The sequence below is a fragment of the Sphingomonas sp. FG14 genome, from assembly GCF_057809675.1.
Genome location: NZ_JBMDKK010000003.1, coordinates 400,754 through 458,424, shown reverse-complemented (window position 1 = coordinate 458,424; position 57,671 = coordinate 400,754). Strand labels below are relative to the sequence as shown.

The following is a 57,671-nucleotide window of genomic DNA, read 5'->3' as shown; positions in this document are numbered from 1 at the left end:
TCGGCCGGCAGTTCGCGCTGGCTGAGACCAAGCGGATCCAGATTGGCGGCGAGATGTCCGCGCACGCGATAGGTGCGGATCAGCATCTGCGCGCGGATCGCATCGCCCGCGGCGGCGGCGATGGCATCGGACGAGACCGGCGCGGGCGCGGCGGGCACCGGCTTCGCAGCCTTGGGCTCGACCGCCATCTGCGTGGGATCGAGCGCGGCCGTGAGCGCGTCGGTTTCCTTGAGCGGCCAGTTGGCGCGGGCCCAGCTCGGCCCCGAAGCCGTCGTCTCAAGCCCTTCGAACCAGGCGCGCCAGGCGGGCTCGACCTTGTCGGGCGTCGCCTGATAAACGCGGTAGAGCCCTTCCACGAACCCCGGGCTCACGCCCGCGATATCGTCGAATTCCTGGCCTTCATAACCCATGTCACCGTCCTTCATGATCGTACCCGCCCGGCTGCCGGGCGGGCGATCGATGTCCGCGTTCAGCCCTTGAGCAGATCGACGAGCGTGACGCCGAGCTCGGACGGGCTGGGAGAAACGCGGATGCCCGCTTCCTCCATCGCCGCGATCTTGTCTTCGGCGCCGCCCTGGCCGCCCGACACGATCGCGCCGGCATGGCCCATGCGCCGTCCCGGAGGCGCGGTGCGGCCCGCGATGAAGCCGACCATCGGCTTCTTGCGGCCACGCTTCGCCTCGTCCTTCAGGAACTGCGCCGCCTGCTCCTCGGCGTCGCCGCCGATCTCGCCGATCATGATGATCGACTTGGTAGCCTCGTCGGCCAGGAACAGTTCGAGCACGTCGATGAAGTTCGTGCCGTTGACCGGATCGCCGCCGATGCCGACAGCGGTGGTCTGGCCGAGGCCCTGCTGGCTGGTCTGGAACACGGCTTCATAGGTAAGCGTGCCCGAACGCGAAACAACACCCACCGAACCCTGCTTGAAGATGCTGCCGGGCATGATGCCGATCTTGCACTCGCCGGGGGTGAGAACGCCGGGGCAGTTGGGGCCGATCAGCCGCGACTTCGAGCCCGACAGCGCGCGCTTCACCTTGACCATGTCGAGCACCGGAATGCCTTCGGTGATCGTCACGATCAGCGGCACTTCGGCATCGATCGCCTCCAGGATCGAATCCGCCGCGAATGGGGGCGGAACGTAGATCACGCTGGCATCCGCGCCGGTCTTCGCGACCGCCTCCGCAACCGTATCGAACACGGGCAGGCCGATATGCGTTTCACCGCCCTTGCCGGGGGTGACGCCGCCGACCATCTGCGTGCCATAGGCCAGCGCCTGCTCGGTATGGAAGGTGCCGGTGGCACCGGTCATCCCCTGGGTGATGACCTTGGTGTTCTTGTTGACGAGAATCGACATCGCGTCTTCTTTCCTTGTGTCATCCCCGCTTTCGCGGGGATCCAGCGTGATCGTGGTTGAACCCCGCCGAAGCGGGGACGATGGCGATTACTTCAGGCTCTCGTCGATCGCCTTGCAGGCATCGAGCAGTTCCTTCACCGCGTCGACCGAGACCTGGAGATTGGCCTTGGCCTCGTCGTCCAGCTTGATCTCGACGATCTGCTCCACACCGCCGGCGCCGATGATCACGGGCACGCCGACATACAGGCCGTCCAGCCCGTACTTGCCGTCGACATGCGCGGCGCAGGGCAGCAGGCGCTTCTGGTCGTTCAGATAGGCTTCGGCCATCGCGATGCCGCTGGTGGCGGGCGCATAATAGGCCGAACCGGTCTTGAGCAGCGCGACGATCTCGCCGCCGCCGCTGCGCGTGCGCTGCACGATCGCGTCGATGCGCTCCTTGGTCGAACGGCCCTGCTCGATCAGGTCGGGCACGGGGATGCCCGCGACCGTTGAATATTGCACGACGGGCACCATGGTGTCGCCATGACCGCCGAGCACGAACGTGTTCACGTCGCGCACCGAAACTTCGAACTCTTCGGCCAGGAAGTGGCTGAAGCGCGCGCTGTCGAGCACGCCGGCCATACCGACGACCATGTGGTGCGGCAGGCCCGAGAATTCACGCAGCGCCCAGACCATCGCGTCGAGCGGGTTGGTGATGCAGATGACGAACGCGTTGGGGGCATTGTTCTTGATGCCCTCGCCGACCGCCTTCATCACCTTCAGGTTGATGCCCAGCAGGTCGTCGCGGCTCATGCCGGGCTTGCGGGCGACGCCGGCGGTGACGATGATGACGTCCGCGCCCGCGATATCGGCATAATCGTTGCTGCCGGTGATCTTCGCGTCGAATCCCTCGACGGGGCCGCACTGGCTGAGATCGAGCGCCTTGCCCTGGGGGACGCCTTCGACGACGTCGAACAGGACGATATCGCCCAATTCCTTGATCGCCGCGAGGTGCGCGAGCGTTCCACCAATGTTACCGGCGCCAATCAGCGCGATCTTCTTACGGGCCATGCAGTCTTTTCTCCCTCGCCGGGGCGGAAAAAGGCCATGACTCGGGCCCCGCCCATCCAAGATTGGCGCCCGCTTAGGCGCATTGGATGACAAGGGCAACCTTGGAAGAGGTTCCACCCTCCGGAAATCTTTGCAACTTATAATTAGTTGCAATAAAGCGCTTTAAACCAGGATCGACCGGCACGATCGACACATGCCTTCCGATCATCCTGAACGCGGAAAATAGGGAAATCGATCCGGACCGTACGCCGCCTGACCGAGAAAACTCACGTCAGGGCGCGATCACTCCTGGCCATGGCCCCGGGCAAGATAATCGTCCGACTGCATTTCCATCAGCCGGCTCACCGTCCGCTCGAACTCGAAGGCGCCGTCGCCCTGTTCGTAGAGATGCTGCGGTTCCGCCGCCGCGCCCGCGAGCAGCTTCACCTTATGCTCGTACAGCGCATCGACCAGCGTGACGAAGCGCGCCGCCTCATTGCGGTTTTCGGGCCCGAGCCGGGGGATGCCGACGATGATCACAGTGTGATAACGGCGCGCGATCGCCAGATAATCAGCCGCGCCCCGCGCCTCGGCGCACAGCCGCTTGAACGAGAAGACCGCGACGCCCTTCAGGCTCTTGGGCACATGCATGCTTCGCCCGCCGGGGATCGGCAGCTCCTCCGACGGCACATGTGCGCTGTCTTCGGGCGGATAGTCGGTCAGGCGGAAGAACGCGTCGCGCAACGCATCGGTCGCCGCCTGGCCCAGCGGCGTGTGCCAGGTATCGACGCCGCTCAACCGCTCCAGCCGATAGTCGATGGGACCGTTCAATGTGATCACGTCCAGGTCGCGCTCGATCAGCGCGATGAAGGGCAGGAAATGCTCGCGATTGAGGCCGTCCTTGTACAGATCCTTCGGCGCGCGGTTCGAAGTCGCGACCACGGTCAGTCCGCGCGCCATCATCGCGGTGAACAGTCGCGACATGATCATCGCATCGGCGCTGTTATTGACCACCATCTCGTCGAAGGCGAGCAGGCGCGCCTCGCCCACCAGCGCTTCGGCGACGGGCACGATCGGATCGCCCGCCTCCTTCTGCCGCTCGACACGCAGACGGGCATGAACCTCGAGCATGAATTCGTGGAAATGGACGCGACGCTTGCGCTGGATGCGCAGGCAATCGTGGAACAGGTCCATCAGCATGGATTTGCCGCGCCCCACCCCGCCCCACATATAGACGCCGCGCGGCGGCTCCGGCGCTTTGCCCGCCAGCCGCCACAACACGCTGCCGCGCTTGGGCGTCGCCTCCAGCGCCTGTTGCAGCGCATTGAGCCGCTCGGCGGCGCGGCGCTGCTCGCGGTCGGGGCGAAGTTCGCCGGCGGCGACCAGCGCCTCGTAACGGTCGAGAACGTTGCTCACTATGCGTCCGATTTGCGCGTGGGTTTGCGGATGGTGCCGGAAAAGCCCGCCACCTTGTGATCGCCCTGGACGACGAGCCCGCGCAGGAACAGCAGCCGGCCGGTTTCGCGCAGCACCTCGACCACCGCGTCCATCGGCTCGCCGACCCGGCCCGCGCCGATGAACTGCACCGACAGATCGAGGGTGACCGCGGTGCCCGCTTCGATCAGCCCGAACAGGCGCGATCCGGCGAACAGCGCCACGTCGATGAATGCCAGGATCGTCCCGCCATGGAGGTTGTTCGACAGGTTGGAATGCACATGCTGCGGAAACATCCGCACCCGCGCCTGGCCGTCAGGATCCAGCCGCACCATCATCCGGCCGAGCAGACTGTTGAAGCGCGTGGGATCGCTCAGCTCCCACGTCATCCAGCCCGGATTGTCGGGATCGGGCTGATGGATGAAGGATGCCTTCGTCATGCCAAGCTCAGATCGTCACCCCAGCGAAGGCTGGGGTCTGCTGCCGGCTACGCGCCATCTGGTTGGCAGATCCCAGCCTTCGCTGGGATGACGCGGAAAAGATGAGCCGCCGGATCCTCAAATCTGCCGTTCGACGACCATCTTCTTCACCTCGGCGATCGCGCGGGCCGGGCTCAGCCCCTTGGGGCAGACATTGGAGCAGTTCATGATGGTGTGGCAGCGATAGAGACGGAACGGATCCTCCAGCTCGTCGAGGCGCTCGCCGGTCATCTCGTCGCGGCTGTCGGCCAGCCAGCGATAGGCCTGGAGCAGGATCGCCGGCCCCAGGAACTTGTCCGAATTCCACCAATAGCTGGGGCACGAAGTCGAGCAGCAGGCGCACAGGATGCACTCGTACAGACCGTCCAGCTTCGAACGATCCTCGGGCGACTGCAGCCGCTCCTTACCCGAAGGCGCCGGCGTCACGGTCTTCAGCCAGGGCTGGATCGACGCATATTGCGCATAGAAATGCGTGAAATCGGGCACCAGATCCTTGATCACGTCCATATGCGGCAGCGGCGTGATGCGGACTTCCTTGCTGCAATCCTCGATCGCGTGCGTGCAGGCCAGCGTGTTGCGGCCGTCGATGTTCATCGAGCAGGATCCGCAAATGCCCTCGCGGCAGGACCGGCGGAAGGTGAGCGAGGGATCCTGCTCGCTCTTCATCTTGATGAGCGCGTCGAGCACCATCGGCCCACAGGTGTCGAGATCGACCTCGAACGTGTCGTAACGGGGATTCTCGCCGCTGTCCGGATCGTAGCGATAGACCTTGAAGGTACGGACATTGCCGGCGCCATCGGCGGCCTTGTGCGCCTTGCCCTTCTTGACGGTGCTGTTCTTCGGCAGCCTGAACTCGGCCATTCGCTCGATCCCCGGGATGAAAGTCCGCCAAGCCGATAGTCCCAAGACCCCGGTGAGGGAAGACCTAAAACCGCTTCTTCAAAGACGAGGGGCGAAGATCACAACCCAAGCTTTTTCGCGAGCAAGCCTTCGGCGATCGCATAGGTGCGCTCATTGTCGACGTCGATCGCCTGGCTGCCGTCAGCCAGGACCACCGCTTCCATCCTGAGCCCGAAGCGGCGCGACGCCCGTTTCATGGCATTGTGGATCGACACCAGCTTGAAGCGCATCAGCAGGATGTTGATCAAGCCGAACGCAGTGATCAGCCGCTTGGGATTCTTGGCGAACTGCCCGCCCTCGCGGAACACCTCCACCCCCGCCAGCGCATGCGCGCCCGAAAGCCCGTAGAGGTTGCAGTTCGAATAGGCGTCGTCGCGAAATTCGTAGAAGCGCCGCTGCCCTTCCGGATGAACGGCATGGATCGCGCCGCGCGTGGTGAGCGCGGCGGCCGCGTCCGCTCCGCCGGCGAATGCGTCGAGCATCCGGCGCAACGAATCGTGGCTCAGCAGCACATTGTCAGCCGTCGTGATCAGGATCGGCGCCGGCACGCCGGCCGACGCGCTGATCACGCTCTCCGCGATGTTGGCATCCGACTCGACGAAGTCGATCGGAATGCCCGCCGGCGCATAGGCCGCGACCAGCGCGGTCAGTTCAGGAACCGCATCCGGCTCAACCGAAATGCGAATCAGCCCGACGCCGGGCATGGTCGTCAACGTGTCGAGCACGTGCGTGATCAGCGGCTTGCCGCAGATCGGCACCAGGCATTTGTGGCTGACCCCGGCGCGGACCGCGAGAGGATTCTCGACCCCGGCGCGCTGCGCCGCGAGGACGAGAACGGTGAAGCCGTCAGTCACCCGAAACCGCGCTCCGCTCGATCAGGCCATGACGCACCAGGCTTTCGCACAGGATCGTCTCGATCAGCGCTTCCTGCGAGATGCCCGCCGCCTTGGCCGAGCGGCCATAGACCTTTTGCGACCAGAGATTGCAGTTGAGGTTGACCTCCAGCATCTGAACCTCGCCCTTTTCCAGGTCGAGGCGGAATTCGTAACGGCCATAATCGAACGGGCGGAACACCTCGACCATCTTGCGGGTAAGCGCGTCGATCTTCGGCTGCCAGTACGAGTCCTGGAATTCGACGAGCTGATATTTCTGCGCGCGATCGACCAGGTCGCGCTTCTCGTAATAGGTGCGGAGATGGCTGGGATCGGCCTGTTCGAACAACATCATCGGCATGACATAGGGCTCGCCGTCGACGGTGATGACGGGCACCTCGACATCGCTGCCGTTGAGGAAGGGTTCGACGATCGCGTCGTGGCCCTGGGCGTGGATACCGGCGACTGCCTCCTCGACGCCTTTCCAGTCGAACGCATCGGAGACGCCCCAGCTCGCCGACGAGGCATTGGGCTTGATCACCATGCGCTCGGCCATCGGGCAATCGGACTCTCGCACCGGCGCGCCACGGCGATAGATCGCCCAGGGACTGGTTGGAACGCCACGCGACTTCGCTTCCAGTTTCGTCAGATGCTTGTCGTCGGACAGGCCGCGCACGATCGGCGACGCGCCGAGGAACGGGATGCCCAGGCGCGTGCACAAGAGCGGCAGCAGCATTTCCGAATTGAGGAAGCCGCCGCGATTGAGCAGCGGGAAGACGAAATCGGCGCCCGGATCCTCGAACAGCGCCTCATATCGATTGGCGAGCACCAGGTTGAGCCCCAGCCCTTCCAGGATCGTACGCACCTCATGATGATAGACGGCATGGTTGCCGTCCTCCGGGTGAAGCGATCCATCGCCCAGCGCGTGCTTCGCGATGAACATGATGCGGAGGCGATCCTTCGCCTCCTGCGGGATGCGGAGCGTCTTGGGCGTTTGAGTCACGAACCGGCCTTTTGCTTGAAACCGCGGCCATATAAGACCGGATCCGCCGGGGTGGAAGCGCCTTGCGTCCACATCACCCGATCGGCGCGCGAATAATAGGCCATGATTTTGCCGCAAGAACGCGGCATATGCGGCGGGCAATCCGCGTGATGATAGGGATTGGATCAAGTGATGAAGCCGAATGCCGCCACCGTCGATACCGCCGTCTTCGCCGACGCGGCGGCGGATCTCCTCACCCGGGGCGGCGATGCCCGCATCGTCCTCGATCCCGCGACCGGGCTGAACCAGTATTTCTCGTCGCCCCGCCCGTCCTCCGCGATCGCCTATGCCTCCTCGACCGCGAACGATATTTCAGCGCCCGCCTTCGACCATGTCTGTCGCAGGCTCGCGGAAGTCGCGCCCGATCTGATCCTGTCGCCAGAGGGTTACGAGGACGCGCTCGACGCGCTGCGCGCGCGCATCCGTCGCGCCTATCGGCTGGGCGACGGCGTCGAGGTCGTGTTCGCGCCGTCGGGCACCGACCTTGAATATGTCGGCCTCGCCCTGTGCAAGGAACGCAGCGAAGCGGGCATCCGCAACATCCTGCTCGGCGCCGACGAGGTCGGCAGCGGCTGCGTCTATTCCGCGCATGGCCAGTTCTTCGCGAGCGAGACCGCGCGCGGGATCAAGGTGGTCAAGGGCGAGCCGATGGGCGGGCGGCTGCCCGCCAAGATCGAACTCTACAACGTGCCCGTCCGCGACGATCGTGGCGCCGCCTATCGCCCCGAGGAAATCGCGCGGCGGATCGACCTGGCCGTCGACGAGGCGGCGCGCGCGCGCAAGCACACATTGGTCCATGTCGTCCACGGCTCGAAGACCGGGCTGGTGCTGCCCGCCTTCGAACATCTCGATGCGCTGGTCGATCGCCATGGCGATACGGTCAGCTTCATCGTCGATGCCTGTCAGGCGCGGATCACCAGCGCCGCCATCGCCGACTATCTGGCGCGCGGCTGCGCCGTGCTGGTGACCGGATCCAAGTTCATGGGCGGCCCGCCCTTCAACGGCTTCGCGCTGGTGCCACGCGCGATGGTCGAGGCGTCGGCGCCAATGCCCATCGCATTCTGCAAGATCTTCCGCCGCGCCGAATGGCCCGACGGCTGGCCCGATGCCGACCTGTTGCCGCGCGAGGCCAATCTGGGCCTGTTGCTGCGGCTGGAAGCATCGGTGTTCGAGCTGGAACGTTTCCAGGCGCTGGGTGCGGACCGGGTCACGCGCGTCATCCTGGCCTTCCACGCCGCCGTCCGCACCGCATTCGTCGAGCGGCTCGGCGGACGCCGCATGGCCCCCTATGCGCCGGGCGAGCGCGCCGAGGGCGATGCGCATCCGATCGAGATGCGGACACTGTCCACGATCGACATATCGGGCCTGCCGGGCAGCCCCGATTTCGACGAGGCCAAGCATATCCACCGCGCCTTGGTGGATGAGGGTGTACGGCTGGGCCAGCCCGTCAAATGCGTGCGGCTGCCCGACGGCCGCTGGGGCGGCACGCTGCGCGTGGGCCTGTCGATGCCGCAGGTCAGCGCGTTCGACGCGCTCGACGATGCCGCGCTCGAAACGCGGCTGGCCGGCGACATGGCGGTGATCGTCGATGCGATCGAGCGGGTGCGATCGGTCCAGTAAAGCCCTGGCCTGTCGCTTGCGGCACTCGCTGCGGCCTTCGGTTGATGTCAGTTTCTGAAGTGTCCGGCTGAAGCCGGAAAAGGGGGAGAGCATATGCGCATGTACGTTACGGCCTTGGCGGCCGTTCTGGCCTGTTCGTCGGCCGCGGTCGCCCAGGCCCCCGTCGCCCCGCCCAAGACCCCCGTCACCGTCGCCCGCTCGCAACAGGTTGACTTTACCGCCAAGGCGAACGGCAAGGATTACCGACTGTTTATCGCAGCGCCGCTCACCCCGCCGCCGCCGGGCGGCTATCCGGTGGTCTATGTGCTCGACGGCAACGCCTATTTCGGCAGCGTCGCCGAAGCGACGCGGGCGCGCAGCGCGCTGGGCGGTGAGATCGCCGGGGCGGTGATCGTCGGCATCGGCTATCCCACCGACAGTCTGATGACGATGATGGGCCGCCGCTTCTACGATCTGACGCCCGCCCAGCCGACCGACGGCGAACGGCAGAAGATGGAAACCACCATGAAGCTGATGGGGGTGAACGGCATCGAATATGCCGGCGCGGACGTACTGCTCGACATCATCGAGAAGGAGATCAAGCCGCTGGTCGGCGCCAGCCTGCCGATCGATCCGAAGCGCGGCGTGCTGCTGGGTCATTCGATCGGCGGACTGGCGGTGCTCAATGCCCTGTTCAAACGGCCATCGGCCTTTGACGCCTATATCGCGATCAGCCCGTCGATCTGGTGGGCGGGACGCGCGGTGCTGAAGGACGAGCCGGCATTCGCCAGCAAGCTCGCTACAGGCCTTTCCCCCCGCGTCTTCATCGGCGTCGGCAGCCTGGAACAGGCGCTCCCCGATCAGTTGCCTCCCGGCATGACGCGCGAGCAGGCGACCGCACATATGGCCGAGGCGGCGATGGTCGACAATGCGGTCGCGCTCGGGAAGCAGCTTCAGAGCCTGAAGGGCGGCGCCGGCTACAAGGTCGTCTACAAGGTGTTCGACGGCGAAACCCATGGCAGCGTGCCCTGGGCGACCTTCAAGCCGGCATTCGACCTCGCCCTGCCGGCGAAGCCCTGATCCGCTCGCAGGCTATCGCGGCATCGCCGCGATAGCCTGCGGGCTCCAGCCGCCACCCATCGCCTGATAGAGCTGAACGCGCGCCACCAGCGCGTCGCTGCGGATCTGAACCAGGCTCAGTTCGGCGCCGAGCAAGCCACGTTGCGCGTCAAGTTGCTCCAGATAGGGCGAATAGCCTTCGCGATAGCGATTGGTCGCCAGCCTCAACCCCTCGGCCAGCGCGTCGCGCTGGCTGGTCGCGAAGCCGCGTTGCTCGTCAAGGCGTTTCACGGCCGCCAGCGCGTCTTCCACTTCGCGGAAACCGGCGAGCACCGCCCGGCGATAGGCGAAAGCCGCCTGATCGCGCTGCGCGCCCGCCGCCTCCACCTGCCCCGTTAGCCGTCCCCCCTCGAACAGGGGCGCCAATATGCTGCCGCCGATGGACCATATGCCGATCGGATCGGCAAGCAATGTGGACAGCGCCGCACCGGCTGATCCCGTCAGTCGCAGTTGCGGCAGGAAACGCTTGCGAGCAGCGGACAACGAGGCGTCGGCTGCGGCAAGCTGATATTCGGCGCGTGCGATATCCGGCCTCCGGCGCAACAGATCGGATGGCAGCCCGTCAGGCAGGGCAGGTTCAGTCAGACGATCGAGTCGGCCCCGCGCGACCGCCGCCGGCGTATCCCCGGTCAGCAGGTTCAATCCGTTCTCCTGCCGGGCGATGGCGAGTTCGATCTGCGGAACAATCTGCGCGGTCGCGTCATATTCGGCCTGCGCCTGCTGCAACTCCAGCTTCGGTGAATAACCGGTGCGCACGCGCGATGTCGCGACCTTGAGCGAGTCGGCGCGTGCCGCCAGCGTCTGGCGTGCGACGGCAAGCCGGGCATCGAGCCCGAGCAGCGTGACATAGCCGCTCGCCACCGCACTCGCGACCACCAGCCTGACGGTGTCTCGCGCGGCCTGGCTGGCGAGCCAGGCGTCGCGCGCCGCCGAACGCTGATCGGCCAGCCGGCCGAACAGATCGATTTCATAGGCCGCCTGGAATTGCGGCTGCGCCGCGCTTTGCTCCGCCGGCTTGCCGAATGGATTGACGCTGCGCGAACGGCTGCCGCCGATGCCGGCGTCGAGCGTCGGCAGCAGTTGCGCGCGCGCCAGCATCTCGTTTGCCCGGGCCTCGCGCACCCGGCCGGCGGCGACGCCGATATCGGCATTGTTGGCGAGTGCCCGCTCGACAAACGCGGTCAGCGCGGGATCCCCGAACCCGATCCACCAGTCGCGGTCGAGCGGCGCCGTCGGCCCGGCATCGGTGCGCCACGCGGCCGCCGGCTGGACGGGCTCGACCTTCGCCGTCTCCACCGCCGGCCCGGCGCAGCCAGCAAGCAGGAGCGGCAGGATCAGGGCACGCATGCGCGTCACCGGGCGGCACCGCGCGTGTCGATCCGCGCTTCGACCGACATGCCCGGACGCAGCCGCCGCGCGGCTGCCTGGCCCGGATCGATGCGGATGCGCACCGCGATGCGCTGCGCCACCTTTACGAAATTGCCCGTGGCATTGTCCGCCTTGATCACCGCGAATTCGGATCCCGCCGCCGGCGCCAGATTCTCCACCCGCCCGGTCAAGGTCTCGCCCCCCAGCGCGTCGACGCGGAAGCTGGCGCCCTGGCCAATCGCGATCCGGCGAGTCTGGGCCTCCTTGAGATTGGCGATCACCCACAGATCGTGCGGCACCAGGAACATCAGCTGCGTGCCGGCGGTGACGAAGGCGCCGTTGCGGACGCCGATCTCGGAAAGCTGCCCATCGGTGGGCGCACGAATCACGGTGTTGTCGAGGTCGATCTGGGCAAGATGCAATTGTGCCTTCGCCGCCTCAACCCCGGCCTCGAGCCCGCTGCGCCCGACGATCACGGTGCGCACGTCCTGCGTGCCGATGGCGCGGCCCGCCTCGGCCTGACGCACGCCCGCCTGCGCCGCGAGCAGAGCGGCGCGCGTCTGATCGCGCTCACGCGCGGAGATCGATCCGTCGGCGATCAGCGCGTCGGCGCGGCGCATATCGGCCTGGGCGCGGACAAGTTGCGCGCGCGCATTGGCGATGGCGGCATCCTGGCTCTGCGTCGCCACCTCGCGCGAGCGTTGCGCCTGCGCGGAATTGGCGAGCGCGGCTTCCTGCGCGCCGACGTTGGCCAGCGCCTGCGCGACACGGGCGCGATAAATGCGGTCGTCGATCGTCGCCAGCACCTGCCCCGCCTTCACCTCGGCGAAATCCTGTACCGCCACATTGGTGACATAGCCGCTCACCTGCGGGCTGATGATCGTCACCCGGCCGCGCACATAGGCATTGTCGGTCTTTTCGGCATAGCCCGCGAAGGGCGGCAACTGCCACGCATAAAGGATCGCCAGCACCGCCAGCACCGCGATACCGATGATCGCGATTATCACCGCCCTGCCCTTCGCCGGCGGACGCCAGCCGCCGGGCGGCGGATCGATCTGCGGATCGCTTTCGGGTGCGGGATCGGCGGTGGTTTCGGCCATTTACTGCTCCTTGGCGCCCTGCGCCTGCATCATCTGCTGCTGCAACTGGATTACTGGCGAGATTTCGCCGCGTCGGCGGATCGACCAGCGGATCGCGAACCCCCAAAGCGCCGTCAGCACCGCGAGCACGCCCACCAGCATGAACACATCGTTGAACGCCAAGATATGCGCTTCGCGCGTCACCTGCTGCGCCAGTAGCACAGTCCCTTCGGCGCCGCGCAGCGCGGGATCGCCGACCACGCCGGAAACCGCGCCCGATCCGGCGCGGATCCTGGCCACGACCAGCGGATCGGTCATCACGATCGACTGGACGAGTTCGTGCGAATGCACCTTCTCGCGAATCACCTGGAAAGTGCCGAGCAGAGCATTGCCGGCAAGTCCGCCAATGCTCTGGCTCAGGCTGAACAGCACGACGAAGCTGATGAAATTCTTGGGGCCGGCCAGCAAGGTCCGCGCGATGCCGATCACCATTGCTTGCGCCATGAACAGCAGCGCCGCGAAGCCGATGATCGCCTGGCTCAGATACAGGCTGCTCGGCCGCGTCAGATTGGTCGCGTCAGCATCCATGAACGCGCCCACCGCGATCAGGACAACGGCGATGGTGATCGGACGCGCGACATTGTCCGGGCGAAAGGTGACGATCGCGGTCACCAGCCCCGCGATCGAAGCGGCGAGCACGATCAGGTTCAGCGTCACCATCTGATCGTTGAGCATGCCGAGCACGGTGAGCAGCCCGACCGAACCGAAAGCCTGTTCGGACAGCAGGATCCGCACCGATGCCGCGATCAGCATCAGCCGCAGCATCTCGCGCGTGCCCAGCCAGCGCGTGTTGATCAGCGGATTGGGTCGATGATGCTCGACCAGCAACGCAGCCGCGATCATGACGACGCTGCCCGCCAGCGCCCAGCCCAGCCATTCGCGATCTGTCCACCACTGGATGCGCCCTTCGGACAGCACCGCGATCAGCAGCCACAGGCCGGGCGCGAGCAGGCCGACGGTGAGGAAATCGAGCGGCTCGAACACCTTCTCGCGCTCGCTGGGCGGCAACGGCAATGCCATCACCGCCGCCAGCGTCGCAAGCGCCAGGCCCAATTCGAACCAATAGAGCATATGCCAGTCGCCCCAGTCGAGCAGGCCGGGCGACAGCACGCGCGCCAGCGGCGTGGCGAGTTGGGGAACGCTGATGCCGATCATCACGCCCGCCAATCGCTTGGCCGCCGGCATCGACTGCATCAGATAGAGGATGGTCAGCGTCGAAAGACCACTGGCCGCGATGCCACTGACCGCGCGCACCGCCACCGATGTCCAGAATCCATGGACAAACAGATGCAGCAGCGTCGCCAGCGCGTAGGTGGCGAGCGTGTAACGGATGAAGGGCTGCAACCCGAATTGCTGGCGATATTTCACCAGCAGCAGGTTCGCGGTGACGTTGGTCATGAAATAGGCGGCGGTCAGCCAGGCGCTTTCGTCGCTATTGAGGCCGAGCGTCCCTTGCGCGAAATTGAGATTGACCGTGACCAGCGCGTTGCCGAGGCCGCCGGTGATGCCGATCAGGCAGCCGATCGCAAAATAGAAGCGCCGCCGCCGTTCCGGATGATCGGGATTTGCGGGCGACCCCGGCAGCGTCGGGCGTTCATGGGGCTTGAAGACATAAGGTGCCGTGCTGGTCATGACGCGTCCGGGCAATTCGCGGACGACTATGGGATCAGGGCCGCCAATTGCAACCGTCGCTTAATGCATGGCACCCGTGTGAGCGTCCGAAAGAATGGTGCGAAGATACGAGGGGCGCGGCTTTTCGTCGCGTAGAATGATCGCAACGTCGAGGAGACTGGAATTGAGACTATTGCTTTCCGTGGCCGCCGCCGCGCTGCTGTTCCCCGTGGCGGCGATGGCGCATCCGTCGTTGGTCGGCGCCAATCCGGCCGCCAATGCCAGCGTGCCGCGTACCGCCACGATCACGCTCAGCTTCAGCGAGAAGCTGATGCCCAAATTGTCGGGCGCCAAGCTGATCATGACCGGCATGCCCGGCATGAAGAACCATCCCGACATGCCGATGAAGGCAGCCGCCTCCGTCGGCCCCGACGGCAAGACGATCGTCGTCAAGGCCGCCTCGCAGCTTCCGGCGGGCAGCTACCGGGTCGATTGGCATGTCGTCTCGTCGGATACGCACCGCATCACGGGATCGCACAGCTTCTCGGTGCGGTGATGCGATGATCGATGCGGCCTCGGCGATCACTCGCTTCGTCGTCCATCTCGATCTGCTGCTGCTCTTCGGCCTCGCCGCCTACCCGCTCCATGGCGACGGAGCAGCGCGGCGGCCGGGCTGGTTGACCGTGCTGGCGGTCGCGGGCTTGACTGCAAGCCTGTTCGGCTTCGTCGCCATGGCCGCAGGCATGGCCGGCGCGACGCTGGCGACGCTCGACCGCGAAACCGTGACGATGATCGCGCTCGAAACCGATCCGGGGCGCGCATTTCTGGTTCGTGCGGCAGCGCTTGCGCTTGTCGTGCCGTTCGCATGGCGCCCGGGCATCGCCAGCATATTCGCTGGAGCCGCACTCGCCAGCCTCGCCTGGTCGGGCCATGCCGCGATGCATGAGGGACTGGCGGGCATAGTCCACCGCACCACCGACATCCTCCATCTGCTCGCGGCCGGCGCATGGATTGGCGCGCTGGTCCTGTTGCTGGCGATGATCGTCGACCGGTCGACGGCAACCGTCCGGTTGCACGATGCACTGTCACGCTTCGGCACAGCGGGGTCGATCCTCGTCGGGTCGATCCTGCTGACCGGCTTTGCCAATCTCTGGTTCGTCGTCAGTACGGACGCGCTCGCCCGGCTGCCCGACACCATTTACGGGCGCCTGCTCGCCCTCAAGCTCCTCGCCTTTCTCGCGATGCTCGCGCTTGCCGCGAACAATCGCTGGCGGTTGACCCCGCGTCTGCATGGAGACGCGGTAGACACCGCACCGGCACGGCACGCGTTGCGGACAAGTATCGGATGCGAAGCGGCCTTCGCCGCCGTCATCGTCACGCTCGTCGCCATTCTGGGCAATCTCTCGCCACTCGACTGACATCGCTGATGGAGCCTCGCAGGCCGGGCCATTCGAATGCCGAGATGCCGCGCATTCGCGATCCGAATTGTCATCACTTTTCATTTTTGATAGAGAATCGATCACATAGATAAAATAAATCGAATCGATCGAGGCATGGGCCTCCCGAAATGCGAGTTTCATGCACATCGCCACTCAACCCAAACCGCATCCGCTCAATCGCGATTTCCAATGGCAGGACGTACCGGCAGAGCGAATGCTCAGCGCGCTTACGCGCGAGCAGGTCGCGGCCTTCGATCGCGACGGATTCCTGCGGATCGAGAATGTGTTCACACCGCAGGAGATCGACTCGGTGATGCAGGCGATCGATCCGATCGAGGCGGCTTACGAAACCTATGTCTCCGAAGAACAAGGCGGCAGCTTCCGGCTTACTTCCGCCGGCACCATCACCTTCACCGCGCATATCGTGAAGAAGTCACAGAGGCTGCGCGATTTCGCCGCCCACCCCGCCATTCGCGCCATATTGCACGATCTGATCGGCGGTGGCGTCCGGCTCTATTGGGATCAATCGGTCTACAAGAAGACAGGCAGGAAGCAGGAATTCCCCTGGCATCAGGACAATGGTTATACCTTTATCGAGCCCCAGCAATATCTGACCTTGTGGATCCCGCTGGCCGATGTCGACGAGGAGAATGGCTGCCCCTGGATCGTGCCCGGCCTGCATCGTGGCGGGACGATCGAGCATTGGGCAACGCCGATCGGCCTCAAATGCCTGGAGGACGCGCAGGGCGTGGCCGTCCCCGGCAAGGCGGGCGACATCATCCTGTTCTCGTCGCTGGCGCCGCATCGCACCGGCCCCAATCTATGCGACGGCACCGTCCGCAAGGCCTATATCCTGCAATATGCGCCCGACGGTGCCTACACGATCGTCAACGGCGAGCAGATCACGCAGAACGATCCCGAGCGGCAATTCATGGTCGTGCCGGCGGATTGAACGCGTAAGCCACCATACTGTAATCGTGCATCCCCGAAGCAAGGCGCCTCATTTCCGCGCCGCCAGCTCCCGCACGATATCGTCGTGCATCCGGCCGCGCAGCGGGTAGAAGGTCATCGCCGCGCCCGCCAGGACAAGCCCGATGGCAGGAAGCGCGGTCATCAGCAGTTTCATATCGGCCAGCGTCTCCACGCTTTGCGCGACATTGGCGCTATAGCCGATCAGTTCCAGCAACCAGCCGTAAAGCCCCGCGCCCAGCCCCAACGCGACCTTGAGGAAGAAGGCGCCGAGCCCAAAGACGAAGCTTTCCGTCCGCATGCCCGTGCGCCACTCGCCATATTCGACGGTATCGGGCAGCAGCGACCAGAAACCCAGCGCCAGCCCCAGGCTCGTCACATGCATCCAGACGAAGAAGCCAATGGCGAGGCCCACCGACCGGATATCGACGAGCGCAAAGAAACCGAGCCCCGCCAGCCCCCAGACGACCGCCGCCAGCCAGGCGGCACGCTTGCCGATCCATTTGGTGACATAGACCCAGGCCGGAACGATCAGCAGGCCGCTCGCCGCCGTCACGCTCAGCGCCTGACGGCCCGCCGCCTCGTCGCCCAGATAATATTTGAAATAATAGAGCACCGATTTGCCGAGCGCGGTCGAGCAGACCACGCCGGTGCAGATCGCGATCACGACCACCCAGAGCGCGCGATTGTCGCGCAGGGCCGGCCAATAATCCGCCAGCCGCTCCGGCCCCTTGTCGAGCCCGGTTTCCTCCGGCTCGCGCGTCGCGAGGAACACGAGCGGCAGGACAATCGTGGCGATCAGCGCGAATATGCCCGCCGCCCAGAAAAAGCCGCGCGCGGTATCGCCGCCGCCAAGCATCGCGGCCAGCGGCTGGGTCAGGCTGGCGACGGTGAGGCCCGCCAGTGTCGCGAAGATGATGCGCCCGCCCGCGATGGTGCCGCGCTCCAGCGAGTCCGGCGTGATCCGCGCCGACATCGCGGTATAGGGGATCGACGCAACGGTATAGGCGATGCGGAAGATGATGTGCGCGGCGAGCATCCAGAGCGCGAGCCCTGCCCCTTCGAGCGGCGGCCTGTAGTAGAGCAGCATGAAGGCGATGCCGGTGAACGGCGCGCCGAACAGGATATAGGGGCGGTATCGCCCCCAGCGCGTCCGCGTCCGATCGGCGATCGCGCCCATGAACGGATCGATCGCCGCATCGAAGATCGAGGCGACCATGTAGATGAGCCCGGCGACGCCCGCGCTCAGCCCCACCGCGTCGGTGTAGAAGAAGAGCAGGAACAGCGAGACGCTCTGCCAATAGAGATTGAATGCATAATCACCGACGGTGAAGCCGAGGATCCGTCCGAAACCGAGCTTTTGCGCGGGCGCGCTCATGCGGCGACTGCAAGATTGGCGCGCGCAGCGGCGAAACAATGCTCGGCGATGTCGATCAGATGCCGCGCCTCGGTCCAGCGGTCGCTTTCCTCGCGCATCTCGCCATCGGGCCCCGGCACCATCTTGGGATAGAAGGCGCGCGCGGGCAGCAGTTCGGGATGGACGGCCAGATAATCGCCCGGCCCGGCCGATCGCAAAAAGCCCTCACAGGCCGCCGTCCACATCCGCCGATAATAATCGGTATGCCGCGCCTCGGCCGGGTCGCTTGCGGTCACCTGCCCGAAGGCGTTGGAGGAAACACGCAGATGCAGGAAGCGCGTGCGATCGAAGACCGGCGCAAGCGCCACGAACTTCATCTCCATGTCGCCATAGGTGAATTCATGGCCGATATACCAATGCGCGAAATCGCCGTTGAAGCGCAGTTCGGGCAGGCGTTCGATCAGGTCGAGCGTGCGCCGGATATCCTGCGTCATCGTCGCGCGGTGCGTCTCCAGATAGACCGGATGCCGCTCGCTCTCCGCGATCTCCAGCATCGCCTCGGCCAGGCGGGTCATCTCGTCGTCGCTTTCCAGCCCGGTGCCAAGATGGACGGTGGTGCAATCGCATCCGGCATCGCGGAACCAGCGCACGCGCTCGCGCATCTGCGCCACATCGTCGAAGATCCGCATCATGCCCGTCGGGATCAGGCCGGCGGCGACCGCCTTGTCCGGCTCGATGGTCTGCAATGCTTCATAACCCGCCGCCTTGATCGCGGCGTTGATCTCCTCGGTCGATCCCCTGGGGCCAGCCGACCATTCGGGCAAGGCGGCGGGCGTGACGAAGCTGATCCCGTGCAGCAGACGCGGCGCGCGCGCCGACCCGTCATTGGTATTGGGTACCGACGCCATGAATCCTCCCGCAGTCTCGTTGCGGGAATAGTTTATTTAAAATCCGATACAGTCAACAGATTCGATCTATTTTGACGGCTTACCACCCGCCGGCGGCGCGGATTCGGTCGATCGCGCGCATCGAATGGACAAAATCATCCTCGGGCAGTGGAAATGGCCGGCCATCGAGCAAGGTGTCGCAGATCGCGTTCAGTTGCGCGGTCCAACTGCTCGGCCCCGACACCTCCTCGATCAGGATCTCGCCTTCGATCCTTGTTTCGAGCCGATTGCCCCGGTGCGGAACGACGATCCTGTCGGCAAGCAGGGTTCCGCGATCGCCCGCGACGGCCAATTCCATCACGACAGGCTTGGTGAACGAGCTCGAAACCTCCGCGATCACACCCCCATCGAAGCGCAGCCTTGCCGAGAAATCGGCATCGACCCCCTCGACCAGATCGGCGGTCACGGACTCGATCTCGAACGCCTCGCCCAGCAGCCTGCGGCAAAAGGCGAGCGGATAGACGCCCAGATCCATCAGTGCGCCGCCGCCCTGGGCGGCATCCCAGCGGAATTCGCCGGGCGTGCGCGGCAGCAAGACATCGAACCGACCGACGACATGACGGATCGGGCCGAGCACGCCACTCGCGACGATCGCTTCGACCTTGCGAAAGAGCGGATGATGCGGCGAATGCATCGCTTCGAACACGCGAACGCCCCTGTCCCGCGCCAGGGCGAGGACGCGCTCGGCCTCGCGCGCGTCCAGCCCGAACGGCTTTTCGACAAGCACATGCTTGCCCTGTGCGATCGCCCGCGCCGCCCATTCGGCGTGGTGCGCGGGCGGCGTCGCGACATAGACCAGATCGATCCCGGGATGGGAGACCAGCGCCGCATAGTCGGCCGCGACGATCGCGACATCATGTTCGCGCGCGAAATCCGCCGCCCTGCCGGGGTCGCGCGCGGCGATCGCCGCCAGCACCGCGCGCGGCTCCGCCGCGACCGGATCGACGATGCCCGCCCTGGCGATGCGCGCGGCGCCCAACAGGCCGATGCGCAGCCGCTCCATCGCGCGGCGCCTATGCTGCCGTGGACTGCGTAGCCGCCGATGCGGCCCGGCGTCGGCGCGGCTTGTTCTCGAGCGCCGCCAGCGACGCGCGGATCGAGACACGCATCGGTTCGCCGGTCTCGAAGAAGCGATCGAGCAACGCATTGAGGTGATCGACATCGCCGGCGACGATCGCATCGACGATCACGCGGTGCTCGGCATGGCTGTCGCGTTCACGATCGGTCGCCATGTCGGCGCAGAGATTGACGTAGCGCTCGGCGCGATCGCCCAGATCGCCGACGATCCCGATCAGCAGCGGCGATCCGCAGCCGGACAGGATCTCGTTGTGCAGATTCTTGTACGCATATTGCCACAGCTCGCGATCCTCGGGCTCGGCATCGGTCATCACCTTGCGGATCTTCATCGAGCGGTGCAGCGCCAGCACGACGCGTTCCTCCCAATCCTCGTCACCACGCTCCACCGCCATGGTCAGCGCGAGATGATAGGTGCGCTGATAGATATCGATCAGATCGGCATAGTCGGTCGATGATATGCCGGCGACGCGATAGCCCTTCTGGTGCTCGTGCACGACCAGGCCGCTCGCCGAAACCAGCAGGATCGCCTCGCGCACCGGGCTGTGGCCGACATTGTAGAATTTGGTGAGCTGTTCGACCTTCAGCCGTTCGAGCGGCTCGAACACGCCGCGCACGATGTCGCGCCGCAACCAGTGCGCCGCCGCCTGGGTGGGATTGGTGCGGACATCGATTCCGGCCTGAAGGCGGGGATCCTTGAAGGTTGCGACGGAAACCAGACGCGCCACGGCAGCCCTTTCGGTTGACGGATGATGTGTCACCTTAAGCACCGCCGGGGCAGGATGAATAGTCTCTTGCGAAATCGCCGTCGATTTCCTCGATTCGATCGAATCTTTAGAAGTTAAGCGAGAAACCCAGGCCGATCACGCGGCGCGCCTCGTAGAGCGGATATTGCTGCGTGTTGCCCGCGCTGCCGAGCACGGTTCCGCCGATCGTCGTCGCGAAATTCTTGTCGGTCAGGTTTCGTCCGAAAAGCTGAACCTGCCAGAAATCGTCGCTGCTCGCGATCGCGATCGATGCGTTGACCAATGCGTAGCGCGGCTGGATCAGCGCGTCGAAGACCGGAAAGCCCTGCGCGGTGGCCGAACGATAGTTCATGTTGGCGTCGAGCTGCAGCTTGACCGGTCCTCCGCCCAGCGCATCGACATAGCTGGCCTGGAGATTGGCGGAGAATTTGGGCGCGTGCGGCAGCACCGTGCCCGAAATATCCTGCTGCCCGCCGACACAGCCCTGCGCCGCGGTCTGCCCCGGAAAGCATTGCGCGTTGGGAAAGCTCTTGAAGGTTGCGTCCATATAGGATGCGCTGGCGCTGAGCGTGAAATCCACGTCGCCGCGCGGCCGCCAGCTTATATCGCCCTCTACCCCGTTGGATTCCAGCTTCGCCGCGTTGATCAGATAATAGATCGAGGTCGGCCCCGGCGCGCGTGCGGAGATCTGATAATTGTCGACGGTCAGATGGAACGCGGTCAGGTTGACCGTCAGCCCCGCATCCGGCCAGCTCGTGCGCACGCCCAGTTCCCAGTTGGTCGGGCGTTCCGGATCGACGTTGCGCAATTCGGGAAAGCCGATGCCGGTATCGTAGCCGCCGGCCTTGAAGCCGCGCGTGACCGTCGCGAAGACATTGGCGTCCGGGCTCAGGTCATATTGCGCGCCCAACCGCCAGACAAAGCCGGTATCGGTCTTCTTGGCCTGGGCGAACTGGGTGGCGCTGCTGCGCGTGTCGAGCCGCAGCTTGTTCGCGGTCGCCGTCTCGCTGAGCCAGCGCGCGCCCGCGATCAGCCGGAAATTCTTGGCGACATTGATATTGGCCTGGCCGAACACCGCGTAATTGTCGGTGGTCGCATTGTTGGTGACGACCCGGCCGGCATAGGCGGCGGCGCTCGACTTGTTGTCCTGGTACGACACCGACGTCACGGAACTGTGGAAATAGAAAACGCCCGCGACATAGTCGATCAGCCCACCCTTGGGCGAGGTCAGCCGCAATTCCTGCGAGAATTGCCGCTGGTCGAAATCGGCATAATTGACGTCGTAGATGTTGGTCGGCGAACTGTCGGTATCGAGGCCGTCGATCGTGTGCCACGACCGGAAGGCCGTGATCGAGCTGATCGCATAGCCGCTGTCCGTCTCATATTCATTGTCGAGCGAGACGCCCCAACTATCGATATCGGAACGGACCAAGCCGTTGACGTTCTGCTTCTCGTTGGTCGGCGACGGCACGATGCCCGCCGCGATCTGGCTGGCCTCGATCGCATTGGGCGGCACCGTCACCGAACGCAGCGTCCAGATGCAGCAATCGGAGCGCCGGCGCCACCAGTCGCCGATCAATGTCGAGGTGAAATTGCTGCTCGGCGTCGCCTCGATCTTGCCGCGAAAGCCATAATCGTTGCGGTTGTTGAGCCGGCGACCGTCGAACACATTCTCGACATTGCCGTCACGCTTGTTCAGGCGCGCCGAGAACAGTACGCGGACGTCGTCGCTGATCGGCCCGGTGACGAGCCCGGAGAATTTGCGCTCGTTAAGCGGCCAGGCCCAGCTTCCCGAAACCCTGCCCTCCCAATGATCGGACGGGCGGCGCGTGACGACGTTGATCACGCCCGCCGATGCGTTCTTGCCGAACAAGGTGCCCTGCGGGCCCCGCAGCACCTCGATCCGCTCGATATCGGGAAGATCGGCGAGCGAAGCGCCCGACTGGCCGAGCACGACGCCATCCATCACATAGGCGACGCTACCCTCGACCGACTCCGATGAGAAGGAGGTCGTGCCGATGCCGCGGATATAGAAGCCGAAGCTGCGCGGGCCGGCGGCGTTGAGCACCTGCACGCCGGGCACGATATATTGAAGGTCGGTCGCCTCGTTGAGGTTGAGTGCCGAGAGCGTCTCGCCGCCGACCACCGCGATCGAGATCGGCACATCCTGCAACCGCTCCGCACGCTTCTGTGCGGTGACGACGATGTCCCCCGGATCGGCCTCGCTCTCGGCCGCCTGAGCGGGTGCGGCCTGCCCGTCGGCGGCGAATGCCGGAGACGCGGCCAATGCAAGACCAGAAACCGTTCCGCACAACAGTACGCGACGGAAACGCACCCATTCGGACGACAGAATCCCGGAGCCGATCATCCCATTCTCCCCTATATTTGATTCGTATATTGTTATTATGATGATTTTCGACCGAATCTTGGCTTATGTCAATTGGTCGATCGCAAATGACTCAATCGCCAGCATGAGTAACAGTCAGCCGGCGCTCGGCCAGTTCGCGTGAGATGCGCTCATGCTCGCCGCGCCGGAGCGGATGGAGCCACATCGCGACCGCCGCCATAATCAGCCCGATCGTCGGGAAGACGGTGATGATCAGCTTGATCCCCTCCAGCGTTTCCGGGGTCTGGGGCTGGTTGGGGATATAGCCGACCAGATCCAGCATCACGCCGAGCAGACCGGCCGCCAGCCCGAGCGCGACCTTCTGGAAGAAGATGCCGAAGCCGAAGATGAAGGATTCAGCGCGTACGCCCGAGCGCCATTCGCCATATTCGACGGTGTCGGGCAGCATCGACCAATAGGTCATGTTGAGCCCCAATATGGCGACATGGAGGAACAGGAACATCAGCGACGCGCCAACGACGTCGCGGATATCGAGCAGCGAAAAGATCGCGAGACCGACCAGCGCCCAGCCGGTGGCGGTAAACCAGGCGCCGCGCTTGCCCGTCAGCTTGGTGACATAGACCCAGCTCGGAATGATCAACAGGCCGGCGGCGGACTTGATCGAGAGCGCATAGCGCGCGCTCCCCTCATCATGGACGAAATATTTGAAATAATAGAGCACCGACTTGCCGATCACCGTGCTGCACAGGGCGGCGGAGGTGATCGCCACCATCACCAGCCAGAAGGCGCGGTTGACGCGGATCGATCGCCAATAGTCACGCATGCGGGGCATCGGCTGATTGTCCGATGCCAGCACGGGCTCACGCGTCGCCAGGAAGACGAGCGGCAGGATCGAGGTGGAGACGAGCGCGATCGTGCAGGCGGCGTAGAAGAAGCCCCGCGCCTGATCGCCACCGCCGAACAGCGCGACCATCGGCTGGGTCAGGAACGAGATGGTGAGCCCCGCCAGCGTCGCGAAGAACATGCGGAAGCCGGCAAGGCCGTTGCGCTCGTCCGAACTGGTAGTGATCCGCGCGGTCAGCGAGGAATAGGGGATGGAGACCGCGGTATAGGCGACGCGGAACACCAGATGCGTCGCGAGCACGACAGCGATCAGGCCGAGACCGTCGAGCGCCGGCTTCCAGTAGAGCGCCGCGAAGGAGAAGCCGAGCGGGACCGCACCCATCAGGATCCAAGGCCTGTAGCGCCCCCAGCGCGTGCGCGTACGATCCGCGACCGCGCCCATCACCGGATCGATCGCGCCGTCGAAGATCGAGGCGATCATGTAGATCAGGCCCGCCGTGGTCGCCGGCAGGCCGACGACGTCGGTGTAATAATACATCAGGAAGAGCGAGATGCTCTGCCAATAGAGATTGCAGGCATAGTCGCCGATCGCGAACCCCGCCTTGCGCTTCATGCTCAGGCGCTGCGCGCCCTGCTCGCCTTCGGACACTCTCCACCCTCCACCGTCAGCGCCTTCTTGGCGCCAATTTTCGATATAAATTTGCCTTGACTGTATGTTTTCGATCCATTTTTATGGTGATCGATCAATTTGAGCAAGGTTGAACATATGAGCGCCGGCCGCAACCCGCATCTTCCGACCATCCGCATCGACGGACCAAGGCTCGTCGACGCGAGCGGCCGCCAGGTGATCCTGCGCGGCGTCAATCTGGGCGGCGACTGCAAGGTGCCCTGGCCCGATGGCGGCACGCAGTTTCCGGGCGACTTCGCCGATCACCGCGAAGCGTCGTTCGTCGGGCGCCCCTTTGCCGTAGCGGAGGCCGACGCGCATCTTGGCCGGCTCGCGCATTGGGGGTTCAACTGCCTGCGCCTGCTCACCACCTGGGAAGCGGTCGAACATGCCGGGCCCGGCCTGCACGACCAGGAATATCTGGACTATTTCACCGAAATCTGCGGCCGCGCGGCGCATCATGGCCTCTATCTCTTCGTCGATTTCCATCAGGACGTCTGGAGCCGGATGACAGGCGGCGACGGCGCACCGGGCTGGACCTTCGAGGCGGCCGGGCTCGACTTCACCAGATTCCACGCCGCCGGCGCCGCGCATGTGATGCAGCATGTCTATGACTATGCGAGCGGTGTGAAGCGCCAGGACGATTATCCGCAGATGAGCTGGGGCACAAATTACCGCCTGCCCGCCAATGCGATCATGTGGACATTGTTCTGGGGCGGCCGGCTGCTGACGCCCGATCGCCGCGTCGCTGGCGAGAATATCCAGGACTATCTGCAGCGCCACTATCTGGGATCGATGGACGCGGTCGCGGGGCGTATACGGGAGATGCCGCACGTCCTGGGCTTCGACACGCTCAACGAGCCGGGCACGGGCTGGATCGGCGAGCGGCTGAGCTATCGGCATGTCGCGCCAAGCGAGGAGAACAATACGCGGGCGCGCCCTGGCAAGGCGATGTCCGCGCTCGACGGCCTCGCCGCCGCGCGCGGTTTGCCGGTCGAAGTGCCGATCCTGAAACGCAATGCCCAAACCAGCATCGCCGAGCCTGCCGGCCACGGCGTGGTCAATCCGCAAGGCATCTCGATCTGGCGCGACGGCATCAACTGCCCGTTCGAGGCGGCAGGCGCCTACACGATCCAGAATGGCGTCGCGGCCGCACTGGACGAGGAATTCTTCCGCACGCGCGACGGCCGCCGCATCACCGTTTCGGAGGACGGCTTCGGCCCGCTCTTCCATAAGGTCGCTGAAACAGTCCGCGCGCATAATCCGGACTGGCTGGTCTTCGCCGAACTCGATGCGATGGGCGCGGCCGCCGGCCGCCCCTTCCCCGTCGCGATGCCCGAACGAACGGTCAATGCAAGCCATTGGTACGATGCCTCGACGCTCTATCTGAAGAGCTTCGACCCGCAGAATTCGTTCGATTTCGTGACCGGCGCACGCGCCTCCGGCGAGGAACAGGTGCTGGCGCGCTTTATCGACCAGATGGCGCACAAGGCCGCGCCGGCCGAGCGCTTCTCACCACAGGGCGCGCCTTCGCTGGTCGGCGAGTTCGGCATTCCCTTCGATCTGGACGAGGGCGAAGCCTATGACGCCTGGGCGAACGGCACCCGCGATCCTGCGATCTGGGACAAGCATGTCCTCCTGCTCGGGCTGATGTACGACGCGCTCGACGCGCTGCTGCTCCATGCGACGCAGTGGAACTACACCGCGTCGAACCGCAACGACCTGCGCATCGGCGACAACTGGAACCAGGAGGATCTGTCGATCTTCTCGCTCGATCAGCAGGTCGATCCCGCCGATCCCGATTCCGCCGACCCCGATTCTGGCGGTCGAGCCATCGCGGGCTTCTGCCGTCCCTTCGCACATGCCGTTCAGGGCCGGATCGGCAGCATGCATTTCGACCGGGCATCGCGCCGCTTCACGCTCCGGTTCGATGCCGATCCCGCGATCGCCGGGCCGAGCCGGATCTACGTGCCCCGCAGCCGATACCCCGAAGGCTTCTCGACGCGGGTCACGGGCGACGATAGTGCGGACATCGTCGCATCGGATCAATTCGTGCAGATCGATGCGACGCGCGCGGGCCGGATCGAAGTCGTCATCGAGCCGCGGCCGGCCGGCTGACCCATGCACGCGGAACCGATCGCCATGCCGCTCGACACCTTCGCCGCATTGCCAGACCTTGTACGCGTCCATGCGCGCAACGCCGGTGGCCATATCGCCTTGATCCACGGCGAAACGCAGCTCGATTACGGCGCACTCGACGCCCGCATGGACCGGATCGCCGCCGGACTGCAGCGCGACGGCATCGGCAAGGGCGACGTGGTCGCGATCGTCGCCGCGACATCGATCGACCATATCGCGCTGTTCCTCGCGATCCTGCGGGCCGGCGGTATCGTCGCGCCGATCGCCACCTCGTCGAGTCCCGACGCGCTCGCCGCCGTGGTCGCGGACAGCGGTGCGAAACTGGTGTTCGTCGATACGACGACCGGCGCGCGCTTCGCGGAGGCACTGTCCGACGCGACGGTGATCGCGTTCGACGAGGACGCGCCGATCGGCATGCCGCTTTCCCGCTGGCTGCCGGCGGAAGGTACCGCACCCACGCCGGTGGCACTGGCGCCGGAGGACATATTCAATATCATCTATTCCTCAGGCACCACCGGCAGCCCCAAAGGCATCGTCCAGGATCACTTCATGCGCTGGCAGCATGTCCTGCGTGGGCGGATGGCCGGTTATGCGGCCGATGCGGTGGCGATCATCTCGACGCCACTCTGCTCCAACACCACGCTCGTCAGTGTCGTGCCTGCGCTCGCCAATGGCGGCACATTGGTGCTGATGGAGAAGTTCGACGCGCGGCGTTTCCTCGAACTCGCGGAACGCCACCGCGTCACCCATGCCATGCTCGTACCCGTCCAGTATCGGCGGCTGATGAGCGATCCGGAATTCGACCGGTTCGACCTGTCGGCATTCCGGATGAAGACCTGCACCAGCGCGCCCTTCGCCGCCGATCTGAAGGCGGAGATCCTAGGGCGCTGGCCGGGCGGGCTCATCGAGATCTATGGCATGACCGAAGGCGGCGGCACCGCGACGCTTGCGGCCCATCTCCATCCAGACAAGCTCGACACGGTCGGCGTGCCGGTCGATGGGCATGTCATGCGTGTGATCGACGAGGATGGCCGGCTGTTGCCGCCGGGCAGCGTGGGCGAGATCGTCGGCCATTCGCCGCTGATGATGCGGCAATATCATAATCGCCCGGCGCAGACGCGCGATGCCGAATGGTATGACGAGCAGGGCCGCCGCTATATCCGCACCGGCGATATCGGCCGCTTCGACGATGACGGTTTCCTCACCCTGCTCGATCGCCGCAAGGATGTGGTGATCTCAGGCGGCTTCAACGTCTATCCCTCCGATATCGAAGCCGCGATGCGCGAGCATCCGGCGATCGAGGATGTCGCGGTGGTTGGCATGCCGTCCAGCGAATGGGGCGAGACACCCGTCGCCTTCGTCGTCCGGCGTGCCGGAAACGAAACCCCGGCGGCGGAGATCCGCAACTGGCTCAACGAACGCGTCGGCAAGACCCAGCGGATCAGCGACATCGTCGAGATCGATGCGCTGCCGCGCAGCGAGATCGGCAAGGTGCTGAAGCGCGAATTGCGCGACATGGCACTCGACAGCGACGGACATCGCCGCCGGAGCTGAACGCTATTTCCGGAGCGGCAATTCGTCGATCCTGCCACCAGCGAGCCGGTAGACGCGGCGGAAACTCGGCCTCTCGACAGTGCCCGCCGGCAGATGCAGCACGGAGCCCTTGCCAACCCCGGTCACATCGACGCGCGCGACGGTCAACGGTCCCTTTGCTCGCAATCCGCGCAACGCCTTGCCATCGACCAGCCAGGCCGCACCATCGGGCTTGGGCGTGAAAAGCCGGGCCGTGCCATCGGGTTCGACCGCGAGCGCCGCATCCTCGTCGACACCAAGCCCCAGCATCGGCCGCTCCCGACCTGATGCGCCCTGCTGCGCCTTGGCAAGGAACGCCATCAGCCGCCCCAGCCGGTCGCGCTCCCTGAAATGCGTATCGGTCAGGATGCCGCGCAACAGCGCGATATGGAGGAAATCGCGTTCGATGGTATTCGCCGGACCGAACGGATCGGCCAGGGCCTCGGCGCTCGTCAGGCTGCCGCCGTCCATCGCGCCGTAAAGCCGCTCGCCGAGCATCGCGAGCCCAGCGCTCGTTCCCGCGATCGGCTTGCCCGCCGCGACATGCGCGTCGAGGGCCGCGGCAACCGGCGTTCCCTTCCAGTAACGCACATAATTGGCCTGATCGCCGCCGGCGATGAAAATGCCGTCGGCGCGCGCGAGCCGCGCCAGCATCCGTGGATCGCCCGACGCCGCGCGATCGGAAAAAACGAAAGTTTCCGCCGAAGCGATGCCGCCGATCTCACGATAGAATTCCTCGCTCGCCTCGCCCCCATAGGATGCGCGCAAGATCACGATATGCCCCTGCCCCGCCTTGGAGAAGAACCAGCGCATCGCCGCGAGGTCGCGATCGCCGCCGCCCATCAGCAGCAGGCCGCCCGACACCGGCCCAGGCGTCGGCGCGGCGGGATCGCCGGCCACATAATGCGCAAGGCCATTCGCGGGCGCCGCAATCGCCCCCGCTGCCAGCCATGTCGCAAGCAGGATGCTTCCGATGAGCCTGAGCAAATTCATCCGCTTCTCCGACATGGTCGACCGGAGCGCCACTGTTGCCAATCCGCACCGCAAAACCGCAAACCGACGATCCAAACGCTATTTCTGTCGCATGGCGGATGCAATGTTGCTACCGAAATCGTGTCAGAAAATTTGCATATATGCTTTTCTGATCATAATTTGACGAAGATTCCGATCGTCACTGGGGAAGGACGCTCGGCTGAACCAGGGGGTGTCGATGATGATCGCACGCAATGCATTTCGGATTTCACTGGCGCTGGGATGCGGCGTCTTCGCGCTGGTCGCGCCCGCGCTCGCGCAGGACACCCAGGGCGACGCCGCGCCCTCCGAGGAAATCATCGTCACCGGATCGCGTATTCCGCGTGTATCCGAAGAAGGGCCGGCGCCGATCACGGTGATCAATTCCGACATGATCCGATCGAACGGCTATACCAGCGTTCCGGACATTCTGCGCGCGGTCACCCAGAATGGCGGCGAGACGCAGAGCCAGCAATCGTTCAGCGGTGCCAGCTTCACGCCGGGCGCGCAGCAGGTGGATCTGCGCGGGCTTGGCCCCAATCATACGCTGGTGCTGGTCAATGGCCGGCGCATCGCGGATTTCCCGCTGCCCTTCCAGGGCCGCAGCAATTTCACCGACATCTCCAACCTGCCGGTCGGCCTGATCGAACGCGTCGAAGTGCTGAGCGGCAGCGCGTCGGCCATCTACGGGTCCGACGCGATCGCGGGCGTGATCAACTTCAAGATGAAGGAACGCGTCGATGGCACCACCATCGACTATCGCGCCGGCTTTACCGAGCATGGCGGCGGCATGTCGCACCGCGCCACACTGACCAGCGGCTGGTCCACCGATCGCTTCAACATCGTCGGCGGCATCGAATATCTGCATCAGCGGCCGCTCTGGGCCTATACGCGCAAGATCCAGGACAGCACGGAGGACAACCCGGTGACGCCGCTCGCCCGGCGCGTCTTCCTGCGCTACAATCCCGACGAGGACATTTATGTCGATCCGGGCGCCGCGACCTGCGCCAGCCTCGCCTATCTCAATCGTGGCAGCACCATCTACACCTCACGCGCGCGCTATGGCGAATATGATCCGGTGATCGACGATTACGGCCCCGGCTATTTCTGCGGCAGCCGGAGCTCGATCGGTTACGGCACCGTCATTTCGCAGCGCAAGGGATTCAACAGCTTCGCATCCGCCGGATACGAACTGTCCGACACCGCCAAATTGTTCGTCGATGCGCAGTTCGGCATCAGCAATGTCGCGCTGATGCCCGATGTGCTGAGCTGGGCGTTCCAGGACGCGTCAGGCAGCAGCGACACCACCTTCTACAACAGCTATGACGGCGTGCTCGACGACTGGTCCCGGCAGTTCACGCCCGAGGAAGCCGGCGGCTTCCGAAAGACGATGATCCGCAACAAGCAGAAGACGTTCAGCATCACGCCGGGCGTTCGGGGCAATTTCGCGGAAACGTGGAACTACGAAGTCTCGTTCAACCACAGCGAATACAGGTCGGTGGTGAAATTCCCCGAGGTGATCGCCGCCAAGGCCAATACGCTGTTCCTGGGCCAGCAACTCGGCGTCGATCCGGACAGCGGATATCCGATCTTCAACGCCAATCCGAGCCGGCTCTACAAGCCGCTGACCGAAGCGGAATATGACAGCATCGCGGTCAACAGCATCTATCGTCCCCGGAGCTGGACCGACAATTTCTCGGCGACGATCAACACGACCGAACTGTTCCAGCTTCCCGCCGGCCCGATCGGCTTCGCCGCGATCGGCGAATATGGCAAGCAGGGCTACGACCTCAATCCCGACCCGCTGGCGCTGACCGACTATTATTACGGATTGAAGGACAGTGACGGCGTCGGCCGGCGTACCCATTGGGCGCTGGGCGGCGAGTTGCGCGTGCCCGTCACCAGCTTCCTCCAGATTTCCGGCGCGGCGCGCTATGATCATTTCAGCTTCGCCGGCAGCAACATCGGCAAGTTCACCTATAATGGCGGGCTGGAACTGCGGCCGACGTCGACGCTGCTGATCCGTGCCGCCTATGGCACGGGCTTCCGCGCGCCCGACCTCCATTATGTGTTCACCGGGCCGGGCAATACCCATCCTTCGGCCGACGATTATTATCTCTGCCGCAGGGATCAGCCCGACGAGGATATCGCCGATTGCGATTATTCGGGGGTCGGCATCGTCGCGCAGCGCAACGGCAATCGCCTGCTGAAGCCGGAAACCAGCAAATCGCTGAACGCCGGCATCGTCTGGGCGCCGTCACGCAATTTCGACGTCTCGGTCGATTATTTCCGGGTCTCGCTTTCCAACCAGGTCCAGGATCTCAGCATCGACAGGCTGCTCAGGACCGAAGCGGACTGCCGCCTGCGCAAGACGGAGGGCGGCGCGCCGGTCGATATCAACACGCCGACCTGCCAGGATGCCCTCACGCGCGTGAAGCGCTTCACCAGCGGCGTGCTGGAGGGCGAACTCGACTCGGTCTCGATCAACCCGATCAACGTCTCGCACGAAAAGACCAGCGGCATCGACGTGGCGATCCATGGCCGGCTGCCGACCAGCTTCGGCGAATTCGCCCTGTCGGTCGCGCACACCCATGTGTTCGATCACGATTTCCGCCAATATGACGGCGATCCGGTCATCAACAAGCTGGCGGCTGATAGCAGCTATTATATCCCGCGCGACAAGACGACCGCGAGCATCACCTATTCGGTCGAAGGGCTGAAATGGACGGTATCGGGCAACCGGCTCGGCAAGCTGCCCAATTATGGCGAGGATGGCTATATCAAGGCGAGCTATCTGTTCAATTCGACGCTGCAATATGATTTCACCGATCATCTGCGCGGATCGCTGACCGTCACCAACCTGCTCGATGAAAAGCCGGTCAAGGATCCGACCTACACCGCCTATCCCTATTACGACATCAGTTGGTTCGACAGCGTCGGCCGCAGTTTCTTCCTGCAACTGACCTATAAGCTCGGCGGAGAGAAGCTCTGATCCGTCGCCCCTTGCCGGCCAGCCTGATCGCGCTGGCCGGCGCGCTGCTCGCGATCGCCCCCGCGTCGGCGGAGGATCTGCTGATCGAGAATGCCTCGGTCGTCGACGGCACCGGCGCCGGGGCCAGGACGACGGACGTTCGCATTCGTGGCGACCGGATCGTCGCGATCGGCGCGCTCGATCCGCAACGCGGGGAAACGGTGATCGACGCCAGGGGGCTTACCCTCGCCCCCGGCTTCATCGACACACACAGCCATCATGCGAGCGGCCTTGCCGGCGATCCCGGCGCGGCGGCGGTGGTGAGCCAGGGCGTGACGACGATCGTCGCCGGGCAGGATGGCGGATCGGTCGTACCGCTGTCCGGTTTTTTCAAGACGCTCGAAGCCAAGCCCGCCGCGATCAACGTCGCATCCTATTCCGGACATAACAGCCTGCGCGGCACGGTGCTGGGTCAGGATTTCAAGCGCAGAGCGACATCCGCGGAAGTCGAGAAGATGCGCATGCTGCTTGCCGACGACATGGCGGCGGGCGCGCTCGGCCTGTCGACCGGCCTCGAATATGATCCGGGCATCTATTCGGACAAGGGCGAAGTGCTGACGCTCGCCGGCGAGGCGGCCAGGCATGGCGGGCGCTATATCAGCCATCTCCGCAGCGAGGATCGCGACGTCTGGGCCGCGCTCGACGAGCTGGTCGAGATCGGTCGCAAGACCGGCATGCCGGTGCAGGTGTCGCATGCGAAGCTGGCAATGACCGACTGGTGGGGACAGGCTGATCGTTACCTGGCCGTGCTCGACAAGGCACGCGTCGACGGGATCGACGCGACGCTCGACGTCTATCCCTATCCCTATTGGCACAGCACGCTGACGGTGCTGTGGCCGGAACGCAATTTCGGCGACCGGCCGACCGCGGACTTCATCCTGAAACATCTGGTGCCAGCCAAAGGGCTGCTCATCGCCGGCTTCCCGCCCGATCCGGGGCTGGCGGGCAAGACGGTGGCTGCGATCGCCTTGCAGCGTGGAACCGACGAAGTCTCGACACTGATGGCGCTGGTCGACGAGATCGAACGCGCGAAAAGCGGCGCCAATGTGATCGCGACCAGCATGGACGAGCGCGACATCGCCAAATTTGTCGCCTGGCCGCACGCGAACTTCTCGTCGGACGGCGCTATCGGCGGCCGCCATCCGCGCGGCGCCGGCGCCTTCACGCGCGCGCTGCGCATTTATGTGCGCGAAACGGGACTGCTGACGATCGAGCAGGCGATCCACAAGATGACCGCATTGTCCGCCGCGCATATGGGGCTGAAGGATCGCGGCGTCATCCGCGCCGGCGCCTTCGCCGATCTGGTGCTGTTCGATCCGAAGACCGTGACCGACCGCGCCACCACCGATGATCCCACCGCCCTGTCCGACGGGATCGCGCGCGTCTGGGTGAACGGTGCGCTCGTTTTCAACGGCGGCAAGAGCACGGGCGCGCATCCCGGCCGCGTACTGCGTCGCGAAGGAACCACTGCACGATGAATCCGATCTCCAGCCCCTATCTGCTCTTCCTTGGCAATGCGCCCGATCGCCTGATCGCCAAGACCGCCTGCGGGATCCTGCAATGGCGCCCCGAACTGTGCATCGGCCAACTCAGACTGGGTAACGACACCGTCGATCTCGGCCTGCCGGACATGACGCCGGCCCAGGCCAGGGCTGCGGGCGCCGGCAGCATCGTCATCGGGATCGCTCCGCTCGGCGGCGGGCTGGAGCCCGCATGGATCCCGCCGCTGCTCGCCGCACTGGAAGCGGGTCTGGACATCGCCAGCGGCCTGCATACGCGACTGCGAGACCATCCCGTGCTGGCTCCGGCCGCGGCGAAGGCGGGCCGGTCGCTCCATGACGTCCGGCACGGCGAAGGCCCTTTCCCCGTCGCATCGGGGCGCAAGCGTTCGGGCAGGCGGCTGCTGACGGTGGGTACCGATTGCGCGGTCGGCAAGAAGTACACCGCGCTCGCCATCCATCGCGCGCTACGCGAACGCGGCATCGACGCGACGTTTCGCGCGACCGGGCAGACCGGAATCCTGATCGCCGGCGGCGGCATCGCGATCGACGCGACCATTTCCGATTTCGCGGCCGGCGCGGCCGAGATGCTTTCGCCCGACAATGGCCCCGCTCATTGGGACGTGATCGAGGGGCAGGGATCCTTGTTTCATCCCGGCTATGCCGCCGTCAGCCTGGCGCTGCTCCATGGGTCGCAACCTGATGCGATCATGATCTGCCACGATCCGGCCCGCACCCATATCGACGGTTATCCGGATTATCCGCTGCCCTCGCTCCAGCGCTGTATCGAGGACAATGTCCGCGCGGCGCAGCTCACCAATCCGGCGGCGCGCGCGATCGGGATCTCGCTCGACACCAGCCGGATGAGCGAGACCGAGCGCAACGCGACGATCGCGAAAGTGGCGGCGGAAACGGGCCTGCCCGTCATCGATCCGATCGCGACCGGTGCGGCCGCGATCGTCGATCGGATGGCCGAACTCGGCGCCTGATCACCCCTCGCCGCGCTGCTTGCGCGGCGTCTGGCCGACATGGCCGGTGAATTCCTGATAGAGTTCCGAAATGCGCGACAGCCTGGGTTCGGCGCTCGCGCCCAGCTTGAGCACCACCGCGTTCGAGAGCAATGTCAGCGCCGCGACCATCGGCACCAGCGTGTCCCAGAACATCGCGCTTTCGGTCGGCAGCGCCAGCACATGCGGGGTGTATTGGTGCGCCCAATGGCAATATTTGTCGGTGATGAAGACCAGCGCGATGCCGGCCTTTTGCGCGTGGCGCGCCAGCATCTGCGCCTGGCGCGAATAGCGGCGCGTCTCGACGATCACGAGCGCCTTTCCGGCGCAATCGTCTGCCAGCACATCGGCGAAATGCCCCGCCGCCAGATCGACCGTCCGCACATTGGGCCGCGCATATTGCAGCATATAGGCGAATTGGGCCGCCATGCCGCGCTCGGGCTGGAAACCCGCCACGTAAAGTTCAGGCGCCTCGGCCAGGATCGTCGCGATCACGTCCCATTCGGGCGTGCGCGCCAGATTATAGACCTCCAGCATGCCGGCGACGTTGAGATCGAAATCGCGCTGCAATTCCGACTTGCCGGCGTCGCTCGCGACAAGCTGGTCGAACTGCTCGCCGCGCGGCCATGGCGTCGCCGCGATGTCGAATTTCAGTTCGGCCTTCAGTTCGCGGAAATTGCGATAGCCCATGCGCCGGCAGAAGCGGCCGACGGTGACCGGGCTGACATCGAGCTTCTTGGCCAGCGAAGACGCGGTTTCGAACGGAACGCTCTGCCGGTCATTGACGACGAAATTCGCGATCAGGCGCTCGGCTTCGGTGAAGGAAGCCATCTCCTCACGCAGTCGTTCTATCAGGCCTGTGCCCCTGCCCACATTCATCGGCGCGACATCGCATGGATCGGCGGCGATTGCCACAAGACTGGATGGATCATCGTCATCGAAGCGTTCCTAGGGTCCGGACGGGACGACCGACTTGTGGCTGGTCTATTCTTTCCATAGGCTAAGATCGAGTTAGAAAAATGACATCGCCGCATCCGCCGGATGCGCATCTTTGGGGGAATGGCATGGCCGATCGTGAAGGATGCGCGCTGGGGCACGCGGCACGATGAACGATATCACGGACGACGCGACGCTCCGTCGCACCCTCGGCCGACGCGACATCGCCATGCTGACGGTGGGCAATGTCATCGGCTCCGGCATTTTCCTGGTTCCGGGGACGGTTGTGACCGCATCGGGCATGAGCGTGGGGCTGGCGATCACGATCTGGGCGATCGGCGCCGCGCTCGCGCTGTGCGGCGCACTCACCTATGCCCGGCTGGCCGAATCCCGGCCCGAGGCGGGTGGCGTCTACGTCTATATCCGCGACGCCTTCGGCCGGACGGCCGGTTTCCTCTTTGGCTGGATGATGCTTTTCGTCGGCATCTCCGGCGCGATCGCCACCCTGGCGAGCGCCTTTGGCAGTATCGTTTCCCGCCTGTTCGCGCTACCTATCGGGTCGACCGCGATCGGATTGCTCGTGGTGCTCGGCATCGGCATCGCCAATTGCGCGTCGATCCGTCGATCGGGCGACGTTCAGAACTGGACCGCTTTGTTCAAGCTGCTGCCGCTGGTCGCGATCGCCATCCTGTTGCTGATACTGCCGGCACCGACGCACGCCGACGCGGGCAGCGCGTTGCAGGCCCCCGCCACCGTCAACATCTCCGTGGCGCTGATCGCCGTGCTATGGGCATTCGAGGGCTGGCAATATGTGACCTATAATTCCGGTGAAGCCGCCGATCCGGCGCGTACGATCCGGTTCGGCCTGATCGCCGGCGTGGTCATCCTGGGCGTCACCTATATGCTGGTGACTCTCGCAGTCAGTCTGTGGCTGCCGCCGGCCGAGCTCGCCTCCGCACCCAATGTGATCGAGGCAGCCTTGAGGGCCGCCGACCTGAACCTGATCGCCAACACCGTCAGCGTGATCATCCTCGTCGCGATCCTGAGCGCCGCGCACGCCACGCTGCTGAGCGGATCGCGCCTGGTCTATGCCATGGCGGTCGACGGGCTGTTGCCGCACGCGCTGGCCGGGCTGTCGGCACGGACGCGCGTGCCTCTGCCCGCCGTGCTGCTCTGCACGATCGTCGCTGCGATCCTGACGGCACTCGGCTCGTTCGACACGTTGCTCGGCTATGTCGTGGTGACGAGCTGGCTGTTCTACGGCCTTGCCGGCCTCGCCGTCTTCCGCCTCGCTCCCGCCGGCGGCGGACGCGGCTTCAGCATCGGCGTCAAGCTCGCCGCCGCGCTGTTCGCAGCCGGAGCATTGCTGGTGATGATCTCCAGCCTGATCAGCGGACCGCCGTCAGCTCGTTATGGCCTGATCATCGTCGCGATCGGCTGGGTGGTCGCCTATGGCTGGTTCCACTGGCGCGATCGCCAGCCTTCAACCTGATGCCGGTTCAGGCGGCCGAAACCCGGCTATCGATCCGGCCCTTGGCGTCGGCGGAAATCGCGATGCGCGCGGCCAGCATCTCGGCCACCTGCGCGTCCGAATAACCAATCTCCGCCAGCAGCTCACGCGTATGTTCGCCCAGCCTGGGTGCCGAACCGCGGCGGATGCCAGGCGTGCCCTTCAGCCGTGTGAGCATGCCGATCTCGCGGATATGGCCGTACATCGAGTCATGCTCCTCCACGACACGGCCGGTTTCGAGCGCCCAATCGTCCCACAGCACCTGTTCGATCCATGAAGTTTCGCGCGCGATCTCGGCGGGGGCGCCGGCCGCGTCGAACGCGGCCTTCGCCTCTTCGGACGTGCGCGCCGCGAAAAAGGGTGCGATCGCGCTCACCAGCAGAACATCATTCGCATCGCGGTCGCGGACGGTGGCGAAGCCCGGATCGCTCGCCAGGCCCGGCTGGCCGATCGCCTGTGCCAGCGCCGCGAAACGCCGGTCGTCGCGGCACGAGATACAGACGAAACCGTCGCGCGTGCGATAGAGCCGATCGAGCGCGTTGAAACCCATCTGCTCCTTGTCGAGCCGGAGCCCGTAAACGACCTGATCGTCGGCATCGAGGAAATGCTCGGACGTGGTGAACAGGCTCGAGTGGAGCTGGGGGCATTCGAAATAATCGCCCGTGCCGCGGTTGCGCCGGCTCTCCAGTGCCATGAGCACGCCGATCGCGCCGAGAAAGCCGTTATTATAATCCTCATTTCCGAACACGGAGCGCGTCGGCGGATTGCCTTCGCCGCCGCCTTCGCGCAGCAGGCCAGTCCATCCGCTGAGCAAGGGCGCGAACGCCTTGAGCATAGCCTTCGGCCCCTTGGAGCCATAGCCGGGCAGATAGCCGTAAAGTAGCTGCGGATTGAGCACGGCCATCGCCTCATAGCCGATGCCCAGCTTGTCCGCTTTTCCGGGCCGGAGATTGTGGAGCATCACGTCAGCGGTGGCGACCAGCTTGCGCGCGGCTTCCAGTCCCTCGGGGCGCTTGAGGTCGAGCACGATATCGCGCTTGCCGCGCTGCGCCGCGCCGAACACATCGGGCAGCGGACGCATCTGATCACCTTCGGGCGTTTCGACCTTGATCACATCGGCGCCAAGATCGGCGAGCAGCCGGCCACCATAGCCCACCGCGAAGAACGAGCTGAAATCGACGATCCGGATTCCTTCGAGCGGATGCGTCAGGCTGCGGCCGCCACCGCCGGGTGCACGACGCCTTCGCATAAGCAGCGCATCGAGTTCGCCATTATGCTCGCCGATGCGCGGCGCCGGCTTCGGCGCGACGGCCGTGGCCTTGGCGAAGCGGTGAACCGGCCCCGCCTGGTAGATGGTGCCGAAATCGGGATCGGGCAGCGCGACGCGTTGTCCGACGAAAGCGACCTGATCGTCGAGCAGGATCTCCGCCGGTTCGAGCACGGGCAGCGCCGCCACATCGGTCTCGTGAAACAGACAGATCCATTCGTCGCGCGGCCGCGCCTTGAACGCCTCGAAAATATCGACGCGCGCGGCCTGATACTCGTCCTCGCTCAGCGGCACCGCCATTTCGGCGCCCTTGATCGCCTGGATGCGGTCGCCAAAGCCAAGCACGTCCATCGCGCGCTTGAAACCGCCCGGTCCGCCCGTGTGCATCTGCAGGAACAGCCCGTCGCCGCATTCGAACATACCGGTCACCAGCCGCACGCTGCCGAAGCGGTCGACCGCGCCGCTGTCGCCCTTCTTGATGTAGGAGATGCCGTCTTCCTGCCACCAGTTGTTCATCGGCGACTGGGCGAGCATCGCATCCATCAGCGACGCTTCCACTTCCTGGCCAAGCCCGGTCTCGCGCTCGGCGCGCAGCGCCGCCAATATATCGATGACCGCAAGGAAGGCCTGACCGTAATGTAGCGCCGGGTAACCCAGATAGATGGGACCATCGCGGAACGAGCTGCGCTTGTCGATCATCGTGCCGAGCAGCGCCGCGGCGAGCGATTCGCCATAGGGTCGGTCGGCAAAGGGCGTGTCTTCACCATAAGCGGTGAGCAGGCAGATGATCAGCCCAGGATTGATCTTCGCCAGCGTCTCGCGGTCGAGTCCCAGTCGCTTCGCCTCGGCGGGTTCGAGCGAAAGGATCAATATGTCCGCGGTTGTCGCCAGTCGCCGCAGCGTGTCGCGGCCTGCCTCACTCTCCAGGTCCATCTCGACGCTGCGCTTGCCCCGGTCCCATGACTTGCGCGTCAGGTCGTTGGCGAAGAAGGTACCACCCACCGGCTCGACCTTGATCACGTCCGCGCCATGATCGGCCAGCAACATGCCGGCAATCGCGCCCGGCATCACCTGCGACGCCTCGATCACGGTCAAACTTTCGAGCGGTCCGGGCATATCGACTCTCTCCTTGTCCCGTACGGCGTACTCAATTTAGCACTACAGTGCAATATTCAGCGATGCCGCTATTTCGCCGGCGCGAGCGATTCCCGGGCGCGCTGCCGAATATAATGCTGCACCCCCCGCGCCTCGGACTCGCTGAGATTGTCGAACTGCGGCATGCCGTTCGACCTCAGCGCCCCGCCGCGCACCACCGCGTTGAACGACTCGAAGTCCAGCGGCGTCGCGGCCTTGCGCAGATCGGGCGCGGCACCGCCGCCGACCATGCCGGCGCCGTGGCAGATCACGCAGCTCGTGTTGAAGATGCCGGCGCCGACCTTGGCCTGCTCGGGATCGATCTTGAAATCGGGATCGTCCTGGATCGGCATCTCCTCCGGCTGGAAAGGCGGCAAGGCAGCCTTGCCCCCGATCGCGAAGGTGAGCACACGGCGCTGCTGCGTTTCGTAATTCCAGTTGGGTTTGCCCGCGAAGCTGCTGCGCCAGCCAGTGATCACGGTGATATATTGGCGGCCGCGCACGCTGTAGGTGATCGGATGGCCGAGGATGCCGTTCTGCGCGTCGAATTCCCAGACCTTGCGGCCGGTGTCGGCGGCATAGGCGACGAGATGGCCGGTATTGAGCCCCTGGAACACCAGATTCCCCGCCGTCGCCATCGTGCCGCCATTGAAGGCGCCGTTCTGCGGCACGCTCCACCGCGCCTTCTGCGCGACGGGGTCCCAGGCGATCAGCTTGCTTTCGGGCGGAGGCGAAGCGATGCCCGGCGGCGGCGCGCCCAGCCCGGTGTTGACGAACATGCCGGGCTTGTACTGCCATTTGGACAGATCGCCGGCGGGATCGACGAAGACGCGGCCGGCATCGGTCGCAGGCAGATAGACCAGCCCCGTCTTCGGACTGAACGACATCGCCTGCACGCCATGCGCGCCCAGCGGCCAGGGATACATCAGGAAGGGTTTGCCGCCGGGATAGCGCGCCTCGGGATTTTCGACCGGACGGCCGGTCTGGAGATCGATGCGGTCGGCCCAGTTGACCTTGGCGAATTTCTCGGCGGAGAGCAGCTTTCCGGTCTCGCGGTCGATCACGTAGAAAAAGCCGTTCTTCGGCGCATGCATCAGGACGGAGCGTTTCCTGCCGTCGATCTCCAGATCGGCGAGTTCGATATCCATTGCATTGTTGAAGTCCCAGCTATTCCCCGGGTTGACCTGGTAATGCCAGACATATTCTCCGGTATCGGCATCGAGCGCGATGATCGACGACAGGAACAGATTGTCGCCGCCGCCGGGGCTGCGGATCTTCTGGTTCCAGGGCCAGCCATTGCCCGTGCCCAGATAGACGCGGTTGAATTTGGGATCATAGGCCATGGCACCCCAGACATTGCCGCCACCGCCGAATTTCCACCATTCGCCGGTCCAGGTCTTGGCCGCCATCTCCATCGCCTTGTTCTCGAAACCTTTCGAGGGATCTCCCGGCACGGTATGGAACCGCCAGACCTGCTTGCCCGTCCCCTGGTCATATGCGGTGACGTAACCGCGCACGGGGCCGTAATCGGCGCCGCCGAAGCCGATCATCACCTTACCGCGGAACACCCATGGCGCACCGGTGATATAGGCCGAGTCGGCCTTGTCGACGGTCTGCACATTCCAGAGCGGTTTGCCGGTCGCTGCGTCGACAGCGATAAGCTGCCCGCCGATGGTGCCGGCGAAGAGCTTGCCATTGTCATAGGCGATTCCACGAATGCCCCAGCCAGCACGCATCTTGTGGCCGGCGGTCTGCCAGGCTTCGGGATCATAGGTCCATAGCAGCTTGCCCGTCGCCGCATCCATCGCATGCAGCACGCTATAGCCCGTCGCGAAATAGAGGATGCCGTCGACTGCGAGTGGCGCGGTGAAGGAATTGAACGTCGCCAGGTCGTGCGACCACACAAGCCCGAGTTCGCCGACATTGCCGTCGTTGATCTGATCGAGCGGGCTGAAATGATCCTCGTCGTCGGTGCGGCCGATGCGCATCCAGTTCGCGCCATCATCCGGAGTCGCCGATGTCGTCGCCAGCGCGCCGCCACCGGCGCCCTGGCAACCATTCAGCACGGCCCCGGCGAGCGCCAGCGCCAGCCATGCCATGATTCGACGTCCGCCCACCATCCTCATCCTCGACTCCAAGCTCTTGTCATGGCTGATTAATTCTAATCATTCGTGCAGAATTACTACCGAATGCCTGCAACGACACGCCCTTGGACAAATCAGATTATCGTCAGAAAATCCAGTCGCAAAACCCGGATTGACAGGGTGCCGACTCTTCCACTAAAATTGCACTCAAGAGCAAAATTAGCGACATAGGGGAGACTGGAATGAGGCACACCAGAAGCTTGCTTGCCGGCACCGCGATCGTCATGTTCGCCGCCGTGCCCGCACAGGCGCAGGACAGCGCGCCGGCCGCACAGGAAGCCGCCGAAACCGCCACCCCGACAGACATCGTCGTCACCGGCACCCGCATCGTCCGCGACGGCTACACCTCGCCGACGCCCGTGACCGTCGCCACGACCGAGGATCTGGCGAAGACGACGCCGACCAGCATTCCGGACGCGCTCAACAAGTTGCCCCAGTTCCAGAACTCGCTGAGCCCGTCGCGCACGGCGCACAATTTCTCGGCCATCCCGATCCACGGCAACGTGCTCAACCTGCGCGGCCTGGGCACGCCCAGCAACAATCCCAAGGGCCCGCTGCGCACCCTGATTCTGTTCGACGGCATCCGCGTGCCGCCCACCGCCTATCCCGGCACGATCAACACCGACGTGCTGCCGCAGCTCCTGATGCAGCGCGTGGACGTGGTGACGGGTGGTGCTTCGGCGCAATGGGGTTCGGATGCGGTCGCGGGCGTCGTCAACTTCGTGCTCGACAAGAATTTCACGGGCATCAAGGGCGTCGTCCAGGCTGGCGTATCGGAGCGTGGCGACAATGAAAGCCAGCGCATCGGCGCGGCCGCCGGCTTCGATTTCGCGGGCGGCAAGGGCCACATCCTGCTCAACGCCGAATATTTCAACGCCGGCGGCATGTACAAGGAAGAGCGCTGGTACGGCCGCCAGGGCTTCAATTTCGTCGGGTCTACATCGACCGCGCTGGGCGCACCCGGCACTGCGGCCAACCCTTATACGATCGGGCGGGACATTCGCATTTCGGCGCTCGCCGCCAATGGCCGCATCACGGCATCGAGCGTGACGGGCAATCCCTTCGTCGGCCGCGTCATCAACAACAATGGCACGACGCGCCCATTCAACACCGGCGCCGCGGTGGGCACGGCCGGCTTCCAGTCGGGCGGCGACGGCTACATGATCCAGAGCCACACCCATGCCATCACACCCGCCGAGAATATCCAGACCTTCGGCCGCATCGCCTATGATCTGACACCTGACATCACCGCCTATGTGCAGGGCGGATGGTCGCGCGCCAGCCTCAAATATACGACGCAGACCAATGCGCTCGTTCCACCTTCGGGCGGCGTCAACATCTACAAGGGCAATCCGTATCTCTCCGCCGAGCTCGAAGCCTCGCTGCCGACAGCGGCCGACTTCATCACGGTGGGCCAATATGATGCGGGCCAGCCCCAACCGATCTCGCGCGAGCAGACCGATTACTGGCTGGCGACGGCGGGGCTCACCGGCAAGCTGAGCAACCTCAACTGGTCGGTCAACTACACGCATGGCCAGTCCAAGCACGCCATGGATAATTCGGGCCTCTACAACTACAAGCGCCTGTACGCGGCGGTCGACGTGGTGCGGAACCCGGCCAATAATCAGCTCACCTGCCGGGTTCTTCTCGATCCTGCCGTCGCTTCCCAATATACCGGCTGCCAGCCGCTTGACGTACTGCATGGCAACCCGGCGGCTTCAACGCCCGCCGGCTACGCCTATGCGACCGGCACCTCCAGCTATCGCGCCACGATCAAGCAGGACTCGGTCACCGCGAATCTGAGCGGCAGCCTGTTCGAACTGCCAGCCGGCCCCGTCGACTTCGCGATCGGCGCCGAATATCGCAAACAGTCGTTGCACCTTGCCAGCAATGCCGATCCGGCGACGCTGGCAGGCGCCACCCCCGCCGAAACCGCCGCGATCAGATCGACCTATTTCGCGGGCCTGCGCGGTGTGCCGGGCGGCGCGCTCTATTACTGGCTGACCAACGTCGGATCGGCCAATGGCAGCCTCAACGTCAAGGAGGCCTATGCCGAACTCGCGGTGCCGATCCTGCGCGATACGCCGTTCTTCCGCGAACTCAGCATCAATGGCGCCGCCCGTATCACGGACTATTCGACGTCGGGCACCGTCAAGACCTGGAAGGTCGGCGCGACCTGGAAGCCGATCGACGACCTGCTGCTGCGCGGAACCTATTCGCGCGACATCCGCGCGCCCAATCTGTTCGAGCTTTTCGCGGGCCTGCAAAGCGGCATCGGCATCGTCAACGACGTTCGCAACGCGGCCGGCACCTATGGCAGCGGTCAGAATGTCAACGTCAACAGCGTGACGGGCGGCAACCCGAACCTGAAGCCCGAGACGGCAAAGACGCTCACCCTGGGCGCCGTGCTTTCCCCCCGCTTCCTGCCGGGCTTCTCGTTGTCGGTCGACTATTACAAGATCAACGTCGAGAATCTGATCGACTCGCTCACCGCGCAGCAGATCCTGACCAACTGCCTCAACGCCGGCGGATCGGGCGCCGCGGAATGCGACCTCATCACGCGTGCGACGCCCACCACATTCCCGTCGCTGGTGCGTATCGTTCCCGCCAATATCGCGTTCCTGAAGACCGCAGGCTTCGACATCGACGCCAGCTATCGCACCGATCTGGGCAATGGCCGGCTCTCCGTGCGCCTTTACGCCAATTATCTCGATCGCTTCGACAGCCAGCAATATGCCGGCGCGCCGATCGCCCATTATGCGGGCGTGAGCGTGGTTTCGAGCAACCCGGCGGGGTATCCGCGCTGGCGCGGCAATCTCTCGGTCGATTACACCAACGGCCCGTTCGGCGTGACCTTGACCGAGCAATATATCGGCAAGATGCGGCTCAACATTCCCGGCGGCGCGCTCCCGATCGCCTTCACCGATCCGCATGTCTCGCCGGTGCTCTACACCGATCTGTCGCTGCGCTTCACCATTCCCGGCATGGGCGGGAACATGGAGATGTTCGGCACGGTCAACAACCTGTTCGACAAGCAGCCGCCGATCATCCCAGGCACCGTGCCGGGCGTGAACATCGCCACCAACATCGCGGTCTACGATTTCGTCGGCCGCGCCTACACCGCGGGGGTCCGCTTCAAGTTCTGACCTGCCCGTGAGGCTTGCAGCAACCGCCGCAGCCAGCCTCCTCCTCGTGGGAGCGGCCCCGATCGAACCGATCGTCCGCACCACACTCGGCCCCGTCCGCGGTACAGCGCGTGACGGGGCCTTTCTTTTTGCGGGACTTCCCTATGCGGCACCGCCGATCGGCGAACGCCGCTGGAAGGCGACAATGCCAGCCACGCCATGGCGCGGCATCCGCGATGCCACGCAGTTCGGCCCGGATTGCCCGCAACCGCCCCGCAGCGGCGTGGCCAATCCACAAAGCGAGGACTGCCTGACGCTGAACATCGCGACTCCCGACCCGACGGCCAGGAAATTGCCGGTGATCGTCTCGATTCATGGTGGCGCCTATTTCGCTGGTTCGGGCCGCGAACTGCTCGGCCAGGGTGTACCCGCGATCGTGCGCGACGGTGTGGTACTGGTCGCGCCCAATTACCGGATCGGACGGCTCGGCTTTTTCGCGCATCCCGCGCTCAGCGCCGAAGCCCCCCGCGCGACCGCCAATTACTGGCTGATGGATCAGGTGGCGGCGCTCGAATGGGTCCGCGCCAACATCGCGCGCTTCGGTGGCGATCCCGACAATGTCACCATCATCGGCTGTTCGGCGGGCGGATCGAGCATCAACGCGCTGATGGCCTCCCCCGCCGCACGCGGCCTGTTCGCGCGCGCCAGCGCCCATTCGGCCGGCGGATTGTTCAATGCCAACCGCGCGCTCGCTCAGGGCGAGCAACAGGGCCTCGCCTTTGCCGGCCGCGTTGGCGTGGCCGGGAACGACGCCGCCACCCTGTCCAGCCTGCGGGCATTGAGCGTGCGACAGATACTGGCCGGCGACAGCGGCGCCCCCGATTTCGGCGCTGTCGTCGATCGGACATGGCTGCCAAGGCCGCTGTCCGTCGCCTTTGCGCGCGGCGAGATCGCGCGGGTGCCGTTGATCAGCGGATCGACGAGCAACGAAGCCAGCGTGTTCGGCCTGATGGGGTTCGACGCGACCGTGCTGGCGCGGCGCTTCGGCATCGATCTGGCTGCGGTCGCGCCAGCCTATGGTCCGCTCGATGCGAAGGAGCTGCTCCGGCAGGTGCAGACCGATTTCATCTTCACCGCCGCCGCCATGGGAATGACCGCGATGGCGGCGCGTAACGGAGCGCCAACCTGGTCATATCACTTCGACTATGTGAACGACGCCCGGCGCGGCGCCGTACCGGGTGCCGCGCATTGCGAGGACAGAGGCTATTGGTTCGGCACGCAACACGATCCGTCGCCCCGCGACGCGGCGGTAGGCAGGACGATGCGCGGCTATCTGCTCAACTATGCGCGGACCGGCAATCCGAACGGCCCGGGACTGCCAGTCTGGAAACCGTCGCGTCCCGGCATGGTCTCTCCATTGCGGATCGGAACCGAGGCAGCGATGGCGCCTGATTTCCGGAAACGTCAGCTCACCCCATGGTATGCAAAATGGGAAGCGGAAACCGGTGAAAGGTTGGGAATTTCCGGGCGCTGATCTTCTTCGTCATTCCGGCAAGGGCCGGAATGACGAACAGGGTTGCAATGGCGCTACTCCACGATTTCCAACGCGCGCTCCGGACACGACTTCGCGCCGCGCCATGCGCGCTCGGCATCCCCCTCTCCCACCACGATATCGCCCGGCAGGATATAGCCGTCATCGTCGAGGATGAAGAGATCGGGCGCCATCGCCGCGCAGCGCGCATGGCCTTGGCATTTGCCGGGGACGACCCGGATCAGACGAGCGCTTCTCATGACCAGTCGAGCTCCAGTTCCTCGATGCCGAAGACATGACCGCCAAAGGTGAGCGGCGCGGTGCCCGGCTTGATCCGGAAATCGGGGATGCGCGCCAGCCATTCCTCCAGCCCGATCACGATCTCGCGGCGCGCGAGATGCGATCCCAGGCAACGATGCGGGCCATAGGCGAAGGCGACGTGGCGATTGTCCTCACGCTCGAGATCGATCGTATCGGGATCGGGAAATTCGCGCGGATCGCGATTGGCGAGCATTGTCGGACACGAGATATAATCGCCCTTGCGGATTGGCGCGCCCTGGAAATCCATGTCGCGCGTCGCAACCCGAACGAGCTGGACCGTCGGATAGGCGCGCAGCAACTCCTCCACCGCCAGCACGATGCGTGACGGATCCTCGCGCAGCTTCCGCTGATCCTCCGGGTGCGTCGCCAGATAGTTGAGATCGAAGCCGATGGCCGCGGCGACGGTGTCGAGCCCGGCGATCAGGATCAGCACGCCGATGCCGCGCACCTCGCGGTCCGTGAGCTTGCGTCCTTCCACCTCAGCCTGGACGACGAAGGTCATGAAATCGTCGGCGGGTTCGCGCCGGCGCAATTCCGCCAGCTCGTCGATGAACGCGACGATCTTGCGCGCGGCCGCCGGCCGCTTGATGTCGTCCCCATGCAACTGATCGTTCGCCCAATCGACGAATTCGTCGAGCCTGCTGTCAGGCAATCCGATGAAGCGCAGGAAGATATTGACCGCGAAGGGAAAGGCGAAATCCGTCATGACGTCGCAATCACTGCCCTTGGCCTTCACCGCCTCGATCAGCGCCACCGCGCGTTCGCGCACCGCCGCTTCCATCTGCATCACCTTGCGCGGCGAGAAGAGTGGATTGAGCATGGTGCGGTAGGCGGCATGGCTCGGCGGATCGATCTCGAGCGGGATCATCGGCCAGTCCTCACCCAGCGCCGAGGCGAAGATCGCACGATGGCTGGAGAAGCTTTCAGCATCCTGGAGCACGCGGCGCTGGTCCTCCGCGCGCGTGATCACCCATGTGCCCTTGCCCGTCCGCGTATTGTTCGGCGCATAGAAGATGCGCGGCCCCTGATGGAGATAGCTGATCGCGCCCTGCGGATCGCCGCCGCGCGTGGGCGGCATGCCGGGCGACGTGAACAGGTTGAAGTCTCCGACCATTTCGGGCGGAACATGCGCGGGTATTTCATTTGCGGCGCTTGCCATGCATCGCTCTCCTGCGGTGCTTTGAAGTTGCTTGCAGCCTATCGCAGCGTGACGAAGATTGAAAACAGAAATTGCATTGCGGTGCAATTTTGATATCACTGAGCCGTCTGGAGCATGCTTTGATCCGCTGAAAGCGGATCGCATGCTCCAAAGTCATGTTTGGCGCGATTGTCGTGTCGTTCGATGGGTCCATCGAACTACAAATCGCTCTAAGGAGGGATGCCGGTGTTCGATCTGTTGAAGGGCGTGCGCGTCATCGAGTTCGGGATATTGCTCAACGGCGATCATCTCGGCATGCTGCTGAGCGATCTGGGTGCCGAGGTGATCAAGGTCGAGGAACCGCTGAAAGGCGATTATCTACGCGACATGCTGGGCCAGATCACCCCGCACCACAGCCCCGCGCACCTGCAGGTCAACAAGAACAAGAAAAGCGTGACGCTGAACGTCAATACCGAAGCGGGCCGCCACGCCTTTTTCGAACTGCTGAAAACCGCCGATATCTTCGCCGACGGGCTGCGCGGCGGCGCATGCGAGGCGATGGGCATCGGTTACGAAGCGCAACGCGCGGTGAAACCCGACATCATCTATATGGCCAGCACCGGCTTCGGCATGACCGGCCCCTATGCGCGGCTCGGCGCCCATGGCTATTCGATGGCGGCGGTGGCAGGCGGCCTGCCCGCCGCGAAGGACGAGAACGGCTTTATCGATCGCACGGAAAGCACCGACCTGTTCGGTGGCATCAAGGCAAGCCCCGGTTCGGGCGGCCCCTTCGCTGTCATGGCCGGGCTCGCCGCGCTGGTAAGACGTCAACAAACGGGCGAAGGCGCGTTCATCGATGTCGCCTCGTCCGACTGCAATCTCGCCGCATCCTGGCTCGCGACCGTCACCAACCTGAACTACGACCGCCTCACCGACCTGACCGGCATGGCGCCGCGCGGCGTGGCGAACGAAGGCTGGCCGGCGGGATCGGTGCTTTATGCACTGTATGAAGCGAAGGACGGCCGCTTTATGATGTTCGGCGCGATCGAGCCGAAATTCTGGTATAATTTCTGCGATGCGGTGGAGCGGCCGGATCTGAAGCAAGCCATCCGCACCGACATTCCCGTCGACTATGGCGTCGAGGCGCAATGGCTGCGCCCGGTGCTGCGCGACATTTTCCAGACGCGGACATCGTCCGAATGGATCGCGCTGGCGCTGGCGCGCAACATCCCGATCGCGGTCGCCAACACGCTCGACCAGGTGCCGGAGGATCCGCACAATCAGGCGCGCGGCATGTTGTTCGAGCATGACCATCCGGGCGCCGGACCGATGACGTATCTGCGCTATCCCGCGATCGTCGATGGCGCGCGCAGCGGGATCGGCATTCCCGCGCCCGCGCTTGGCGAGCACACGCAGGACGTGCTTTCATCGCTCGGCCTTTCGGCCGATGAGATCGCGGCAGCGCAAGTGACGCCGCCGCGCAAACAGAAGCAGAACCCATGATCGAACCCGAAGACCATCAGGAGATCCGCGAAGCCGTCCGCCGCCTGTGCGCCGGGTTTCCCGGCGAATATTGGCGCGCGCTCGATCGCGACCGCGCCTATCCCACCGATTTCGTCCGCGCGCTGACCGAAGCGGGCTGGCTGAGCGTGCTTATCCCCGAAGAATTTGGCGGTTCGGGTCTCGGGCTTGGCGCCGCGGCGGCGATCCTTGAAGAGATCCACCGCTCCGGCTGCAATGGCGGCGCCTGCCATGCCCAGATGTATACGATGGGAACGCTGCTCCACCACGGCTCGGCCGAGCAAAAGGCGCAATGGCTGCCACGCGTCGCCAGCGGCGAAGTGCGCCTGCAGGCATTCGGCGTGACCGAACCGGGCAGCGGCACCGATACGACGCGCATCGCCACTCATGCCCGGCGCGAGGGTGACCGCTACATCGTCAACGGCCAGAAGATCTGGATCAGCCGCGCCGAGCATTCGGACCTGATGGTGCTGCTCGTCCGCACCACACCGCGCGATCAGGTGGCGAAGCGCACCCAGGGGCTGAGCGTGCTGCTTGTCGACATGCGCGCGGCACTGGGCAACGGCCTGACCATCCGCCCGATCCGGACAATGCTCAATCATGCGACAACGGAACTGTTCTTCGACGATCTCGAAGTGCCCGTGGAAAACTTGATCGGCGTCGAGGGCGAGGGATTCCGCTACATCATCGACGGCATGAATGCGGAGCGCGTGCTGATCGCATCTGAATGCATCGGCGACGGGCGCTTCTTCATCGACCGCGCCAGCGCCTATGCGCGCGACCGGGCGGTCTTCGGCCGGCCCATCGGAGAAAATCAGGGTGTACAATTCCCGATCGCGCGCGCGCATGTCCAGCTCAGCGCCGCCGCGGCGATGGTCGAGAAGGCCTGGGCATTGAGCGAACAGGGCCGCGCCTTCGGCACCGAAGCGAACATGGCCAAGATGCTGGCATCCGAAGCATCCTGGTTCGCGGCCGATATGTGCGTGCAGACGCATGGCGGCTTCGGCTTCGCCGAGGAATACGACATCGAGCGCAAATTCCGCGAGACGCGGCTTTATCAGGTGGCGCCGATCTCGACCAACCTGATCCTCAGCCATGTCGCGACGCATGTGCTGGGGCTGCCCAAATCCTTCTGACGCGGCGACCGGCATGAACCGACCGCCGCCAGTACCCGTCGATCCACATCTCGGCGCGGCCGATCTGGCGGCGGTGCTGATCGTCAACATCGCCTTCGGTCTCAATCTGGTCGCGATGAAGGTGGTGGTCGATGCGGCCGCGCCTTTCCTGGCCGTGGCGGTTCGCATGGCGATCGTCTTCCTGCTGTGTGCGCGCGGTTTCCGTGGCGTCCCCGGGCGGAACGGCTGGCTGGCGCTTTACGGACTGCTCAATGGCGGGCTGTTCCTGCTGGTGCTCAACCTGTCGCTGATGGCGACGGACAATGTCGGCGCGCTGGCGATCGCGGGGCAACTCGGCGTGCCCTTCTCGCTGCTGCTCGGCGCGATCATCCTGGGCGAACGCCTGTCCGGACGGCGCGTGTTCGGCGTCGCCATCGCCTTTGCCGGCGTGGTGATGCTCGTGTTCGATCCGCATGCCGCGCATGAACTGAAGGGGCTGGTGCTGATGGCCACGGCCTCGTTCCTTTGGGGATCGGGCACGCTGATCCAGCGCAAGCTGGGCGGCATATCGATCATGACCATCCAGTCCTGGAACGGACTGATGGCGGCCATCGTGCTCGCCCCCTTCGCGTTCGCATTCGAGCGCGACGCGATCGCGGCACTGCCCGATATCGGGCTGGTGCCATTGGCCTGGCTCGGCTTTAGCTGTGTGATCGCGACTGTGATCGGCCAGGGGCTGCTCGCGCATCTGCTCCAGCGCCATCCGATCTCGTCGGTGATGCCGTTGCTGCTGCTTTCGCCGGTGGTCGGCGTGGCCGGCGCGTCGCTCTATTTCGGCACGCCGATCACCGCCGTCATGGTGGCCGGCGGGCTGATCACGCTGGGCGGCGTGGCGCTGCTGACCCTGAGCGGCCGGCGTCCGCCCGATCAGGCGGGAACATAGGTCAGCCTGATGACGTCCACGTCGACCCGATCGCTCGCCATCAGGCGAAGCGGCGGTCGCGGCGCGGCGAAATATGGCGTGCCCCCGCCAAGCACGACGGGGTGCAGATAGATCTGATATTCATCGATTAAGCCGAGTTCGCCAAGGCTTCGCGCCAGTTCCGGCCCGGCGACTTCGATCTCGCCATCGCGCTCAGCCTTGAGCGCGCGAACCGCCGCCTCCAGATCGCCCCCGACAAGCGAGGCATTGGGGCCGACGGACTCCAACGTGCGCGAGACCACCCATTTCGGCTGACGACACCAGGCATTCGCGAACGCGCGCGAATCGGCATCCCATTCAGGATTTTCATCGTCCCAATAGCGCATGACCTCATACATGCGGCGGCCGTACAGGCTGCCCGACAGCCCTTCCGCATGCTCGATGAAATGGCGGAAAAGGGCCGGACTGGGGCCAAAACCAATATGATCGACATAGCCATCGAGCGACTGGTTCAACGCGAAAACAAGCTTGGCCATGCCCAGGTCCCTTCCTCTCGCATCGCATCGATGCGATTCCGCTTGTATTATGCAATCGGTATAACGCTAGCCATACTGGTTTCGAACCGCAATCGGTTTGATTGCGATGCGGCGCGACCCTGACGCTTCAGTCTTTCGCGACCAGCCGGGCACGTGTATCGCGCCCGCAACAAACGCATTCGAATACGCGGATCCCGACAGCGGACGCGGCGGATGCTCTCTGAAGGAACGTTCGGTTGGAAGAGAAGAATTCCGTGGAGTTGTCGTCGGTCACGATCCGTCTGGAGGGGAAAGAGGACGCCGAAGCGATCTGCAACATGCTGCGCGGCCTGTTGCTGTCCACCAAGGTCGTCCAGCTCAAGGGCATCACGAACAGCCGCCTGTTTCGCGGGCAGGTCGTTTCTTTCGGTGATGCCGCCATCGCGCAGAAATTCATCACCGATGTCGAGATGCTGTTCGGCCAGACCGTCCGGGACCGGCTCGAGATCACCTTGCACGGCGAGAATGCCGAAGAGGCGGACTGAAGCGCTCCACCACCCGCGACATGCGCCGGGAACCGCCCAACCTCAGGGCCGCATTCCCATCCTCTCGCCCAGGCGGACCGGGCGTTCCGGTGCCCATGTTTCATTGAATGCGATGACGTTCGGGCGGAACAGCATCACGATCGTCGAGCCGAGCAGAAAGCGGCCCATTTCCTCGCCCTTGCTCAGCTCGATGGCTTGATCGGCATAGGTCCATTCGGAAACGGCGCCGGTACGCTTCGCGTTGACCACGCCGTGCCAGACGGTCGCCATGCTGCCAACGATCGTGGCGCCCACCAGCACCATCACGAACGGGCCATGCTCCGGCGATTCAAACACGCAGACAACACGCTCGTTACGGGCGAACAAGTTCGGCACGCCGCGCGCGGTGACTGGGTTCACCGAGAACAACGCACCCGGCACGTGGATCATCCGCGTCAGCCGGCCATCGCATGGCATGTGCAGCCGGTGATAGTCCCGGGGTGACAAATACAGGTTGGCGAACCCGCCGTGACGAAAATACGCGGCCAGGCTCTCGTCTCCTCCGACCAGATCGGTGGTCGTGAAGCGATGCCCCTTGGCCTGCATGATATGATGATCGTCGATGGCACCGAACTGGCTGATCGCGCCATCCACCGGACAGATGAAATCGGCCTCCGCCAGCGGTCGAGCACCGGCCTTGAGCGGACGCGTGAAGAAGTCGTTGAAACTCTGGTAGCTGGCGATGTCCGGATTCGCGGCCTCGCTCATGTCAACGCCGTATCTGCGCACAAACCAGCGGATCAGCGCCGTCGTCCTGGCGCCACCCCGCGCACCGGCGACACGGCCGGCCAGGGTGGTCAGTCGCTGCTTGGGCAACAGATATTGAAGCAGCACCTTGAAACGATCGGACATGGCAAACCTCGAAACGGGGACGCCCCGGTCAGCGTCCCGCGTTTCGCATGATGGATCGCGGTGGATGCGTCCAGCGACTTCGACATGGTTGCCGCGCATCAACGGCGGGAACCGAACGCCGAGTCTAGGCCCGCTCGAAAACCGCCGCCAGACCTTGACCGCCGCCGATACACATCGTCTCCAGCCCGTAACGGCCGCCGCGACGGCGGAGTTCGTGGACGAGATTGGCGAGGATACGGCCGCCAGTGGCGCCGATCGGGTGGCCGAGCGAGATGCCCGATCCATTGACGTTGAGGCGATCCCTGTCGTCCCAGCCCCAGCCCTTCAGAACGGCAAGGACCTGCGGCGCGAACGCCTCGTTGAGTTCGACCAGGTCGATATCGTCCCAGCTCAGCCCCGTGCGCGCGAACAGGCGCGCGACGGCGGGCACCGGGCCGATGCCCATGCGCGACGGCTCGCAGCCCGCCGCCGCCCAGCTATGGAACCAGGCCAGCGGCTCGAGACCGAGTTCGGCCAATTTGTCCTCGGCGACGACGAGGCAGGCGGCGGCGGCATCGTTCTGCTGGCTGGCATTGCCCGCCGTCACCACGCCCCCCTTCTCGATCGCGCGGAGCGCACCGAGCGATTCCAGCGTCGCGTCCGGCCGGAAACCTTCGTCCCTGGTGAACATCACCGGATCGCCCTTGCGCTGCGGCACGGCGACGGGAACGAGTTCGTCGGCAAAGCGGTTCTCGGCCCATGCGGCGGTGGCGCGCTGGTGGCTCATCACGGCATATTCGTCGCAGGCCTCACGGCTGATGCCGTAATCCTTCGCCAGATTCTCGGCGGTCTCGATCATGCCGCTGATCACGCCGAAGCGTTCGATCGGCTGCGACATCAGCCGTCCACGCGTCAACCGGTCATGCATCGTCGACGAACCCGAGCGCGCGCCCTTGCGCATGTCGGTCGAGTAATATTCGACATTGCTCATGCTCTCGACGCCGCCGGCGATCACGACGTCGGCCGCGCCCGTCTGAACCATCATCGCCGCGTCGATCACCGCCTGGAGCCCGCTGCCGCAGCGGCGGTCGAGTTGATAGCCCGGCACTTCGATCGGCAGCCCGGCGGCGAGCGCCGCCCAGCGGCCGACCGCCGGCGCCTCGCCATTGCCATAGCCCTGCGCGAAGACGACATCGTCGATCCGCATCGGATCAATGCCGGTGCGCTCGACCAGCGCCTTGATGATCACCGCGCCGAGATCGCCGGCCTGCATACCGGAAAGCGCGCCCATGAATTTGCCGACGGGCGTGCGGAGCGGCGTGACGATAGCGGCCTTGCGCATGGTGTTTCCTGTCCTTTTCGTTCGATTAGCCAGCCGCGCGGATCATTTCGCGCGCGATAATAAGCTGCTGGATTTGAGAGGTGCCCTCGTAAAGGCGCAACACACGCACGTCGCGATAGAAGCGCTCAACCTTATATTCGGAAATATAACCCGCGCCGCCATGGATCTGGACGGCTCGGTCGGCGATCCGGCCGACCGTTTCGCTCGCGAGATATTTGAGCGCCGACGCCTCCAGACTGATCTTCTCACCCGCATCGAAGCGCGCGGCGGCGCGCTCCATCAGCGCCTCCACCGCCAGCGCCTCGGTCTTGCAATCGGCGAGCATTGCCTGGACGAGCTGGAAATCGGCGATGCGCTGGCCGAACTGCTTGCGCTCCATCGCGTAGCGCAGGCTCATCTCGATCAAGCGGTCGCACATGCCCATCGCGACCGCCGCGATATGGATGCGGCCGCGATCGAGCACCTTCATCGCGGTCTTGAAGCCCAGGCCGGGGACGCCGCCGATGATGTTGGCGGCCGGCACGACGACATCATCGAGGATCACATCATAGACGTGCGCGCCACGCTGCCCCATTTTCTTGTCGGGCTTGCCCAGGCTGATGCCAGGCGTATCGGCGGGAACGATGAAGGCGGAAATGCCACCCGCACCCTTCACGTCGGGCTCGCTGCGCGCCATCAAGGTGAAGACGGTCGCGCGGCCGGCATTGGTAATGAAACGCTTGGTGCCGGTGATCCGATAATTGTCACCGTCGCGGACCGCAACCGTACGCAGCGAGGCGGCGTCGGAACCCGCGTCCGGCTCGGTCAGGCCGAAGCTCGACACCGCTTCGCCAGTCGCGAGCCTGGGCAGCCATTCGCGCTTCTGCTCCTCGGTCCCGTCGATGACGATCCCCTGGCTGCCGATGCCGACTGTCGTGCCGATCACCGAACGGAAGACCACCGACGCACGCGTCAGCTCGCGGATCACCGCCGCCTCCTCGACCATGGTCAGGCCGAGCCCGCCATATTCCTCGGGCACCGACAGGCCGAACAAGCCAAGCTCGCGCATTTCGGCGACGATCGCCTCAGGCACGAGATCGTCATGCTCGACCTGATCCTCGGCCGGAATCAAGCGCTGGTCGACAAACCGGCGAACGGTGTCGCGAAGAAGAGTGAAGGTTTCCTGGTCCATATCGGTCCCCGTTTAATCGGCGGTTGCGATCATCGCCGTGATGCCGTCGCAACGGACGGCGACTATCTCATTCTCGATACCGCCGGGCCGCAGCAGCACGGCCTGCCCGCAAAAGAGCGGCGCGACAGCGCGGAACGCGAAACGCACCGGCGGCCGGCCCAGCCGGCGTGCGGCATAGGCATGAAGCCGAGTTGCGGTGAGCGGGCCATGCACGACGAGGCCGGGATATCCCTCGTCCGCGGTCGCATAAGGCAGGTCGTAATGGATGCGGTGGCCGTTGAAGGTCGCCGCCGAATAGCGGAACAGATCGATCGACCCCGGCAGCCAGCGCTCATCGTCGTCTCCGACAGAGAGCCCGACATCCTCCACGGCAGGCGTCGGTGCGCCGACATCGCGATAGACGATGGTCTGGCGCTCGCTCAACCGCCCGATGCCCTGCTGGCTCAGCACGCGGTCCAGTTCGATCAGCACCAGTTCTCCCGACTTGCCGACCCGATGCTTCACATCGCGGATCGTCATGGCCAGCTCCGCCTCGACATCGAGCAGCAAGGGGCGCTCGAAACGGATCTCGGCGGCCGCGAACATCCGGCGCGGCAACGTGATCGGCGGCAGGAAACCGCCGCGAAGCGGATGACCGTCCACCCCCACCCCATCCGCGGCGACCGTCGGCAGGAAATAGGCCCAATGGCCGAGCGAAGGTTGCCGCGATTCGATGTCGAGATCGCCACCCGATGCGGCGGCATAACGGCGCATGGATTCGCGATGGAGATATTCGACATTGCGCTCGCTGCGGCCGATCCAGCCGCGCCATTGCTCGATCAGCGCCGGATCCAGGCTCATCGGGCGCTCGCCACCACGCCGCGATCGTGCAGCGCACCGATCGCACCGCTGTCGAAGCCAAGGAGCGAGGCCAGCACCTCGTCGGTATGCTCGCCAAGGCGCGGTGCCGGCGACACGGGCCCGCGCGGCTGGCCAGACAACGTGCCCGCCGGCCCGGCGGCGGGATAGTCGAGCCCGCTGGGATGGCGGATCGTCTGGAAGATCGGATTGGCAGCGAACAGCCGCGTGTCTCCCGTCGCGGCTTCGCGCAGCCCCCGATATCTGGACCAGGTGACGCCCGCCGCGTCGAAAGCCGGCCCGAGCACGGCAAGGTCGCGCGCCGCGATCGCCGCCTCGAACAGCGGGAACAGCCGGTCGCGATGCGTGAAGCGCGCCGCTTCGTCGGCGGCGAAGGCAACGTCCAGCTCGTTTTCAAGCGCGGCGACGGCATCGGCCAGATCGAGCGCACGGACCAGCCCGCGCCACTGATTGGGCGTGATCGCGACGATCATCACGCGCTCCCCGCCAGCCGCCGCGAAATCGCGGCCGAAGGCGCCGAACAGATCATTGCCCATGCGCGGACGATCCTGGCCCGAAACGAGCACTTCGGCGAGCGAACCCATGTGGCTGAGGCTCGACGCGACCAGATCCGAGAGCGGCACGCGGACTTCGCCGCCGCCCCGGCCCTCGCGCCTTGCGCGTTCCGCCGCGACCAGCGAGAAGGCCGCATAGGCGCCGCCGAGCAGATCCCAGGCCGGCAGCACGTGATTGACGGGGCGCGGATCGTCGACCGGACCGGTCATCATCGGAATGCCCGACGCCGCATTGACGGTATAGTCAACCGCAGGCGCACCGTCTGCCCAGCCCATCACGCGGACGCAGACGATATCGTCGCGCTTCGCCTTGAGCGCGGCGTGCGACAGGAAACCTTCTGCCGGGTAGTTGGTGACGAACAGGCCGGCATTCTCGCCCGGCGCGGTCGCGAGCGCCACCGCCAGTTCACGCCCCTCGGGCGAGGACAGGTTGAGCGCGACCGATTTCTTGCCCTTGTTCAACCCTTCCCAATACAGGCTGGCTCCGTTGGGGGCGAGCGGCCAGCGGCGGAAATCCGGCCCGCCGCCGATATTGTCGAAACGGATCACCTCGGCACC

The 57,671-nt window shown here is 64.9% G+C and carries 46 protein-coding genes (2 of these 46 running past the window's edge); 17 read left to right on the top strand and 29 right to left on the bottom strand.

The window, feature by feature from the left end; genetic code table 11:
- From ACODTA_RS14350 to ACODTA_RS14315, 8 genes are all read right to left on the bottom strand, one after another.
- Positions 1-410 carry the beginning of a 2-oxoglutarate dehydrogenase E1 component gene (locus tag ACODTA_RS14350; protein ID WP_489066786.1) on the bottom strand. The gene continues 2,509 nt to the left of window position 1, outside the view, so 410 of the gene's 2,919 nt are visible here — the first part of the coding sequence; its start codon is at positions 408-410; the stop codon falls past the left edge of the window.
- Between the two features lie 59 nt (positions 411-469).
- Positions 470-1,354, bottom strand: a complete 885-nt coding sequence (sucD, locus tag ACODTA_RS14345) for a succinate--CoA ligase subunit alpha (RefSeq protein ID WP_489066592.1) — start codon at positions 1,352-1,354, stop codon at positions 470-472.
- Positions 1,355-1,441: 87 nt separating this feature from the next.
- On the bottom strand, positions 1,442-2,404 hold the full coding sequence (mdh, locus tag ACODTA_RS14340) for a malate dehydrogenase (RefSeq protein WP_489066591.1): 963 nt from the start codon (positions 2,402-2,404) through the stop codon (positions 1,442-1,444).
- A 282-nt stretch (positions 2,405-2,686) separates the two neighbouring features.
- On the bottom strand, positions 2,687-3,799 hold the full coding sequence (gene zapE, locus ACODTA_RS14335; protein WP_489066590.1) for a cell division protein ZapE: 1,113 nt from the start codon (positions 3,797-3,799) through the stop codon (positions 2,687-2,689).
- A complete protein-coding gene (locus tag ACODTA_RS14330) occupies positions 3,799-4,257 on the bottom strand; it encodes a PaaI family thioesterase (RefSeq protein WP_489066589.1) in 459 nt (152 codons plus the stop codon). The genes zapE and ACODTA_RS14330 overlap by 1 nt, the downstream gene beginning before the upstream one ends.
- 117 nt (positions 4,258-4,374) lie before the next feature.
- Positions 4,375-5,157 carry a succinate dehydrogenase iron-sulfur subunit gene (locus ACODTA_RS14325; RefSeq protein ID WP_489066588.1) on the bottom strand — a complete coding sequence of 261 codons (783 nt, stop codon included), beginning with the start codon at positions 5,155-5,157 and terminating at the stop codon, positions 4,375-4,377.
- Positions 5,158-5,255: 98 nt separating this feature from the next.
- A complete protein-coding gene (locus ACODTA_RS14320; RefSeq protein ID WP_489066587.1) occupies positions 5,256-6,050 on the bottom strand; it encodes an NTP transferase domain-containing protein in 795 nt (264 codons plus the stop codon).
- Complete coding sequence (locus ACODTA_RS14315) at positions 6,043-7,071, bottom strand: D-alanine--D-alanine ligase family protein (protein WP_489066586.1); 1,029 nt, start codon at positions 7,069-7,071, stop codon at positions 6,043-6,045. Before ACODTA_RS14315 ends, ACODTA_RS14320 begins: the two co-directional genes overlap by 8 nt.
- Before the next feature lie 171 nt (positions 7,072-7,242).
- Here ACODTA_RS14315 and ACODTA_RS14310 point away from each other — a divergent pair, with 171 nt between their 5' ends.
- Both ACODTA_RS14310 and ACODTA_RS14305 read left to right on the top strand, forming a co-directional pair.
- A complete protein-coding gene (locus ACODTA_RS14310) occupies positions 7,243-8,730 on the top strand; it encodes a hypothetical protein (RefSeq protein WP_489066585.1) in 1,488 nt (495 codons plus the stop codon).
- A gap of 93 nt (positions 8,731-8,823) precedes the next feature.
- Positions 8,824-9,789, top strand: coding sequence for an alpha/beta hydrolase (locus tag ACODTA_RS14305; RefSeq protein WP_489066584.1), 966 nt, complete (start codon positions 8,824-8,826; stop codon positions 9,787-9,789).
- A 12-nt stretch (positions 9,790-9,801) separates the two neighbouring features.
- Here the strand turns inward: ACODTA_RS14305 and ACODTA_RS14300 are convergent, their stop codons facing one another.
- Genes ACODTA_RS14300 through ACODTA_RS14290 form a run of 3 tightly spaced genes read right to left on the bottom strand, consistent with a single transcriptional unit; the run spans position 9,802 to position 13,967 of the window.
- Positions 9,802-11,175, bottom strand: coding sequence for an efflux transporter outer membrane subunit (locus tag ACODTA_RS14300; RefSeq protein WP_489066583.1), 1,374 nt, complete (start codon positions 11,173-11,175; stop codon positions 9,802-9,804).
- 5 nt (positions 11,176-11,180) lie between these two features.
- Positions 11,181-12,296, bottom strand: a complete 1,116-nt coding sequence (locus ACODTA_RS14295) for an HlyD family secretion protein (protein WP_489066582.1) — start codon at positions 12,294-12,296, stop codon at positions 11,181-11,183.
- Positions 12,297-13,967, bottom strand: a complete 1,671-nt coding sequence (locus ACODTA_RS14290) for an MFS transporter (protein ID WP_489066581.1) — start codon at positions 13,965-13,967, stop codon at positions 12,297-12,299. It abuts the gene before it with no gap.
- Between the two features lie 136 nt (positions 13,968-14,103).
- Here ACODTA_RS14290 and copC point away from each other — a divergent pair, with 136 nt between their 5' ends.
- From copC to ACODTA_RS14275, 3 genes are all read left to right on the top strand, one after another.
- Positions 14,104-14,502: a copper homeostasis periplasmic binding protein CopC gene (copC, locus tag ACODTA_RS14285; RefSeq protein ID WP_489066580.1), complete on the top strand. Its 399-nt coding sequence runs from the start codon at positions 14,104-14,106 to the stop codon at positions 14,500-14,502.
- A 4-nt stretch (positions 14,503-14,506) separates the two neighbouring features.
- Positions 14,507-15,364 carry a copper homeostasis membrane protein CopD gene (copD, locus tag ACODTA_RS14280; protein ID WP_489066579.1) on the top strand — a complete coding sequence of 286 codons (858 nt, stop codon included), beginning with the start codon at positions 14,507-14,509 and terminating at the stop codon, positions 15,362-15,364.
- 160 nt (positions 15,365-15,524) lie between these two features.
- Complete coding sequence (locus tag ACODTA_RS14275; RefSeq protein WP_489066578.1) at positions 15,525-16,337, top strand: phytanoyl-CoA dioxygenase family protein; 813 nt, start codon at positions 15,525-15,527, stop codon at positions 16,335-16,337.
- A 48-nt stretch (positions 16,338-16,385) separates the two neighbouring features.
- Here the strand turns inward: ACODTA_RS14275 and ACODTA_RS14270 are convergent, their stop codons facing one another.
- The 6 genes from ACODTA_RS14270 to ACODTA_RS14245 form a co-directional block, all read right to left on the bottom strand.
- Positions 16,386-17,732, bottom strand: coding sequence for an MFS transporter (locus ACODTA_RS14270; RefSeq protein ID WP_489066577.1), 1,347 nt, complete (start codon positions 17,730-17,732; stop codon positions 16,386-16,388).
- Positions 17,729-18,619, bottom strand: a complete 891-nt coding sequence (locus ACODTA_RS14265; RefSeq protein ID WP_489066576.1) for a hypothetical protein — start codon at positions 18,617-18,619, stop codon at positions 17,729-17,731. Before ACODTA_RS14265 ends, ACODTA_RS14270 begins: the two co-directional genes overlap by 4 nt.
- A gap of 79 nt (positions 18,620-18,698) precedes the next feature.
- Positions 18,699-19,661 carry a Gfo/Idh/MocA family protein gene (locus ACODTA_RS14260; protein ID WP_489066575.1) on the bottom strand — a complete coding sequence of 321 codons (963 nt, stop codon included), beginning with the start codon at positions 19,659-19,661 and terminating at the stop codon, positions 18,699-18,701.
- A 10-nt stretch (positions 19,662-19,671) separates the two neighbouring features.
- A complete protein-coding gene (locus ACODTA_RS14255; protein ID WP_489066574.1) occupies positions 19,672-20,460 on the bottom strand; it encodes a GntR family transcriptional regulator in 789 nt (262 codons plus the stop codon).
- Between the two features lie 106 nt (positions 20,461-20,566).
- Positions 20,567-22,846 carry a TonB-dependent receptor gene (locus ACODTA_RS14250; protein ID WP_489066573.1) on the bottom strand — a complete coding sequence of 760 codons (2,280 nt, stop codon included), beginning with the start codon at positions 22,844-22,846 and terminating at the stop codon, positions 20,567-20,569.
- Positions 22,847-22,937: 91 nt separating this feature from the next.
- Positions 22,938-24,317 carry an MFS transporter gene (locus ACODTA_RS14245; protein WP_489066572.1) on the bottom strand — a complete coding sequence of 460 codons (1,380 nt, stop codon included), beginning with the start codon at positions 24,315-24,317 and terminating at the stop codon, positions 22,938-22,940.
- A gap of 117 nt (positions 24,318-24,434) precedes the next feature.
- Between ACODTA_RS14245 and ACODTA_RS14240 the strand changes: the two genes are divergently transcribed.
- A complete protein-coding gene (locus ACODTA_RS14240) occupies positions 24,435-26,453 on the top strand; it encodes a cellulase family glycosylhydrolase (RefSeq protein ID WP_489066571.1) in 2,019 nt (672 codons plus the stop codon).
- 3 nt (positions 26,454-26,456) lie between these two features.
- On the top strand, positions 26,457-28,028 hold the full coding sequence (locus ACODTA_RS14235; protein ID WP_489066570.1) for a class I adenylate-forming enzyme family protein: 1,572 nt from the start codon (positions 26,457-26,459) through the stop codon (positions 28,026-28,028).
- Positions 28,029-28,031: 3 nt separating this feature from the next.
- Here the strand turns inward: ACODTA_RS14235 and ACODTA_RS14230 are convergent, their stop codons facing one another.
- Positions 28,032-29,039, bottom strand: coding sequence for a cyanophycinase (locus tag ACODTA_RS14230; protein WP_489066569.1), 1,008 nt, complete (start codon positions 29,037-29,039; stop codon positions 28,032-28,034).
- A gap of 217 nt (positions 29,040-29,256) precedes the next feature.
- On the opposite strand from ACODTA_RS14230, the gene ACODTA_RS14225 reads away from it, so the two are divergent.
- The 3 genes from ACODTA_RS14225 to ACODTA_RS14215 are packed head-to-tail and all read left to right on the top strand — an operon-like array spanning position 29,257 to position 34,576.
- A complete protein-coding gene (locus ACODTA_RS14225) occupies positions 29,257-32,049 on the top strand; it encodes a TonB-dependent receptor plug domain-containing protein (protein ID WP_489066568.1) in 2,793 nt (930 codons plus the stop codon).
- Positions 32,050-32,060: 11 nt separating this feature from the next.
- A complete protein-coding gene (locus ACODTA_RS14220; protein WP_489066567.1) occupies positions 32,061-33,566 on the top strand; it encodes an N-acyl-D-amino-acid deacylase family protein in 1,506 nt (501 codons plus the stop codon).
- The gene (locus ACODTA_RS14215) at positions 33,563-34,576 is read left to right on the top strand and encodes an N-acetyltransferase DgcN family protein (protein ID WP_489066566.1); all 1,014 of its coding nucleotides are present in this window, start codon (positions 33,563-33,565) and stop codon (positions 34,574-34,576) included. Before ACODTA_RS14220 ends, ACODTA_RS14215 begins: the two co-directional genes overlap by 4 nt.
- Here the strand turns inward: ACODTA_RS14215 and ACODTA_RS14210 are convergent, their stop codons facing one another.
- Complete coding sequence (locus tag ACODTA_RS14210; RefSeq protein WP_489066565.1) at positions 34,577-35,473, bottom strand: MurR/RpiR family transcriptional regulator; 897 nt, start codon at positions 35,471-35,473, stop codon at positions 34,577-34,579.
- Between the two features lie 226 nt (positions 35,474-35,699).
- Here ACODTA_RS14210 and ACODTA_RS14205 point away from each other — a divergent pair, with 226 nt between their 5' ends.
- A complete protein-coding gene (locus ACODTA_RS14205; protein WP_489066564.1) occupies positions 35,700-37,022 on the top strand; it encodes an APC family permease in 1,323 nt (440 codons plus the stop codon).
- Between the two features lie 7 nt (positions 37,023-37,029).
- On the opposite strand, the gene ACODTA_RS14200 is transcribed toward ACODTA_RS14205, so the two are convergent.
- Together ACODTA_RS14200 and ACODTA_RS14195 are read right to left on the bottom strand one after the other, a co-directional pair.
- Complete coding sequence (locus ACODTA_RS14200) at positions 37,030-39,423, bottom strand: CaiB/BaiF CoA transferase family protein (RefSeq protein ID WP_489066563.1); 2,394 nt, start codon at positions 39,421-39,423, stop codon at positions 37,030-37,032.
- A gap of 68 nt (positions 39,424-39,491) precedes the next feature.
- The gene (locus ACODTA_RS14195; RefSeq protein WP_489066785.1) at positions 39,492-41,561 is read right to left on the bottom strand and encodes a PQQ-dependent dehydrogenase, methanol/ethanol family; all 2,070 of its coding nucleotides are present in this window, start codon (positions 41,559-41,561) and stop codon (positions 39,492-39,494) included.
- 206 nt (positions 41,562-41,767) lie between these two features.
- On the opposite strand from ACODTA_RS14195, the gene ACODTA_RS14190 reads away from it, so the two are divergent.
- Both ACODTA_RS14190 and ACODTA_RS14185 read left to right on the top strand, forming a co-directional pair.
- Entirely contained in the window at positions 41,768-44,731 is a 2,964-nt protein-coding gene (locus ACODTA_RS14190; protein ID WP_489066562.1) for a TonB-dependent receptor domain-containing protein, read from the top strand.
- A gap of 7 nt (positions 44,732-44,738) precedes the next feature.
- On the top strand, positions 44,739-46,244 hold the full coding sequence (locus tag ACODTA_RS14185; protein ID WP_489066561.1) for a carboxylesterase/lipase family protein: 1,506 nt from the start codon (positions 44,739-44,741) through the stop codon (positions 46,242-46,244).
- Between the two features lie 53 nt (positions 46,245-46,297).
- Here ACODTA_RS14185 and ACODTA_RS14180 read toward each other — a convergent pair whose 3' ends face one another.
- Entirely contained in the window at positions 46,298-46,501 is a 204-nt protein-coding gene (locus ACODTA_RS14180; protein ID WP_489066560.1) for a ferredoxin, read from the bottom strand.
- Positions 46,498-47,721 (bottom strand): cytochrome P450, encoded by a 1,224-nt coding sequence (locus ACODTA_RS14175; RefSeq protein ID WP_489066559.1) that lies wholly within the window; start codon positions 47,719-47,721, stop codon positions 46,498-46,500. The genes ACODTA_RS14180 and ACODTA_RS14175 overlap by 4 nt, the downstream gene beginning before the upstream one ends.
- A 225-nt stretch (positions 47,722-47,946) precedes the next feature.
- On the opposite strand from ACODTA_RS14175, the gene ACODTA_RS14170 reads away from it, so the two are divergent.
- The 3 genes from ACODTA_RS14170 to ACODTA_RS14160 are packed head-to-tail and all read left to right on the top strand — an operon-like array spanning position 47,947 to position 51,279.
- A complete protein-coding gene (locus ACODTA_RS14170) occupies positions 47,947-49,203 on the top strand; it encodes a CaiB/BaiF CoA transferase family protein (RefSeq protein ID WP_489066558.1) in 1,257 nt (418 codons plus the stop codon).
- Complete coding sequence (locus ACODTA_RS14165) at positions 49,200-50,357, top strand: acyl-CoA dehydrogenase family protein (RefSeq protein WP_489066557.1); 1,158 nt, start codon at positions 49,200-49,202, stop codon at positions 50,355-50,357. The genes ACODTA_RS14170 and ACODTA_RS14165 overlap by 4 nt, the downstream gene beginning before the upstream one ends.
- Before the next feature lie 13 nt (positions 50,358-50,370).
- Complete coding sequence (locus ACODTA_RS14160) at positions 50,371-51,279, top strand: DMT family transporter (RefSeq protein ID WP_489066556.1); 909 nt, start codon at positions 50,371-50,373, stop codon at positions 51,277-51,279.
- Here ACODTA_RS14160 and ACODTA_RS14155 read toward each other — a convergent pair.
- On the bottom strand, positions 51,264-51,794 hold the full coding sequence (locus ACODTA_RS14155) for a dihydrofolate reductase family protein (RefSeq protein ID WP_489066555.1): 531 nt from the start codon (positions 51,792-51,794) through the stop codon (positions 51,264-51,266). The genes ACODTA_RS14160 and ACODTA_RS14155 overlap by 16 nt on opposite strands.
- 254 nt (positions 51,795-52,048) lie before the next feature.
- Between ACODTA_RS14155 and ACODTA_RS14150 the strand changes: the two genes are divergently transcribed.
- Positions 52,049-52,318 (top strand): hypothetical protein, encoded by a 270-nt coding sequence (locus ACODTA_RS14150; RefSeq protein ID WP_489066554.1) that lies wholly within the window; start codon positions 52,049-52,051, stop codon positions 52,316-52,318.
- Between the two features lie 42 nt (positions 52,319-52,360).
- On the opposite strand, the gene asd is transcribed toward ACODTA_RS14150, so the two are convergent.
- The 5 genes in view from asd to ACODTA_RS14125 are tightly spaced (at most 25 nt apart) and all read right to left on the bottom strand, a layout consistent with a single transcriptional unit that may run on beyond the window.
- Entirely contained in the window at positions 52,361-53,308 is a 948-nt protein-coding gene (asd, locus tag ACODTA_RS14145) for an archaetidylserine decarboxylase (RefSeq protein ID WP_489066783.1), read from the bottom strand.
- Between the two features lie 25 nt (positions 53,309-53,333).
- Positions 53,334-54,530 carry an acetyl-CoA C-acetyltransferase gene (locus ACODTA_RS14140; protein WP_489066553.1) on the bottom strand — a complete coding sequence of 399 codons (1,197 nt, stop codon included), beginning with the start codon at positions 54,528-54,530 and terminating at the stop codon, positions 53,334-53,336.
- A 25-nt stretch (positions 54,531-54,555) separates the two neighbouring features.
- Positions 54,556-55,701, bottom strand: a complete 1,146-nt coding sequence (locus tag ACODTA_RS14135; RefSeq protein ID WP_489066552.1) for an acyl-CoA dehydrogenase family protein — start codon at positions 55,699-55,701, stop codon at positions 54,556-54,558.
- Positions 55,702-55,713: 12 nt separating this feature from the next.
- A complete protein-coding gene (locus ACODTA_RS14130) occupies positions 55,714-56,541 on the bottom strand; it encodes an HTD2 family dehydratase (RefSeq protein ID WP_489066551.1) in 828 nt (275 codons plus the stop codon).
- Positions 56,538-57,671, bottom strand: the 3' portion of a protein-coding gene (locus tag ACODTA_RS14125; RefSeq protein WP_489066550.1) for a CoA transferase. Its footprint extends 87 nt past the window's final position; 1,134 of the gene's 1,221 nt are visible here — the last part of the coding sequence; its start codon lies off the right edge, out of view; its stop codon occupies positions 56,538-56,540. The genes ACODTA_RS14130 and ACODTA_RS14125 overlap by 4 nt, the downstream gene beginning before the upstream one ends.

Excerpts from the sequence above, each read along its gene's own strand:
- sucD (WP_489066592.1), bottom strand. The coding sequence starts at position 1,354 with ATGTCGATTCTCGTCAACAAGAACACCAAGGTCATCACCCAGGGGATG.
- mdh (WP_489066591.1), bottom strand. The coding sequence starts at position 2,404 with ATGGCCCGTAAGAAGATCGCGCTGATTGGCGCCGGTAACATTGGTGGA.
- ACODTA_RS14330 (WP_489066589.1), bottom strand. The coding sequence starts at position 4,257 with ATGACGAAGGCATCCTTCATCCATCAGCCCGATCCCGACAATCCGGGC.
- ACODTA_RS14325 (WP_489066588.1), bottom strand. The coding sequence starts at position 5,157 with ATGGCCGAGTTCAGGCTGCCGAAGAACAGCACCGTCAAGAAGGGCAAG.
- ACODTA_RS14310 (WP_489066585.1), top strand. The coding sequence starts at position 7,243 with ATGAAGCCGAATGCCGCCACCGTCGATACCGCCGTCTTCGCCGACGCG.
- ACODTA_RS14305 (WP_489066584.1), top strand. The coding sequence starts at position 8,824 with ATGCGCATGTACGTTACGGCCTTGGCGGCCGTTCTGGCCTGTTCGTCG.
- ACODTA_RS14300 (WP_489066583.1), bottom strand. The coding sequence starts at position 11,175 with ATGCGTGCCCTGATCCTGCCGCTCCTGCTTGCTGGCTGCGCCGGGCCG.
- ACODTA_RS14295 (WP_489066582.1), bottom strand. The coding sequence starts at position 12,296 with ATGGCCGAAACCACCGCCGATCCCGCACCCGAAAGCGATCCGCAGATC.
- ACODTA_RS14290 (WP_489066581.1), bottom strand. The coding sequence starts at position 13,967 with ATGACCAGCACGGCACCTTATGTCTTCAAGCCCCATGAACGCCCGACG.
- copC (WP_489066580.1), top strand. The coding sequence starts at position 14,104 with ATGATCGCAACGTCGAGGAGACTGGAATTGAGACTATTGCTTTCCGTG.
- copD (WP_489066579.1), top strand. The coding sequence starts at position 14,507 with ATGATCGATGCGGCCTCGGCGATCACTCGCTTCGTCGTCCATCTCGAT.
- ACODTA_RS14275 (WP_489066578.1), top strand. The coding sequence starts at position 15,525 with ATGCACATCGCCACTCAACCCAAACCGCATCCGCTCAATCGCGATTTC.
- ACODTA_RS14270 (WP_489066577.1), bottom strand. The coding sequence starts at position 17,732 with ATGAGCGCGCCCGCGCAAAAGCTCGGTTTCGGACGGATCCTCGGCTTC.
- ACODTA_RS14265 (WP_489066576.1), bottom strand. The coding sequence starts at position 18,619 with ATGGCGTCGGTACCCAATACCAATGACGGGTCGGCGCGCGCGCCGCGT.
- ACODTA_RS14260 (WP_489066575.1), bottom strand. The coding sequence starts at position 19,661 with ATGGAGCGGCTGCGCATCGGCCTGTTGGGCGCCGCGCGCATCGCCAGG.
- ACODTA_RS14250 (WP_489066573.1), bottom strand. The coding sequence starts at position 22,846 with ATGATCGGCTCCGGGATTCTGTCGTCCGAATGGGTGCGTTTCCGTCGC.
- ACODTA_RS14240 (WP_489066571.1), top strand. The coding sequence starts at position 24,435 with ATGAGCGCCGGCCGCAACCCGCATCTTCCGACCATCCGCATCGACGGA.
- ACODTA_RS14235 (WP_489066570.1), top strand. The coding sequence starts at position 26,457 with ATGCACGCGGAACCGATCGCCATGCCGCTCGACACCTTCGCCGCATTG.
- ACODTA_RS14230 (WP_489066569.1), bottom strand. The coding sequence starts at position 29,039 with ATGAATTTGCTCAGGCTCATCGGAAGCATCCTGCTTGCGACATGGCTG.
- ACODTA_RS14225 (WP_489066568.1), top strand. The coding sequence starts at position 29,257 with ATGATGATCGCACGCAATGCATTTCGGATTTCACTGGCGCTGGGATGC.
- ACODTA_RS14215 (WP_489066566.1), top strand. The coding sequence starts at position 33,563 with ATGAATCCGATCTCCAGCCCCTATCTGCTCTTCCTTGGCAATGCGCCC.
- ACODTA_RS14210 (WP_489066565.1), bottom strand. The coding sequence starts at position 35,473 with ATGAATGTGGGCAGGGGCACAGGCCTGATAGAACGACTGCGTGAGGAG.
- ACODTA_RS14205 (WP_489066564.1), top strand. The coding sequence starts at position 35,700 with ATGAACGATATCACGGACGACGCGACGCTCCGTCGCACCCTCGGCCGA.
- ACODTA_RS14200 (WP_489066563.1), bottom strand. The coding sequence starts at position 39,423 with ATGCCCGGACCGCTCGAAAGTTTGACCGTGATCGAGGCGTCGCAGGTG.
- ACODTA_RS14195 (WP_489066785.1), bottom strand. The coding sequence starts at position 41,561 with ATGGTGGGCGGACGTCGAATCATGGCATGGCTGGCGCTGGCGCTCGCC.
- ACODTA_RS14190 (WP_489066562.1), top strand. The coding sequence starts at position 41,768 with ATGAGGCACACCAGAAGCTTGCTTGCCGGCACCGCGATCGTCATGTTC.
- ACODTA_RS14180 (WP_489066560.1), bottom strand. The coding sequence starts at position 46,501 with ATGAGAAGCGCTCGTCTGATCCGGGTCGTCCCCGGCAAATGCCAAGGC.
- ACODTA_RS14175 (WP_489066559.1), bottom strand. The coding sequence starts at position 47,721 with ATGGCAAGCGCCGCAAATGAAATACCCGCGCATGTTCCGCCCGAAATG.
- ACODTA_RS14165 (WP_489066557.1), top strand. The coding sequence starts at position 49,200 with ATGATCGAACCCGAAGACCATCAGGAGATCCGCGAAGCCGTCCGCCGC.
- ACODTA_RS14160 (WP_489066556.1), top strand. The coding sequence starts at position 50,371 with ATGAACCGACCGCCGCCAGTACCCGTCGATCCACATCTCGGCGCGGCC.
- ACODTA_RS14155 (WP_489066555.1), bottom strand. The coding sequence starts at position 51,794 with ATGGCCAAGCTTGTTTTCGCGTTGAACCAGTCGCTCGATGGCTATGTC.
- asd (WP_489066783.1), bottom strand. The coding sequence starts at position 53,308 with ATGCGCGGCAACCATGTCGAAGTCGCTGGACGCATCCACCGCGATCCA.
- ACODTA_RS14140 (WP_489066553.1), bottom strand. The coding sequence starts at position 54,530 with ATGCGCAAGGCCGCTATCGTCACGCCGCTCCGCACGCCCGTCGGCAAA.
- ACODTA_RS14135 (WP_489066552.1), bottom strand. The coding sequence starts at position 55,701 with ATGGACCAGGAAACCTTCACTCTTCTTCGCGACACCGTTCGCCGGTTT.
- ACODTA_RS14130 (WP_489066551.1), bottom strand. The coding sequence starts at position 56,541 with ATGAGCCTGGATCCGGCGCTGATCGAGCAATGGCGCGGCTGGATCGGC.